General features: G+C 64.3%; 53 protein-coding genes (2 of these 53 cut by a window edge). 25 read left to right on the forward strand and 28 right to left on the reverse strand.

Features of this window, described 5'->3' with window-relative positions; all coding sequences use genetic code 11:
- The 3 genes from htpX to I4X03_RS21605 form a co-directional block, all read right to left on the reverse strand.
- On the reverse strand, positions 1–862 hold the 5' portion of the coding sequence (gene htpX / locus I4X03_RS21595; RefSeq protein WP_223470677.1) for a protease HtpX. Its footprint begins 17 nt before the window's first position; 862 of the gene's 879 nt are visible here — the first part of the coding sequence; it begins with the start codon at positions 860–862; the stop codon falls past the left edge of the window.
- A 144-nt stretch (positions 863–1006) separates the two neighbouring features.
- Positions 1007–1840 (reverse strand): 3',5'-nucleoside bisphosphate phosphatase, encoded by an 834-nt coding sequence (locus I4X03_RS21600; RefSeq protein ID WP_223470679.1) that lies wholly within the window; start codon positions 1838–1840, stop codon positions 1007–1009.
- Between the two features lie 93 nt (positions 1841–1933).
- Positions 1934–2812 (reverse strand): alpha/beta fold hydrolase, encoded by an 879-nt coding sequence (locus I4X03_RS21605; protein ID WP_223470687.1) that lies wholly within the window; start codon positions 2810–2812, stop codon positions 1934–1936.
- A gap of 149 nt (positions 2813–2961) precedes the next feature.
- Between I4X03_RS21605 and I4X03_RS21610 the strand changes: the two genes are divergently transcribed.
- Both I4X03_RS21610 and hslO read left to right on the forward strand, forming a co-directional pair.
- Positions 2962–3486, forward strand: a complete 525-nt coding sequence (locus I4X03_RS21610) for a gamma carbonic anhydrase family protein (RefSeq protein ID WP_223470689.1) — start codon at positions 2962–2964, stop codon at positions 3484–3486.
- A gap of 3 nt (positions 3487–3489) precedes the next feature.
- Entirely contained in the window at positions 3490–4443 is a 954-nt protein-coding gene (gene hslO / locus I4X03_RS21615) for an Hsp33 family molecular chaperone HslO (protein WP_223470691.1), read from the forward strand.
- 46 nt (positions 4444–4489) lie between these two features.
- On the opposite strand, the gene I4X03_RS21620 is transcribed toward hslO, so the two are convergent.
- Genes I4X03_RS21620 through I4X03_RS21630 form a run of 3 tightly spaced genes read right to left on the reverse strand, consistent with a single transcriptional unit; the run spans position 4490 to position 7556 of the window.
- Complete coding sequence (locus I4X03_RS21620) at positions 4490–5512, reverse strand: alpha/beta hydrolase family protein (protein WP_223470693.1); 1023 nt, start codon at positions 5510–5512, stop codon at positions 4490–4492.
- Positions 5509–6903 carry an ATP-binding protein gene (locus I4X03_RS21625; protein WP_223470695.1) on the reverse strand — a complete coding sequence of 465 codons (1395 nt, stop codon included), beginning with the start codon at positions 6901–6903 and terminating at the stop codon, positions 5509–5511. Before I4X03_RS21625 ends, I4X03_RS21620 begins: the two co-directional genes overlap by 4 nt.
- Entirely contained in the window at positions 6900–7556 is a 657-nt protein-coding gene (locus tag I4X03_RS21630) for a response regulator (RefSeq protein ID WP_223470697.1), read from the reverse strand. Before I4X03_RS21630 ends, I4X03_RS21625 begins: the two co-directional genes overlap by 4 nt.
- A 92-nt stretch (positions 7557–7648) precedes the next feature.
- Here I4X03_RS21630 and I4X03_RS21635 point away from each other — a divergent pair, with 92 nt between their 5' ends.
- The 4 genes from I4X03_RS21635 to I4X03_RS21650 all read left to right on the forward strand — a co-directional run bounded on the left by I4X03_RS21635 (position 7649) and on the right by I4X03_RS21650 (position 10269).
- The gene (locus I4X03_RS21635; RefSeq protein WP_223470699.1) at positions 7649–8308 is read left to right on the forward strand and encodes a glutathione S-transferase family protein; all 660 of its coding nucleotides are present in this window, start codon (positions 7649–7651) and stop codon (positions 8306–8308) included.
- A 102-nt stretch (positions 8309–8410) separates the two neighbouring features.
- Positions 8411–8875 carry a carboxymuconolactone decarboxylase family protein gene (locus I4X03_RS21640; RefSeq protein WP_223470701.1) on the forward strand — a complete coding sequence of 155 codons (465 nt, stop codon included), beginning with the start codon at positions 8411–8413 and terminating at the stop codon, positions 8873–8875.
- Positions 8876–8900: 25 nt separating this feature from the next.
- A complete protein-coding gene (gene sigJ, locus I4X03_RS21645; protein ID WP_223470703.1) occupies positions 8901–9788 on the forward strand; it encodes an RNA polymerase sigma factor SigJ in 888 nt (295 codons plus the stop codon).
- Between the two features lie 58 nt (positions 9789–9846).
- A complete protein-coding gene (locus I4X03_RS21650) occupies positions 9847–10269 on the forward strand; it encodes an NUDIX hydrolase (protein WP_223470706.1) in 423 nt (140 codons plus the stop codon).
- A gap of 55 nt (positions 10270–10324) precedes the next feature.
- Here I4X03_RS21650 and I4X03_RS21655 read toward each other — a convergent pair whose 3' ends face one another.
- The 5 genes from I4X03_RS21655 to pyrG form a co-directional block, all read right to left on the reverse strand.
- The gene (locus I4X03_RS21655; RefSeq protein WP_223470716.1) at positions 10325–10792 is read right to left on the reverse strand and encodes an RcnB family protein; all 468 of its coding nucleotides are present in this window, start codon (positions 10790–10792) and stop codon (positions 10325–10327) included.
- A gap of 604 nt (positions 10793–11396) precedes the next feature.
- Positions 11397–11741, reverse strand: coding sequence for a cell division protein FtsB (ftsB, locus tag I4X03_RS21660; RefSeq protein ID WP_223470718.1), 345 nt, complete (start codon positions 11739–11741; stop codon positions 11397–11399).
- A 19-nt stretch (positions 11742–11760) separates the two neighbouring features.
- Entirely contained in the window at positions 11761–13044 is a 1284-nt protein-coding gene (eno, locus tag I4X03_RS21665; protein WP_223470720.1) for a phosphopyruvate hydratase, read from the reverse strand.
- 87 nt (positions 13045–13131) lie between these two features.
- On the reverse strand, positions 13132–13986 hold the full coding sequence (kdsA, locus tag I4X03_RS21670; RefSeq protein WP_223470722.1) for a 3-deoxy-8-phosphooctulonate synthase: 855 nt from the start codon (positions 13984–13986) through the stop codon (positions 13132–13134).
- Positions 13983–15671, reverse strand: a complete 1689-nt coding sequence (pyrG, locus tag I4X03_RS21675) for a CTP synthase (protein ID WP_223470724.1) — start codon at positions 15669–15671, stop codon at positions 13983–13985. The genes kdsA and pyrG overlap by 4 nt, the downstream gene beginning before the upstream one ends.
- A 214-nt stretch (positions 15672–15885) precedes the next feature.
- Here pyrG and I4X03_RS21680 point away from each other — a divergent pair, with 214 nt between their 5' ends.
- The 3 genes from I4X03_RS21680 to I4X03_RS21690 all read left to right on the forward strand — a co-directional run bounded on the left by I4X03_RS21680 (position 15886) and on the right by I4X03_RS21690 (position 18595).
- On the forward strand, positions 15886–17058 hold the full coding sequence (locus I4X03_RS21680) for a YjgN family protein (RefSeq protein ID WP_223470726.1): 1173 nt from the start codon (positions 15886–15888) through the stop codon (positions 17056–17058).
- A 9-nt stretch (positions 17059–17067) separates the two neighbouring features.
- Positions 17068–18111: a M48 family metallopeptidase gene (locus I4X03_RS21685; protein ID WP_223470728.1), complete on the forward strand. Its 1044-nt coding sequence runs from the start codon at positions 17068–17070 to the stop codon at positions 18109–18111.
- 76 nt (positions 18112–18187) lie between these two features.
- The gene (locus I4X03_RS21690; protein ID WP_223470730.1) at positions 18188–18595 is read left to right on the forward strand and encodes a PRC-barrel domain-containing protein; all 408 of its coding nucleotides are present in this window, start codon (positions 18188–18190) and stop codon (positions 18593–18595) included.
- A 160-nt stretch (positions 18596–18755) separates the two neighbouring features.
- Here I4X03_RS21690 and I4X03_RS21695 read toward each other — a convergent pair whose 3' ends face one another.
- Positions 18756–21938, reverse strand: coding sequence for an error-prone DNA polymerase (locus I4X03_RS21695; RefSeq protein WP_223470739.1), 3183 nt, complete (start codon positions 21936–21938; stop codon positions 18756–18758).
- Between the two features lie 221 nt (positions 21939–22159).
- Here I4X03_RS21695 and I4X03_RS21700 point away from each other — a divergent pair, with 221 nt between their 5' ends.
- Both I4X03_RS21700 and I4X03_RS21705 read left to right on the forward strand, forming a co-directional pair.
- Complete coding sequence (locus tag I4X03_RS21700) at positions 22160–24553, forward strand: TonB-dependent receptor plug domain-containing protein (RefSeq protein ID WP_223470747.1); 2394 nt, start codon at positions 22160–22162, stop codon at positions 24551–24553.
- 149 nt (positions 24554–24702) lie between these two features.
- Complete coding sequence (locus I4X03_RS21705) at positions 24703–26523, forward strand: M61 family metallopeptidase (RefSeq protein ID WP_223470749.1); 1821 nt, start codon at positions 24703–24705, stop codon at positions 26521–26523.
- Positions 26524–26626: 103 nt separating this feature from the next.
- Here I4X03_RS21705 and I4X03_RS21710 read toward each other — a convergent pair whose 3' ends face one another.
- From I4X03_RS21710 to I4X03_RS21720, 3 genes are read right to left on the reverse strand one after another with little or no spacing between them, the layout of a single operon-like run.
- Positions 26627–27064 (reverse strand): protein kinase family protein, encoded by a 438-nt coding sequence (locus I4X03_RS21710; RefSeq protein ID WP_223470751.1) that lies wholly within the window; start codon positions 27062–27064, stop codon positions 26627–26629.
- A 30-nt stretch (positions 27065–27094) separates the two neighbouring features.
- Positions 27095–27331 (reverse strand): hypothetical protein, encoded by a 237-nt coding sequence (locus I4X03_RS21715; RefSeq protein ID WP_223470753.1) that lies wholly within the window; start codon positions 27329–27331, stop codon positions 27095–27097.
- A gap of 8 nt (positions 27332–27339) precedes the next feature.
- Complete coding sequence (locus tag I4X03_RS21720) at positions 27340–27672, reverse strand: ArsR/SmtB family transcription factor (protein WP_223470755.1); 333 nt, start codon at positions 27670–27672, stop codon at positions 27340–27342.
- 113 nt (positions 27673–27785) lie between these two features.
- Between I4X03_RS21720 and I4X03_RS21725 the strand changes: the two genes are divergently transcribed.
- Entirely contained in the window at positions 27786–28691 is a 906-nt protein-coding gene (locus I4X03_RS21725; protein ID WP_223470757.1) for an alpha/beta fold hydrolase, read from the forward strand.
- Here the strand turns inward: I4X03_RS21725 and I4X03_RS21730 are convergent.
- The 4 genes from I4X03_RS21730 to I4X03_RS21745 form a co-directional block, all read right to left on the reverse strand.
- Positions 28663–30012, reverse strand: coding sequence for an ATP-binding protein (locus I4X03_RS21730; RefSeq protein ID WP_223470758.1), 1350 nt, complete (start codon positions 30010–30012; stop codon positions 28663–28665). The genes I4X03_RS21725 and I4X03_RS21730 overlap by 29 nt on opposite strands.
- Positions 30009–30671 (reverse strand): response regulator, encoded by a 663-nt coding sequence (locus I4X03_RS21735; protein ID WP_223470895.1) that lies wholly within the window; start codon positions 30669–30671, stop codon positions 30009–30011. The genes I4X03_RS21730 and I4X03_RS21735 overlap by 4 nt, the downstream gene beginning before the upstream one ends.
- Before the next feature lie 42 nt (positions 30672–30713).
- On the reverse strand, positions 30714–32243 hold the full coding sequence (locus tag I4X03_RS21740) for a DegQ family serine endoprotease (RefSeq protein WP_223470760.1): 1530 nt from the start codon (positions 32241–32243) through the stop codon (positions 30714–30716).
- Positions 32244–32383: 140 nt separating this feature from the next.
- Entirely contained in the window at positions 32384–32854 is a 471-nt protein-coding gene (locus tag I4X03_RS21745; protein ID WP_223470762.1) for an Hsp20 family protein, read from the reverse strand.
- 209 nt (positions 32855–33063) lie between these two features.
- Between I4X03_RS21745 and I4X03_RS21750 the strand changes: the two genes are divergently transcribed.
- On the forward strand, positions 33064–33414 hold the full coding sequence (locus I4X03_RS21750) for a hypothetical protein (protein ID WP_223470764.1): 351 nt from the start codon (positions 33064–33066) through the stop codon (positions 33412–33414).
- Positions 33415–33510: 96 nt separating this feature from the next.
- Here the strand turns inward: I4X03_RS21750 and I4X03_RS21755 are convergent, their stop codons facing one another.
- The 3 genes from I4X03_RS21755 to I4X03_RS21765 form a co-directional block, all read right to left on the reverse strand.
- Positions 33511–34995 (reverse strand): Y-family DNA polymerase, encoded by a 1485-nt coding sequence (locus tag I4X03_RS21755; RefSeq protein WP_223470766.1) that lies wholly within the window; start codon positions 34993–34995, stop codon positions 33511–33513.
- On the reverse strand, positions 34925–35632 hold the full coding sequence (gene imuA / locus I4X03_RS21760; RefSeq protein ID WP_223470768.1) for a translesion DNA synthesis-associated protein ImuA: 708 nt from the start codon (positions 35630–35632) through the stop codon (positions 34925–34927). The genes I4X03_RS21755 and imuA overlap by 71 nt, the downstream gene beginning before the upstream one ends.
- 97 nt (positions 35633–35729) lie before the next feature.
- The gene (locus I4X03_RS21765) at positions 35730–36644 is read right to left on the reverse strand and encodes an extracellular catalytic domain type 1 short-chain-length polyhydroxyalkanoate depolymerase (RefSeq protein WP_223470770.1); all 915 of its coding nucleotides are present in this window, start codon (positions 36642–36644) and stop codon (positions 35730–35732) included.
- Positions 36645–37215: 571 nt separating this feature from the next.
- On the opposite strand from I4X03_RS21765, the gene I4X03_RS21770 reads away from it, so the two are divergent.
- Positions 37216–37689 (forward strand): PRC-barrel domain-containing protein, encoded by a 474-nt coding sequence (locus I4X03_RS21770; RefSeq protein ID WP_223470772.1) that lies wholly within the window; start codon positions 37216–37218, stop codon positions 37687–37689.
- Between the two features lie 153 nt (positions 37690–37842).
- Here the strand turns inward: I4X03_RS21770 and hrpA are convergent, their stop codons facing one another.
- Positions 37843–41859 (reverse strand): ATP-dependent RNA helicase HrpA, encoded by a 4017-nt coding sequence (gene hrpA, locus I4X03_RS21775; protein WP_223470774.1) that lies wholly within the window; start codon positions 41857–41859, stop codon positions 37843–37845.
- 54 nt (positions 41860–41913) lie between these two features.
- Here hrpA and argA point away from each other — a divergent pair, with 54 nt between their 5' ends.
- Both argA and I4X03_RS21785 read left to right on the forward strand, forming a co-directional pair.
- Positions 41914–43224, forward strand: a complete 1311-nt coding sequence (argA, locus tag I4X03_RS21780; RefSeq protein ID WP_223470776.1) for an amino-acid N-acetyltransferase — start codon at positions 41914–41916, stop codon at positions 43222–43224.
- Positions 43225–43255: 31 nt separating this feature from the next.
- The gene (locus tag I4X03_RS21785) at positions 43256–43528 is read left to right on the forward strand and encodes an oxidative damage protection protein (protein ID WP_223470786.1); all 273 of its coding nucleotides are present in this window, start codon (positions 43256–43258) and stop codon (positions 43526–43528) included.
- 118 nt (positions 43529–43646) lie between these two features.
- Here the strand turns inward: I4X03_RS21785 and I4X03_RS21790 are convergent, their stop codons facing one another.
- Positions 43647–43979, reverse strand: a complete 333-nt coding sequence (locus I4X03_RS21790) for a hypothetical protein (RefSeq protein ID WP_223470788.1) — start codon at positions 43977–43979, stop codon at positions 43647–43649.
- A 38-nt stretch (positions 43980–44017) separates the two neighbouring features.
- The gene (gene rpiA / locus I4X03_RS21795) at positions 44018–44695 is read right to left on the reverse strand and encodes a ribose-5-phosphate isomerase RpiA (RefSeq protein WP_223470790.1); all 678 of its coding nucleotides are present in this window, start codon (positions 44693–44695) and stop codon (positions 44018–44020) included.
- 181 nt (positions 44696–44876) lie between these two features.
- Between rpiA and I4X03_RS21800 the strand changes: the two genes are divergently transcribed.
- From I4X03_RS21800 to I4X03_RS21830, 7 genes are all read left to right on the forward strand, one after another.
- Entirely contained in the window at positions 44877–45242 is a 366-nt protein-coding gene (locus I4X03_RS21800; protein WP_223470792.1) for a response regulator, read from the forward strand.
- Positions 45243–45246: 4 nt separating this feature from the next.
- Entirely contained in the window at positions 45247–45867 is a 621-nt protein-coding gene (locus I4X03_RS21805) for a chemotaxis protein CheC (RefSeq protein WP_223470794.1), read from the forward strand.
- Between the two features lies 1 nt (position 45868).
- The gene (locus tag I4X03_RS21810) at positions 45869–46819 is read left to right on the forward strand and encodes a sensor domain-containing diguanylate cyclase (RefSeq protein WP_223470810.1); all 951 of its coding nucleotides are present in this window, start codon (positions 45869–45871) and stop codon (positions 46817–46819) included.
- 80 nt (positions 46820–46899) lie between these two features.
- The gene (locus I4X03_RS21815; protein WP_223470819.1) at positions 46900–47595 is read left to right on the forward strand and encodes a YIP1 family protein; all 696 of its coding nucleotides are present in this window, start codon (positions 46900–46902) and stop codon (positions 47593–47595) included.
- Positions 47596–47608: 13 nt separating this feature from the next.
- Positions 47609–48820 (forward strand): efflux RND transporter periplasmic adaptor subunit, encoded by a 1212-nt coding sequence (locus I4X03_RS21820; protein WP_223470821.1) that lies wholly within the window; start codon positions 47609–47611, stop codon positions 48818–48820.
- On the forward strand, positions 48817–49491 hold the full coding sequence (locus I4X03_RS21825; RefSeq protein WP_223470823.1) for an ABC transporter ATP-binding protein: 675 nt from the start codon (positions 48817–48819) through the stop codon (positions 49489–49491). The genes I4X03_RS21820 and I4X03_RS21825 overlap by 4 nt, the downstream gene beginning before the upstream one ends.
- A gap of 16 nt (positions 49492–49507) precedes the next feature.
- Entirely contained in the window at positions 49508–50728 is a 1221-nt protein-coding gene (locus I4X03_RS21830; protein ID WP_223470825.1) for an ABC transporter permease, read from the forward strand.
- A 9-nt stretch (positions 50729–50737) separates the two neighbouring features.
- On the opposite strand, the gene I4X03_RS21835 is transcribed toward I4X03_RS21830, so the two are convergent.
- From I4X03_RS21835 to edd, 3 genes are read right to left on the reverse strand one after another with little or no spacing between them, the layout of a single operon-like run.
- On the reverse strand, positions 50738–51322 hold the full coding sequence (locus I4X03_RS21835; RefSeq protein WP_223470827.1) for a Rhs element Vgr protein: 585 nt from the start codon (positions 51320–51322) through the stop codon (positions 50738–50740).
- Between the two features lie 50 nt (positions 51323–51372).
- Positions 51373–51996 (reverse strand): bifunctional 4-hydroxy-2-oxoglutarate aldolase/2-dehydro-3-deoxy-phosphogluconate aldolase, encoded by a 624-nt coding sequence (eda, locus tag I4X03_RS21840; RefSeq protein WP_223470829.1) that lies wholly within the window; start codon positions 51994–51996, stop codon positions 51373–51375.
- Positions 51993–53906, reverse strand: a complete 1914-nt coding sequence (gene edd, locus I4X03_RS21845; protein WP_223470831.1) for a phosphogluconate dehydratase — start codon at positions 53904–53906, stop codon at positions 51993–51995. Before edd ends, eda begins: the two co-directional genes overlap by 4 nt.
- A 297-nt stretch (positions 53907–54203) precedes the next feature.
- Here edd and pgi point away from each other — a divergent pair, with 297 nt between their 5' ends.
- Both pgi and I4X03_RS21855 read left to right on the forward strand, forming a co-directional pair.
- Entirely contained in the window at positions 54204–55847 is a 1644-nt protein-coding gene (pgi, locus tag I4X03_RS21850) for a glucose-6-phosphate isomerase (RefSeq protein WP_223470897.1), read from the forward strand.
- A 1-nt stretch (position 55848) separates the two neighbouring features.
- Positions 55849–56549 carry the 5' portion of an SMP-30/gluconolactonase/LRE family protein gene (locus I4X03_RS21855; RefSeq protein WP_223470833.1) on the forward strand. 199 nt of this gene lie beyond the right edge of the window, so 701 of the gene's 900 nt are visible here — the first part of the coding sequence; its start codon is at positions 55849–55851; its stop codon lies off the right edge, out of view.

Consider the following 56549-nt stretch of genomic DNA (forward strand, 5'->3'; position numbering starts at 1 on the left):
GGGCAGCGATACGCTGCTCCATCGGCGGGTGGGTCGAGAACAGCGCACCCCAGCCGCCACCGCCGCCCGAGATACCGGACGCGGCCATCGACTGCGGCAAGGCGCCAGGGGCCAGGCCGCCAAGGCGGGCCAGCGCGTTCTGCATCGGCAGTGGCGAGCCCATCAGCTTGGCGGAACCGGCGTCGGCACGGAATTCGCGCTGGCGCGAGAACCAGGCCACGATGATCGAGGCCAGCAGGCCGAAGATGATTTCGCACACGAACACGGTGACCATGTAGCCGATGCCGGGGCCACGGTCCGAGTCGCCTTTGAGCAATACTTTATCGACGAAATAGCCGACCACGCGCGCCAGGAACACCACGAAGGTATTGACGACGCCCTGGATCAGGGTCAGCGTGACCATGTCGCCATTGGCGATGTGCGCCACCTCGTGGCCCAGCACCGCTTCGACTTCTTCGCGGCTCATGCTTTGCAGCAGGCCGGTGGATACGGCGACCAGCGCCGAATTCTTGAAGGCGCCGGTGGCGAACGCGTTGGGCTCGCCGTCGTACACGGCCACTTCAGGCATGCCGATGCCGGCGCGCTCGGACAACTGGCGCACGGTGGCGACCAGCCACTGCTCGGTCGAGTTGGCCGGGTTCTCGATGACGCGCGCGCCAGTCGACCATTTGGCCATCGGCTTACTGATCAGCAAGGAGAAGATCGAACCGGTGAAGCCCACCACTGCCGAGAAGATCAGCAGTTCGCCGACATTGATGCCGGACGCGCTCACGCCGCGGCCGATGCCCAGAACGTTGAGCACCAGCGACAACACCAGCATCACGGCGAGGTTGGTGGCGAGAAATAGAACAATGCGCTTCATGGAAAGCCTCCCGGCTTGGAATGTGGTTGACAGGCCGATAAGATAAGGGTGCTCAGCGGAAAATTCAAGTCGGGATACTTAACTGGGGCTTAAGGCTGAATTTGACGGGTATTTTGTGGCTACCCGCTCCTCCGCAGAATCGGCTCAAAACCAATCGTGCCACACCGGCGTCAGGTTCCCCGGCAATGGCGGCAACTGCGCAAACTCGATCCGGTTTTCGCCCGGCGCGTGGAAGTCGGTCCCGCGCGAGGCCAGGAACCCATACCGCCGCGCCAGCTCCGCGTACTCGGGATACTGGTCGGGCGTATGGCTGCCGGTCACCACCTCGATGGCCGCGCCGCCAAGCGCCTTGAATTCGTCGAACAGCGCGCCCTGCGCCGTCGCGCTGAATTTGTAACGCCCCGGATGCGCAATCACCGCCACGCCGCCGGCCGCCTTGATCCAGCCCACCGCCTGCTCCAGGCTGGCCCAGCGATGCGGCACATAGCCAGGCTTTCCTTCGGTGAGGTATTTACGGAATACATCCGGCGTGTTGTTGGCAACACCGCACTCCACCAGATAGCGGGCGAAGTGGGTGCGCGACATCAGGTCCGGATTCCCAACGTATTTCAGTGCGCCTTCGTAGGCGCCGGGGATCCCGGCCTTGTCCAGCTGGGCCGCAATCTCGCGCCCGCGCGCATCGCGGCCGCTGCGGGTATCGGCCAGGCCTTGTACCAACGTCGGGTGATGCTCATCGATCTGCAAGCCCACGATATGCACGGTGGCGTTTGCCCAGGTAATCGAAATTTCGACCCCGGCGACGAAGCGCATGCCCAACTCCTGCGCGGCGGCGCGCGCGCGGGCGATGCCGCCGACCTCATCGTGGTCGGTCAGCGCCCACACATCGACGCCGGAACCGTGCGCGTACTTCGCCACCGCCTCTGGCGCGAGCACGCCGTCGGAAACGTTGGAATGGCAATGAAGATCGACTTTCAGCATACTGAAAACAAGCCTTGGCGCAGGAAGATGGTCGCGAAGGCTTTATTGTACGCGGACTGGGCGGGTTGCTCCGTGGCGACGCTCAATTGCCGCTCATGCCGCAATGAAATCCTCGATCATGCGTGCCAGTTTTTCAGGCTGGTCGTGGTGCAGCATGTGGCCGGCGTCCGGCATCATATGCGCGCTGACGTTGGCCAGGTGCGACAGGCGGCGGTCGACTTCGATCCGCGCCTCTTCCTTCGGGCCCATCCACTGCCACATATTGGTGTCTTCGGCCTCGACCCACAGCACCGGCGCCGTGATTGCGCGCGAGCATGCAAGCACTTCCTCAACGTGGTACAGCAGCGGGCTCGGCTTCTTGTGCTGCGGGTCGCCGAGAATCTCCCACTCGCCTGCCTGGTTCGGCGCGGCCCAATGCTGCGACAGGAAATCGGCGCGCTCGTCGGACAGGCGCGGATTGGTCTTCTGCAGCCGCGCGGCAACGGCCTGGCGGGTCGGATACGCACGCAGCACCGGCGGCTCGCGCAACTCGTCGAGCCACTTGGCGTAGCGCTTGGGCGAATCTTCCGGCTTGGTGGCAGGCAGGCCAAACCCTTCCAGGTTGATCAGCCGGCTGACACGGTCCGGCCGCACGCCGGCATAGATGTTGACGATGTTGCCGCCCATGCTGTGTCCCAGCAGGTTGACGGCCTCGCCCGGCGCGTAGTGCTCGAGGATGGCGTCGAGATCGGCCACATAGTCGGGAAACCAGTAGGTATCCGACTGGGTGCGTTCGGACAGTCCGAAACCGCGCCAGTCCGGCGCGATCACGTGCCAGTCTTGCTGCAGGCAGTCGACCACGAACTGGAACGAGGCCGACACGTCCATCCAACCGTGCACCATGAACAGTTTCGGCGCCCCTTCCCTGCCCCAATGGCGGATATGGCTGCGCAGGCCACGGATGGCCAGGAACTCGGAACGGGACGGTTTCATACTTGCCTCAAAAATAAAAGAACGACCGTTCGAATTATACGCTGCTGTTGATTTTCCGTCAGGCGGCCCCATTTGCTCGCATTCGGCCGGCAAACCGGCCCCCGGGCGTAAAATAGCGCCTTCCCCACGTTTCCAATAAGACTACTACTATGGCCATCTTCCAGCTGGGCGAGCACGCTCCCGAGATCGACGCATCGGCATTCGTTGCCGACTCCGCCAACGTGATTGGCAAGGTCACGCTCGAAGCCAACGCCTCGGTGTGGTTCGGCGTCACGATCCGCGGCGACAACGAACGCATCACCATCGGCGCGGACAGCAATGTCCAGGAAGGCACCGTCATGCACACCGACATGGGCTACCCGCTCGACATCGGCAAAGGCGTCACGATCGGCCACCAGGCGATGCTGCATGGCTGCACGGTCGGCGATGGCTCGCTGATCGGCATCCAGGCGGTGATCCTGAACGGCGCGAAGATCGGCAAGGGCTGCCTGGTCGGCGCCGGCGCGCTGGTCACGGAGGGCAAGGAATTCCCGGATTACTCGCTGATTATCGGCGCCCCGGCCAAGGCAGTGCGCACCCTCGGCGAAGAAGACGTCGCGCGCCTGCAAGCGAGCGCCGCCAGCTATGTGAAGCGCGGCCAGCTGTTCAAGGCAGAACTCAAGAAAATTGGATAAGACATGACGACAGATACCAAAGACACCCTGCAAAAATTCATCTTCGATAACGCCGCGGTACGTGGCGAGTTCGTTGAAATCTCGGATACCTGGCGCGAAGTCCAGGCCCGCCACAGCTACCCGCCCGCGGTCAAGACGGTGCTGGGCGAAATGCTGGCCGCTGCCGCCCTGCTGTCGGCCAACCTGAAGTTCAACGGCTCGATCATCATGCAGATCCATGGCGACGGCCCGGTCAAGCTGATGGTGGTTGAATGCGATTCCGACCTGCGCCTGCGCGCCACCGCCAAGCTGGCCGAAGGCGCCCACGTGGCCGAGGACGCGACCCTGACGGACCTGCTGAACCAGAGCGGCAAGGGCCGCTTCGTGATTACGCTCGATCCGAACGACAAGATGCCGGGCCAGCAGCCTTACCAGGGCATCGTGCCGCTCGATGGCGACGACATGGCGACCGTGATTGAAAACTACATGCTGCGTTCGGAGCAGCTCGACACGCGCCTGTGGATCGCCGCCGACGCCACCGTCTCGCGCGGCCTGCTGCTGCAAAAGCTGCCGCGCCACAGCGGCAAGGACGACCAGACCAAGCAGGCGACCGAAGCGGAAGAACTCGAGACCTGGAACCGCGCGGTGATGCTGGCCTCGACCCTGAAGCAGGAAGAACTGCTGTCAGCCGACATCCAGACCCTGATGAACCGCCTGTTCTGGGAAGAGACGATCCGCGTGTTCGATCCGGCGCACCCGCGCTTCCACTGCAGCTGCACCCGTGAAAAGGTCGGCAACATGCTCAAGATGCTGGGCACGGAAGAAGTCAACGCTGCGCTCGACGACCTGGGCGCGCTGGAGATCAATTGCGATTTCTGCGGCAAGCACTACGCGTTCGACAAGGTCGATTGCGCGCAACTGTTTGCCACCGACACCCCGGTCGAAACCTTGATCCCGGCCGGCGACATCAAGCACTGAGCCGCGCACGGCGACGGGATCGCCACCGTGCGCGCCTGCCCGCGCGTCACGGTTGCTTGATGTGCTGTTCAAAGAACCGGACCACGCTGGCGTTCATCGCCTCATGGAAGGCGGCGCGATCGAACTTGCCCTGCTCCGCACAAAACTCCAGCTGGCGCGCCAGCACGGTGCACGGGGCCAGGAACGATAAGTGACCGGCGCCGGGAACGGAGTGGAACTCCACCCCGGCGCCGAGCCATTGTCGCAGCGGCCCGGCATTGCTTGCGTAGGGAACGCTGGCATCCTTTTCCGCGCTCCATAACTGCACCGGTACCCGCACGCCGCCGCCCGTCGGCGACGCCAGCGCGAATCCGAAGCCTGGCGCCGCCACTACCGCCGCCTTGATGCGCGGGTCCGCCACAAAATTTTGCTCCATGGCGGACGCGCCAACGGTCATCAACGGCGATCCTGCGCGGCGCAACACCTCGCAGGCAAACTCCGGCGACCTGGCACAATGTGTCGGAACCATGCCCAAATCAGGTGTCGCGCCGACCGCGGTAAGTACCGTGAATCCGCCCATCGAGAATCCAAAGGCGCCGATGCGATCAGGATCGATCCGGTCGTGGCCCGGCCAGCGCGCCAGCATATGGTCGACGGTCGCGCGCAACTGCCGGGTACGCCCACTGAAAAACGCTGCCGAGCCGACCGCGCTCTGGTCCTCGTAGTTGTCGCCGCCATGCATTGGCGCGGCGACGATGTAGCCAGCGCTGGCCAGCGCCAGCGCCAGGTCGACATGGCCCATTGGCGCGCCGCCGTTACCGTGCGAGATGATCACCAGCGGCAAGCCGCGCCCGGCAATCGCGGCGTCGCGCGCCACCGTCGCGAATGCAAAGCCGCTCACGGTTGGCCACGGGCGCGCATCGGTCGGATACCAGACGCCGATGACGAACGGTTTTCCATCCGCGCCGGTTGCACGGGTGGCCTGGAAACCCACCGGGCGCTCCGTCGTGAGCGCGGTCGAAAACACGAACACCCCCACGCCGGCGGCAAGAACCGCGATCGCGATGAGCAAGCGGCGAATCCATTTCATGATGCCTCCTTCAGTGAGAGAGCGGGTGTGCAAAGTTCGACAATAAACCGGCAGCCACGGCCACCGAGGCCGGTCTCAAGGCGCACCGTGCCATGCAGTCGCTTCACGGCCTGCGCGACAATCGCCAGGCCAAGCCCGGAACCGGAGGCGTCATTTCCGGCGACACGGTAAAAACGCTCGAAAACCAGGGCCTGTTCGCTTGCCGCGATACCCGGGCCATCGTCGGCCACCGTCAGTACCAGCATGCCATGCCGCTCGCCCAGACCAACCACGATCTGCCCGCCGCGCTGCACATACCGCGACGCGTTGTCGAGCAGGTTCTGCACGATGGACTGGAAGGCGTGCGGCTCCAGCCGGTGCAGCAGCATGTCGGGCGCCTCGAGCGACAGGTCGATGTCCCTGCCCATGGCCGCGGGTGCGGCGACGGCCATCTCGTGCCGCAGCAGCTGGGCCACATCCACCGCGGCGGCGGCGGATGTCGCGGCGCTGTCGATGCGCGCGAGATCGAGCAGTTGCTGAACCAGGTGGGAAGCGCGCGCGATCGCATGTTCCAGGCGCCGCGCCGCCATGCGCCGTTCGTCGGGACCGGCGGCCATTTCCAGCACATGGACCTGGGCCGCGATCACGGCCATCGGCGTCCTCAGTTCGTGCGCCGCATCCTCGACGAAGGCATGTTCCCGCGCGATCTTGCTGCGCAGTTTGGCGAGCAGATGATCGAGGGCGTCGGCGACGGGCTTGAGCTCCGCGTACCTGGCGTCGCAGCCTAGCGGTGAAAGATCGTCCGGCCCGCGCGCGGCGATGGTATCGGACAAGCGGCGCAGCGGGCGCAGGCCGCGCGCGACGGCAAGCCACACCGGCAGCAGCACGAATGGAAACGCGATGAAAATCGACATCGCCAGGTTGCTGCCCAAACGCGCCAGCAACCAGCCGCTATCCAGGCGCGGTTGGCCAATCAGCACTATCCAGCGCGCCGTGTCGCCACGGAACACGTGGTAGCGTTCACCATTCACGGTCTGCTCGGTGAACCTCCCTGCAACCCCGCGCAGGCTGGCCGCGCCGCCTTCGGGCGACATGTACAGGCGCCGCCCCTGCCGGTCTTCCAGCTGCAGCAGGAAGTAGCCCGGCACGCCTTCGTGGCGCAGGCCGGTATTGAAGAAATCGGAATAGATCGCGATGGCGGCGCGCGCCTGGTCCGGCTGGTCGAATTTCGCCAGCGCGGTGGTCACGATTTCGCCGCGGATGCGCTGCGCGCGATCGATGGTGGCTTGCCCGGTCTCCTGCCAATAGTAAAAACTAACCAGGACCACCCAGACCGCGCCGAACGCCATCAGCAGCGTCAGCACCAGCCGCCGCGCCAGCGTCGGGCGCACAAGATCAGCGAACGGCATCATGCGTCGAGCATGTAGCCGACACCGCGCACGGTGCGGATGCGTTCGGCGCCGATCTTGCGCCGCAGGTTCGAGACGTGCACCTCGAGCGCGCTGAAGTCGAGTGCATCGCCCAGCGGCTCCATGCGCTGGGCCAGCACACCCTTTGGTACAACCACGCCTGGCTCGCGCGCCAATTCCAGCATCAGGTGGAATTCGCGCGGCGATAGATCCAGCGCCTCGCCGTCGAGCCTCGCTGTGTAGCTTCGCGGCTCGATCTGCAGGTCGCCGATGCGCCACAACTGGCTGGCCTGCTGCGCCGAGCGTCGCAATACCGCGCGCAGGCGCGACACCAGTTCGGCCATGGCAAACGGCTTGATGATGAAATCGTCCGCGCCACCGTCCAGCCCCGAGAGCCGGTCGTCCAGTGCGGAGCGCGCGGTAATCATGATGATCGGCAGGGCCAGTCCGCTGGCGCGCCAACGTTTGAGCAGGTCGAGGCCACTGCCGTCGGGCAGCGAAATGTCGAGCAGCGCGCAATCGTAGGGCAGATCGACCGCCAGGGTCGGCGCGTCGGCGATACGGCGCAGCCATGCGCTGGTGATGCCGTCCGCCTTCAGCGCCTGCTGGAGTGCGAAGCCAAGGTCAAGGTCGTCTTCAATGATCAGGATGTGCATGCAAAGATTATATCGTCGCCAACCTTCGGCAAAGCCAAAGGCGGTAATATGGACGAGACCTTAAAACCGAAAAACCAACAGGAGACCCCGCGATGTCGTTAGCGCTATACGGCCATCCCTTTTCTTCGTACACCCAGAAAGTGCTCATCGCGCTATATGAGAACGGCCTGCCGTTCGAGTTCCGTTGTATCGGGCCGGATACGCCGCAGCATGCGCAGGCATGGCTGCAGCGCTGGCCGCTGCGCAAGTTTCCGGTCCTTGTGGACGGCGAGCGCGACGTGGCCGAGACCAGCATCATCATCGAGTATCTGCAGCTCGCCCATCCGGGAACGGTATCGCTGCTGCCCGAAAACCCGGTGGCCGCGCTGGACGTCCGCTTCCTCGACCGTTTCTTCGACCTGCACGTGATGAGCCCTGTCCAGCACGCCGTCGGCGCTGCAATCACCGGCGACCCGGTGAAACGGGCCGAGGGCATGGTGTTCGCACAGGAAAAGCTCGAACTGGCCTATGCATGGCTGGAGCATGAACTTGCTGGGAGGAACTGGGCAACTGGCGGGGAGTTCACGCTGGCCGACTGCGCCGCGGCCCCTTCCCTGTTCTACGCCGACTGGACTGTGCCGATCCCCGACGCGTATCCGGTACTGCGCGCCTACCGGGCGCGTTTGCTGGCGCGTCCGTCGTTCGCCCGGGCAGTCGAGGAAGCCCGGCCGTACCGGCATTTGTTCCCGCTGGGGGCCCCAGACCAGGATTAATCGGTTTTTTTCGCGAATCCTGTCACAAGCCGGCCGGCATGCACGTCTTACAGGTATGGAGGGCACAAGGGGTGCCGCTCCGCCCTGATTGAAAGGCCCACCATGTCGCACGTCGCTCGCATTCCCTTCTTCACCCTCGCTCCGGCCAACCTGAAGGCCATGATCAACCTGTCCACATCGGTCAAGAAAAGCTCGATCGGCGAACCGCTGGTCGAACTGCTCAACCTGCGCGTTTCGCAAATCAATGGCTGCGGCGTGTGCGTCGACATGCACTGGCGGGAATTGATCAAGCAAGGCGCGCAGCCGCGCCACCTGAACGCCCTGCCGGGCTGGCGCGAAGCCCCGTTCTTCAGCCCGCGCGAACGCGCCGCCCTGGGCTGGGCCGAAGCCGTCAACGCCCTGCCGCATCGCGACGACACCGACGCGGCCTACACCGAACTGGCGCAGCACTTCGACCCGACCGAGGTCGCTGAACTGAGCTACGCGGTAGCCGTCATCAAGGGTTGGAACCTGCTGAACCTCAGCCTGCGCAACCAGATCCCTGAAGTGCCGGCGCCGGGCTTTTAAACGCATGGGGTTACACTGCCTGATCATGACCGAGCACAATCACGCCGACCCGCTTACCGCGTTCGCCGCCCTGCGTCCGCGCCTGTTTTCGATCGCGTACCGGATGCTCGGCATGCGCGCCGACGCCGAGGACGTGGTGCAGGATGCCTGGCTGCGCTGGGATGGCGCGGAGCATGCCGCGATCCAGTCGGCCGAAGCGTGGCTGGTGACGGCGACAACGCGCCTTGCGCTCGACCGCCTGCGCACCCGCAAGTCGGAGCGCGAATCCTACAGCGGCTGGTGGCTGCCGGAGCCGCTGGTGGAGCTGGACGAGCGCACGCCGGAGAGCGCGGCCGAACTGGCGAGCGACGTGTCGGTGGCGTTCATGTGGGTGCTGGAGCGGCTGGCGCCGGAAGAACGCGCCGCCTTCCTGATGCGCCAGGTGTTCGACCAGGATTACGCCGACATCGCGGCCATGCTGGGTAAATCCGAAGCGAGCTGCCGCCAGCTGGTGCATCGGGCGCAGGCGCGGGTGCAACAGGAACGGCCACGCTTCGAGGTACCGAAGGATTCGCACCGCGACCTGCTGGCGAAGTTCATGCTGGCCGCGGGCGACGGCAACCGGGCGGCGATGAAGGCGATGATGTCGGACGACGTGCAACTGGTGGCCGACGGCGGCGGCAAGGTCAACTCGTTCCGGCATATCCTGCACGGTGCCGGCCGGGTCGCTGGCGTGTACTGGTCACTGGAACACCAGAACCCGTTGCAAGTCGATTACCGCACGGCGCTGATCAACGGCGAGCCAGGCCTGCTGCGCTATGTCGGCGGAAAAATCGAATCGGCACAATCGTTCATCATCGAGGACGGGCTGATTTCCGCCGTCTTCATCATGCGCAATCCGGACAAGCTGACCACAGTTCCGCAAACGCTCTGATTGACGTGGACCCTGGAGGATGTGCCACAATCGTATTTTTCAGACCCACGCTCCCGAGATGACACTTCCAGTTTCATGCGGCACCCTCATCGTCAACGGCGCAGGCCAGCTGTTGCTGTGCCACGTCACCGGCACCGCGAAGTGGGATATCCCGAAAGGGATGCAGGATCCCGGCGAGACGCCGATCGAAACAGCGATGCGCGAGCTGAAGGAAGAAGCCGGACTGGTGTTCGAGGAAACCGAATTTACCGACCTCGGATGTTTCGACTACCGCAAGGACAAGCGCCTTCACCTGTTTCTGGTTCGCGCGCCGGCTGACCTGGACTGCCTCGATCATCTCGAATGCACCAGCTTCTTCCCGCACCAGTTCACCGGCAAGCCGACACCGGAAGCCGATGGCTTCCGTTGGGCATCGCGCGATGAAGTGGCCAGGCTATGCTGGCCACGGATGGCCGAACGCCTGGCCACGCTGGACTGGTAACCCATAAAAAAAGCAGCCCCTCGCGGGACTGCTTTCGTTGGCAGCAGATGATGCATCAATTATTCAGCAATACCTGAGCAATCAAACCGGTGGCCAGCGCTACCAGCGCATAGTCATTGCCTGCCTGGACCCAGTGATAACCGCGCGGCGGCGCATACAGGCGGCGCTGGCGCCAGTCGTTGACCACATAGCGCGAACCGCGGTACTCGTGTGCCATGTATCCGCCGCGATAGACCCGGTAGTTCGAGCCGGTGGTGTAATGGCGGCGCTGGACACTGCGGCGGCCGTCGTAGCGGTCAGTGCGGTCGTAGCGGTCATTGCGGTCGTAACGGCCATCATTGCCGTAGTGCGCACGCTGGTTGCTGTCATAACGCTCGCCGCGATAGCGGTTGTCGTTGCGGTCGCCCTGCTCGTATCGGCCGTGACGGTCGTTGCGGTTATCGCGCTCGTACGATTGCGCGAGCGCCGCGCCGGAAGTAAAGGTAGCTGCAATTGCGGCAAAGATGAGGGCTTTCGTATTCATGTGAGCTCCTGAGTGAAGTGAAACCAGTTGTCTGCCTGGGCTCCTGCAAAAACATCCTCTGCGGGAGATGAGCTAGTACAGTTCCTTCGCCCATGAATCCATTAAACCCCATCCAAATGTACAGTTCTACCGTTTACCAGTAAGAAGTGTTACGCGAGGTATCAGCGGAGAGAGGTCAACCTCAGAGGAAAAAGGTGATGTTGACGTTAAGTGTGGAATTCATTCTTCCTTCCCGCGCAGGCGCACTGGTGTCCGGAATATTCTTGTTGACAGTCCGATTGCATCAATCGGGTTCGGGGCGCTCACAGAAATCACGACATTGAGACTAGAAATGCAAGACCTAACGTCGCCCCTGCGAAGGCAGGGGTCCATGCTCGGCACGATTTGTATGGACCCCTGCCTGCGCAGGGGCGACGTTGCAGGCGGGAATCCATACTCAAGCCGGGTAGCCGACCGGCGTCTCGCGTTTACAGCCGGTATGGGTGCCCGCCTGAGCGGGCACGACGTGACGGCGTCCACTCCGCTGTCCACATGTAACGGTGACATGGCGAAAAAAAACCGCGCCGTATTTACGGTGCGGTTTTTTCTGGTGTGGCCCTGACGTTCAATGCGTCGGCTTCTCGCCTTTCGGCGCCGGCGGAGGCGGTGGCGGCGTGGCCGATTCGACCGGCTTGCCGTTCTTGCCGAGCACCTGCACGAAGATCTCGTTCTGCTTGATCATGCCCAGCTCGAAACGCGCGCGCTCCTCGACCGCCCCGGTACCGGTCTTCAGGTCAACGACCTCCGATTCCAGCTTGGCGTTGCGCGCCTTGCGGTCCGCCGCGCTTTGCTGCGCGTCGGCGACCTGGCTTTCCAGGTCGTACACGCGCAGCCAGCCGCCCTTGCCCAGCCAAAGCGGGTACTGGATCAACAGCAGCAGTGCTGCGAGTGCGAGCGTAATCAGGCGCATCAAGCGTCCGGCCTTAGTGTTACTTCAGGTTGTAGAACGCGTCGCGGCCAGGATAGCTGGCGATGTCGCCCAGGTCTTCTTCAATGCGCAGCAGCTGGTTGTACTTGGCCATGCGGTCCGAACGCGACAGCGAGCCGGTCTTGATCTGCAAGGCGTTGCAGCCAACCGCGATATCGGCGATGGTCGAGTCTTCGGTTTCGCCCGAGCGGTGCGAGATCACGGCGGTGTAGCCGGCGCGCTTGGCCATCTCGATCGCTGCGAAGGTCTCGGTCAGGGTGCCGATCTGGTTGATCTTGATGAGGATCGAATTGGCGATGCCCTTCGAGATGCCCTCTTTCAGGATCTTGGTGTTGGTGACATACAGGTCGTCGCCGACCAGCTGCACCTTCTTGCCCAGCGCCTGGGTCAGGATCGCCCAGCCGTCCCAGTCGTTTTCCGCCATTGCGTCTTCGATCGAGATGATCGGGTACTTGTCGCACCAGGTCGCGAGCATGTTGGTAAATTCGGTCGCGGTGAGCGACAGGCCTTCGCCCGACAGCACATACTTGCCGTCCTTGTGGAATTCGCTGGCCGCGCAATCGAGGCCCAGTGCGATCTGGGTGCCTGGCTCGTAGCCGGCTTCTTCGATCGCCTGCATGATCAGCTTGATCGCTTCTTCGTGGTTGGCCACGTTCGGTGCGAAGCCGCCTTCGTCGCCGACCGAGGTCGCCATGCCTTTGGCGTGCAGGATCTTCTTCAGCGTGTGGAATACTTCCGCGCCGTAGCGAACCGCTTCCTTGAAGCTTGGCGCGCCAACCGGGATGATCATGAATTCCTGGATGTCCAGGTTGTTGTCGGCGTGTGCGCCGCCGTTGATGACGTTCATCATCGGTACCGGCATCTGCATCGCGCCCGAACCGCCGAAGTAGCGGTACAGCGGCAGGCCGGCTTCTTCGGCGGCGGCCTTGGCCACTGCCATCGACACCGCCAGCATGGCGTTGGCGCCCAGGCGGCTCTTGTTCTCGGTACCATCGAGGTCGATCAGCGTGCGGTCGAGGAACGCTTGCTCGTTCGCGTCCAGGCCCATGATCGCTTCGGAGATCTCGGTGTTGATATTCTCGCAGGCCTGCAGCACGCCCTTGCCGAAATAGCGCTTCATGTCGCCGTCGCGCAGCTCGATCGCTTCGCGCGAACCGGTAGAAGCGCCTGAAGGCACCGCAGCGCGGCCCATCACGCCCGACTCCAGCAGCACGTCGCATTCCACGGTCGGATTGCCGCGCGAGTCAATGATCTCACGGCCGATAATATCAACGATAGCACTCATGTTTCAGTCTCCGGAAAGGTAAAAAATTCGTCGCGTGCAAAAGCCGAACGCCCACATGGGGCGCTCGGGTGCAGGGTGTTATTTACATCAATTGAAGCTGTTTTCCAGGAAGGCGGTCTTCTTGACCACCCGGTCGATCTCGATCAGGGTCGACAGCAGCTCCTTCATCCGGCCCAGCGGCACCGCGTTGGGGCCGTCCGACATCGCTTGCGCAGGGTTCGGGTGGGTTTCCATGAACAGGCCGGCCACGCCGACCGCCACCGCGGCGCGCGAGAGCACCGGGATGTGTTCGCGCTGGCCGCCCGACGAGGTACCCTGCCCGCCAGGCAGCTGCACCGAGTGGGTGGCGTCGAAGACGACCGGGCAGTTCGATTCGCGCATGATGGCGAGCGAACGCATGTCCGACACCAGGTTGTTGTAGCCGAACGAAGCGCCGCGCTCGCAGGCCATGAAGTTGTCTTCATTCAGGCCAGCCGCGCGTGCTGCAGCGCGGGCCTTGTCGATGACGTTCTTCATGTCGCCCGGTGCCAGGAACTGGCCCTTCTTGATATTCACCGGCAGGCCGGACTGCGCGCAGGCGATGATGAAATCGGTCTGGCGGCACAGGAAGGCCGGGGTCTGCAGCACGTCGACGACGCTGGCGACCATCGGGATTTCTTCCACCGTGTGCACGTCGGTGAGGACCGGCACGCCGATCTCGCGCTTGACGTCGGCCAGGATCTCCAGGCCCTTCTCCATGCCCGGACCGCGGAAGGTCGTACCCGACGAGCGGTTGGCCTTGTCGAAGGACGACTTGTAGATGAACGGGATGCCCAGCGCCGACGTGATTTCCTTCAGCGTGCCGGCGGTGTCCATCGCCATCTGGCGCGACTCGATCACGCAGGTGCCCGAAATCAGGAAGAACGGCTGGTCCTGGCCGACATCGAATCCACAGAGCTTCATGCTGCATCTCCTTGCAAAGCCGGCGCGCCGTTGTTGGCGGCCTGGCTGTTGGCTGCCTGGTGTGCCAGCGCAGCCTTGATGAATGACGTGAACAGCGGGTGGCCGGTGCGCGGGGTCGACTTGAACTCCGGGTGATACTGGACGCCCATGTACCACGGGTGCGAGTTGTCGCCGCTGCGCGGCAGTTCCATGATTTCGCACAGGTCTTCGGTCGGGGTACGCGCCGACACCACCAGGCCCGCCGCTTCGACGCGTCCGAGGTAATGGTTGTTCGCCTCGTAGCGGTGACGGTGACGCTCGGTCACCACGCTGCCGTAGATTTCCGCTGCCAGCGTGCCCGGATTGACCGCGCAGGTCTGCGCGCCAAGGCGCATGGTGCCGCCCAGGTCGGAATTTTCGTCGCGCTTTTCGACCTTGCCATCGTGGTTCTGCCACTCGTTGATGAGGGCGACGACCGGCTGGTCGGTATCGGTATCGAACTCGGTCGAGTTGGCGTTGGTCAGTCCTGCCATGTGGCGGGCGTATTCGATCAGCGCAACTTGCATGCCGAGGCAGATGCCCAGGTAAGGGATCTTGTTTTCACGGGCATAGCGCGCCGCCATGATCTTGCCTTCCACGCCGCGCTTGCCGAAGCCGCCCGGTACCAGGATGGCGTCGTACTTGGCCAGGTGGGCGCAGCCGCGCGTCTCGATGTCTTCCGAGTCGAGGTATTCGATGTTGACGCGGCTTTCGGTGTGGATGCCGGCGTGGCGCAGCGCTTCGGTCAGCGACTTGTACGATTCGGTCAGGTCGACGTACTTGCCGACCATGCCGATGGTGACCGATGCCTTCGGATGCTCCAGCGCGTGAATCAGCTTGGTCCATACCGACAGGTCGGCCGGCGGCGCTTCGATGCCGAGTGCTTCGAGGATGATCTCGTCGAGGCCCTGGTCGTGCAGCACCTGCGGCACTTTGTAAATGGTGTCCACGTCCCAGACCGAAATCACGGCCTGCTGTTCAACGTTCGAGAACAGCGAAATCTTGGCGCGTTCGTCCTCCGGGATCGGGCGGTCGGCGCGGCACAGCAGCGCGTTCGGCGAGATGCCGATCTCGCGCAGCTTTTGCACGCTGTGCTGGGTAGGCTTGGTTTTCAGTTCGCCGGCCGATGCGATGTACGGCACCAGGGTCAGGTGAACGAAAGCGGCCGACTTGCGGCCGGCGCGCAGCGACAGCTGGCGCGCCGCTTCCAGGAACGGCAGCGATTCGATGTCGCCCACGGTACCGCCGATTTCCACCAGCGCGATATCCACGCCTTCGGCGCCGCGGTAGATGTAATCCTGGATCTCGTTGGTGATGTGCGGGATGACCTGCACGGTCTTGCCGAGGTACTCGCCGCGGCGTTCCTTGCGGATCACCGATTCGTAGATCTGGCCGGTCGTGAAATTGTTCACCTTGCGCATGCGGGTGCTGATGAATCGCTCGTAGTGGCCGAGGTCGAGGTCGGTCTCGGCCCCGTCGTCGGTAACGAATACCTCACCGTGCTGCAGAGGGCTCATCGTGCCCGGATCGACGTTGATGTACGGGTCGAGCTTGAGCATGGTGACTTTGAGGCCGCGCGATTCGAGGATCGCGGCGAGGGAGGCGGCGGCAATCCCTTTACCAAGGGAAGACACAACGCCACCGGTGACGAAGACAAATTTGGTCATTGCAGAATGGTGCCGAACGGCACGCGCGGGAAATTGAAATTATACCCTAAACCGGCTGATACTGCCGCAGGACAAGGCAAAAATCCTCAACTCCCGGGCTGGTGAACCTGCGCCCGCCATGCACCGTGAATGGCATGCGGTTAGTTTGACCAAAAGGCTGGCTCGCTGTAACGGGAGGTTATATGATCGTGCACCTTTGTCAATGAGAGTTGCCATGCACTCCACAGATCCCAGCGTCGGCCCGCCCCCGGACGGCGACACCGCCGGCCTGTCGTCCGACGCCGCCAACGACGCCATCGCCGAGCCGCAGACCCATGCTTTCAGCTTCACGGGCAGCGGGTCGGAATACTTCAGGATCTGGATCGTCAATCTGTTCCTGTCGGTGGTGACATTGGGCGTGTACTCGGCCTGGGCCAAGGTGAGGCGCCTGCAATACTTCGACCGCAACACCCAGCTGGCCGGCGCCAGCTTCGATTTCGACGGCGACCCCAAGGCGATCTTGCGCGGACGGGTGCTGGCGGTGGCGCTGCTGGCGGCCTACCACTACGCGTTCGGCTTCTCGCTGGCGGTTGGCCTTGCGGTGGTGACGCTGCTGTTGATCGCGCTGCCCTTCATGATGCGCGGCGCGTTGCGTTTCCGCCTCCGGAATACCCGCTACCGCGGACTACGCTTCAATTTCTCCGGATCCGGGCGCGGCGCGTATGCCGCCTACCTGCCACCGGTGCTGCTGTTCTTTGCGCCAGCCGCGCTGCTGGCGATCGACCCGACAGGCGCAGTGGTCGGGGTGTTCTTACTCGGGTACCTGGCCTGGCCGCTGATGCATGGGGCAATGAAGCGCTACCAGCATCGCCACCTGGAATTCGGGTCGCAGCGGGCGTCGTTCGACATCAAGAAGCGCAAATTCTTCCGGCCCTACCTCGCGGTGGTCGGCCTGTGGATTGCCGCGGTGATCATCATCTCGCTCGCCGTTACCGGCGCCACGTTCGCCATCGCGTCCGGCTCCGGACCTGAACTGGCTGCCTACGCGCAGTTGGCTGCAGCCCTTGCGTTGATCTACGTGTTCTATCTGGTAGCCGGACCATACGTGCAGGTCCGGGTCGGCAACATGGTCTGGTCGGGCACCAGCTTTCCCGGCATCACGATCTCGTCGCACCTGAAAGCGCGCGGCTACGTGCGGCTGCAATCGGTCAACGCCCTGCTCACGGTGCTCAGTGTTGGGCTGTACCGCCCTTTCGCGGTCGTGCGCGCCTACGAATACCGGCTGGCCCACATGACGGTGCAAACGCACGACAATTTTGAACGCATCGCAGCCGGCGTCACCCAGTCATCGCGCGCTGCCAGCAGCGACGGTGTTGCCGACTTCCTCGGCGTCGATCTTTCCTGGTAAGGGCCGCAAATGATTCTGGCACACTATTTCGACGGCCTCAGCGCCCGCCTGCACCTGGTCCACCTCGACCTGGCCGGTGGCGCCATCAGTCTCGCAGGTCCCGACCTGGTACGGTCCTATGCGTTCTCGGAGACGACACTGGCCGAACCCTTCGCGCGCGCCGTTGGCGTGCTCGATTTCGCTGACGGCGCGCGCTGCGAGATCGGCGACCCCGCCGCCACCGCCGCGATTGCCGCCGCGCTGGGCTACCGCAAGTCGCGCGTGGTGCGGTGGCAGGACCGCTGGCATGCCGCCCTGCTGGCCTTGGTTTTACTCGTTGCGACGCTGTTTGCCGCCGTACAGTGGGGCGTGCCGGCGTTGACCAGCCGCATGGTGGCGGCGTTACCGGATTCAGTCGACCAGCAAGTTGGCGATGCCGCGTTCGAGGCCGTGTCCGAAGAATGGTTCGACGACAGCCGCCTGAGCGACCAGCGGATCGCCGAAGTGCAGGCGATGTTCCAGGCGGTAGCGCCAGCGCGGCCACGGCTGCCGATGCAGCTGCACGTGATGAACGCCGCGACACTGCCCCCGAACGCGCTGGCCTTCCCGAACGGGCAGATCGTCGTTACGGACAGCATGATCCTGCACATCCTCGGCGGCGAGGCCGATTTCGACGACGACGCGCGCGCGATGCTGACCGGCGTGCTCGCCCATGAAGTTGCCCACCTCCACCATCGCCATTCGATGCAAACGCTGGCACGCTCATCGATGCTGGCGGCGCTGTCGGCAACGCTGTTCGGCGACTTCAGCGCCGTGGTTGCCGGCGCGCCAGTCCTCCTGCTCAACATGGAATACTCGCGCGACATGGAAACCCAGGCCGACGCCTACGCGGTAGCGCGCATGAAACAACTGGGCCTGCCGCCGGCCGCCCTGGCGCAACTGTTCGAATCGCTCGACGCCGCTTCCCCTGGGGAAAGCATGCTGCCGCGCTGGATGCAACAGGCTGGCAACTACTTCGGCAGCCATCCCGCCACCAAAGAGCGCAGCGCAGCGATACGCGGCGCCGATCGCTAGCTGAGTGAAGCACCGTACAGACTTGCCAACCTCCAACGCCCATGCTGGGATTTTTCCTACCACCACGGAGGCTGATATGTCCTACGAACAACGCGATGCTTACGGCATGTATGCCGACAAGGGCCACAAGGGCCCGGGCCCGGAACTGATGGGCGCCGAGACACTGATCGGCAACCACGTGCACAACCTGAAAAACGAGCACCTTGGCGAGATCAAGGAAATCATGCTCGACATGCGCACCGGCCAGGTGGCGTACGCGGTGATGTCGAGCGGCGGCGTGCTGTCGATCGGCGAAAAACTGTTCGCGGTACCGTGGGAAGCGCTCACGCTCGACACCGTGCACAAGCGCTTCACGATGGACGTCGACAAGTCGCTGATCGAAAACGCTCCGGGTTTCGACACTGACCATTGGCCCGACATGGCTGAACAGCAATGGGCGCACCAGATCCACAGCTACTACGGCACCCAGCAGCAACGGCAATAACCGTCCCACCCACCTGATCAGGTGCGGCACTCCTGAAAGTACTTAAAATAGTACCTTTCTGATCACATAGTTCCAAAATCGGGGACAGACCACCATTTTAGAAGATTCTAAAATGGTGGTCTGTCCCCGATTTTGGAACTATCCGATTTTGGCATTATGTTTAGCAGAAGTTGCGGCTGGAGGTGTCGAGCCGGCCGAGCAGGTGCGACATGTCAACCAGCCGCTTGGCCACCAGGTGCTTGACCTTGCCCTGGCTTTGCCACACGCCATACACGCCAAGCAGCGGCGCACCAAGCACTTCGCGCCGCTGCTGCTCCACCAGCGACGGCCAGACAATCACATTGACGTTGCCGGTCTCGTCTTCCAAAGTCACAAACAACACCCCCTTCGCAGTGGCCGGTCGCTGCCTAACCGTGACCAGGCCGCAAGCGCGCGCCAGCTGGCCGTCCTGGTAATCGGCCAGGGTCGAGGCGGGCATGAAGCGCTGCGCCAGCAGGCGTTCGCGCAGCAGCGCCAGCGGATGCCGACCCAGTGTCAGCCCTTGCGCGCGGTAGTCGCCGACGATTTCGTCGCCTTCGCTCGGCGCGCGTAGCGTTGGCGTGTCTTCGGCCAGCGAGGTTGGACGCAGCAGGTCCTTGTCGGGCACCGCGCCGACCGCCTGCCAGAGGGCCTGGCGCCGGTTGCCGGCCAGCGACCGCAGCGCGTTGGCGCCGGCCAGCACCTGCAGGTCGTGACGGTCCAGATGCGCGCGGCGCGCCAGGTCGCTGACGCTGGCAAATGGCCGGATCGCGCGCGCCTCTTCAATGCGCGCCGCGGCTTCCTTGCGCATGCCGCGCTGGAGCGACAGCCCGAGGCGCACCGCGGCTTGCGGCCGCTCGCCCGCGCCGGGCGCCGCGGCGGGTTCCAGCGCGCTGTCCCAGCCGCTGATGGCGATGTCCACCGGCCGCACTTCGATGCCGTGGCGCTGCGCGTCCTGCACCAGTTGCGAGGGGCTGTAGAAGCCCATCGGCTGGCTGTTGAGCAGCGCGCACATGAAGGCCGCCGGTTCGTGGCACTTGAGCCAGGAGCTGGCATACGCCAGCAGCGCGAAGCTGGCGGCGTGCGACTCGGGGAAGCCGTATTCGCCGAAACCCTGGATCTGGCTGAAGATCGATTCGGCGAACTCGCGTTCATAGCCGCGTTCGAGCATGCCGCCGACAATCCGGTCGTAGTATTTTTCAAGCCCGCCCTTGCGCTTCCACGCCGCCATCGCGCGCCGCAGCTGGTCGGCTTCGCCGGGCGTGAACCCCGCCGCCAGCATCGCCACCTGCATCACCTGCTCCTGGAAGATCGGCACGCCCAGCGTCCGCTCCAGCGCAACCTTCATTTCCGGCTTCGGGTAATTGACCGGCTCAAGGCCCTGCCGGCGCCGCAAATACGGGTGCACCATGCCGCCCTGGATAGGACCCGGGCGCACTACCGCCACCTCGATCACCAGGTCGTAGAAGGTGCGTGGCAGCATCCGCGGCAGCATGCTCATTTGCGCGCGCGATTCGATCTGGAACACGCCGATGGTGTCGGCGGCGCAGATCATGTCGTAGGTGGCCGGGTCTTCCGCGGGTATGTCCTGCATCGAGAAGATCATGCCGCGCTGCTGCCCAACCAGGTCGAGCGTGCGGCGCAGCGCCGACAGCATGCCCAGCGCGAGGATGTCGACCTTGAGCAGGCCAAGTTCTTCGAGATCGTCCTTGTCCCACTGGATCACGCTGCGGTCGGCCATCGCCGCGTTCTCGATCGGGACCAGGCGCGACAGCTTGCCTTGCGCGATGACGAAGCCGCCCGGGTGCTGCGACAGGTGGCGCGGGAAGCCAAGCAGGCGCTGGGCCAGCGTGGCCCATTGCTGCGCCAGGTCGGACTGCGGATCGAGCCCGCTTTCGGCCAGCCGGTTGAGCAGGTCTTCCTTGCTGTCGAACCAGTGGTGGTTCTTGGCGACCTTTTCGACAATCGCCAGGTCGATGCCGAGCGCCTTGCCACTGTCGCGCAGCGCGCTCTTGGGCCGGTACGAAATCACCACCGCGGCCAGCGCCGCGCGGTGGCGCCCGTACTTCTGGTAGATGTACTGGATGACTTCTTCGCGGCGCTGGTGTTCGAAGTCGACGTCGATGTCGGGCGGCTCGTTGCGTTCCTTCGAGATGAAGCGCTCGAACAGCAGGTTGCCGCGCGCCGGGTCGACCTCGGTGATGCTCAGGCAGTAGCACACCGCGGAGTTGGCGGCCGATCCCCTGCCCTGGCACAGAATGCCGACCGAGCGCGCATAGCGCACGATGTCGTACACGGTCAAAAAGTAGGGCTCGTAGTTCAGCTGCCCGATCAGGTCGAGCTCATATTCGACCTGGGCCTGCACCTTGGCCGGTATCCCTTGCGGGAAGCGGTGGTGCGCGCCGATGTAGGTTTCGCTGCGCAGGTAGGCCGCCGCGGTCTGCCCGGGCGGCACCAGTTCGTCGGGATACTCGTAGCGCAGTTCGTCGAGCGAAAAGGTGCACAGGCGCGCGATGCGCAGCGTCTCGGCCAGCACGTCCGGCGTGTAGATGTTGGCCAGCCGCAGCCGCGCGCGCAGGTGCTGTTCGGCGTTCTGCGACAGCGAGTAGCCGCACTCGGACAGCGCCTTGCCAAGCCGGATCGCGCACAGCGTGTCGTGCAACGGCTTGCGCGAGCGGACGTGCATGCAGACGTGGCCGAGCGCGGTAATCGGCAAGCGGTGCTGCCACGCCACCTCTTCGATGGTGCTGCGATGGGCGTCGTCGAAGGCGCGGTGCAGCAGGTTCAGGCCGACCCACGCGCGGCCCGGGAAGGTGGCCGCCATCCATGCGCACTGCCGGTGCAGTCGGTCGACGTCGGCCGCGTCGTGCCCGGGGTAGGCCGGCAGCAGGATCGCCAGGCAGTCGGGCAGCCCTTGCAGGTGCGCCTGTTCGGGCGCCGGCTCTGCGAAGTCGAAGGGCGTGAGCAGGTAGCTGCCCTTGTCGCTGCGCGTGCGCCCCAGCGTGATCAGCTCCGACAGGTTGCCATAGCCGTTGCGGTTCTGCGCCAGCACCACCAGCGACAGCGCCGGGCTGCCATCGCGATTCTGCAAATGGAAATGGGCGCCGACCAGCAGCGGCAGCCCTTCGCGCTTGGCCACGCCATGCGCCCGCACCACCCCGGCCAGCGAGCACTCGTCGGTGATCGCCAGCGCCGAATAGCCGAGCTGCACGGCGCGCGCGACCAGCTCCTCGGCATGCGAAGCGCCATGCAGGAAGGTGAAATTGGTCAGGCAGAATAGCTCGGCGTAGTCGGGCAGGCTCTGCGCTGTGGGGACAGGAAACATGGAATGGTGCCGCCAAGCGGTCGAAATAGTACTGTATAAAAACACAGTATAGACGATGCTGCGTTGCCCGACAAAGTCCGTTCCCCGCAATGCAGCACGTCTACCATGCCTGGGCAGTCGCTGGTGCTAGTGCGTTGCAATATTTACGCTGTTGTCCCATAACCACACTTAATGGTGTGATAAGTGTTTAGAATGAATTTTTTGTCTTGGAGGAATGCCGCGTGTTCAAACTCACCACCCTTCGCCGTTCGGTGCTCATCAGCCTGTACGGCAGTGTCGCCCTGGCTGCCATCGCGCCAGCCGCCTTCGCCCAGGCACCGGCCGCGCCGCAAGCGCAGTCCAGCGACGTGGTGCCAACCGTTAGCATTGTCGGCTCGCGCCGCGCCGCCACCACCTCGGCCACCGAAACCGCCGTGCCGGTCGACTTCATCCCGATGACCAAGCTTGCCGAACAAGGCAGCCAGTTCGACCTCGCCCAGACCCTGACCTATATTTCGCCATCGTTCAACTCGACCCGCCAGACCGGCGCGGACGGCGCCGACCTGGTTGACTCGGCAGCGCTGCGCGGCCTCGGTTCGGACCAGACCCTGGTGCTCATGAACGGCAAGCGCCGCCACAGCACCTCGCTGGTGAACATCTTCGGTGCGCGCAACCGCGGCAACACCGGCACCGACATGAACGCGATCCCGCTGCTGGCGGTAAAGAACATCCAGGTGCTGCGCGACGGCGCGGCCGCGCAGTACGGCTCCGACGCGATCGCCGGCGTCATCAACGTCGAGCTGAAAAAATCGCTCGGCTGCGAAACCATCTTCGGCTACGGCCAGTACTCCAAGGGCGACGGCGAGAACTTGCTGGCCTCGGGCTACTGCGGCGTGCCTGTCGCCGGCGGCGTTGTCGGCATCACCGCCGAATACCTCGACCGCGACCGCTCCAACCGCGCCGACCCTGGCAGCCTGCGTACCATCGGCGACTCCAAGGTCGAGAACCAGACTGTCTACCTGAACGGCGAAATCCCTGCCGGCCCTGGCAAAATGTACTTCACCGCCGGCCTGCAGAAGCGCGACGCATCGTCGGCCGCCTTCGGCCGCGGCCCGGACCAGATCCCGACCCGCAACGCACAGGCGATGTACCCGAACGGCTTCGCCCCGTACATCGACGCGATCATCGACGACCAGTACGGCACCATCGGCTATCGCACCAACCTGGGCGACTGGACTGCCGACCTGTCGCAGACCTACGGCTACAACAAGATGCATTACACGATCCGCAACACGCTCAACGCGTCGATCGCCAATGCCGAACTGCTGGCCGGCCGCCCTGGCAAGAGCGCCTCCGAGTTTGACGCCGGTGGCTTCTCCGCCGAGCAGATGACCACCAACGTGGACATCGCGCGCTTCTACCCAGGCATCATGAATGGCCTGAACCTCGCGTTCGGCGCCGAGTACCGCACCGAGAACTACGAGATCTTCGCCGGCGAGCCTGGCTCCTACATCGATGCCGACGGCCCAGGCTTTGGCGGCGACCCAGGAAGCCAGGGTTTCCCGGGCTTCCGTCCAGCCGACGTGACCAACCGCGACCGCCACAGCGTGGCTGCCTACATCGACGTCGAAACCGATGTAACCGACCGCCTGAAAGTATTGAGCGCGGTACGCTACGAGAAGTTCAGCGACTTCGGCAACAGCGTCACCGGCAAGCTTGCCGCGGCCTACAAGCTTGCCGACGGCGTGCTGCTGCGCGGCTCGGCCAGCACCGGCTTCCGCGCACCGTCGCTGCAGCAGGCTTACTTCTCGTCGACCTTCACGGAATTCGTCAACGGCAGTCCGATCGACTCGGTGTTCGCACCGAACGGCGGCGCAGTGGCCAATGCGATCGGCATTCCGAAGCTGAAGGAAGAGGAATCGACCAGCTTCACGCTGGGCGCGACCTGGACCCCGACCCAAGCGACCTCGGTCACGGCCGACCTGTATCGCATCGCCATCGACGACCGCATCGTGTTCTCGGGCCGCTTCGACGCCGACAACTTCGCGCCGATCGTCCCGCTGCTGAACACGCTCGGCGTCGGCGCTGCGCAGTTCTTCGTCAACTCGATCGACACCAGGACCCAGGGCCTCGACCTGACGGTGTCGCATCGCGCCGACGTCGGACCGGGCAAGCTCAATACCTATCTCGCCATGAACCTGAGCAAGACCGAAGTCACCGGCGTGAATGCGCCTGCGGTGTTCCAGGGCTTTGAAGACGTGCTGCTGTCCGAGCGCGAGCGCCTGTTCATCGAGCAGGGCGGCCCGCGCCGCAAGGCGACGCTGGCGTTCGAATACCTGCTCGGCAAAGTCGGCACCGAATTCAAGATCATCCACTTCGGCTCGCAGACGCTGGGCACGTGGTCGGGCAGCGAATCGGTACCGAACCAGCACTACAAGCCAAAGACATCGGCAGACCTGAGCCTGACCTACAGCTTCAGCGACAAGACCAAGCTGACCGTGGGCGGCGCCAACATCTTCAACGTCAAGCCGACGGTGCAGGACGAGAACGAAACCGACAACGGCTTCAAGTACGAGTCGGTGCAGTTTGGCCTGAACGGCGCGTCCTACTTCGCGCGCCTGTGGCACAAGTTCTAAACGCTCTCGCGTAACGACGGCGCCCTCTGCCTCGCGGCACAGGGCGCCGTTTTTCATTCGGGGCCAGCATAAATACAGCCGAACATCGCCCTAGCCTGCCTTGTTCGCCTGATATACACTTGCGCGTTACGCCATCCACCCAGCCGGATATGAAACCAAATCTCCTCGCCTACGCCCTGCCCCTGTTCCTGCTCGCCGCCGCACCCGCGGCGCGCGCCGATGTCGATTACCAGCTGCGCATCAGCGACGCCGCCCAGCACCTGGCCGAAGTGCGCGCCACCTTCCCTGCGGTGAGCGGCGCCACGCTCGACGTGCAGATGCCGAACTGGCGCACCGGCCGCTACCAGATTCTCAACCTCGCCAACGGCGTGCGCACCTTCAAGGCGGTCAACGCCAACGGCGAGGCACTGCAAGTGGCCAAGACCGACAAGGGCACCTGGCAGGTCCAGACCAAGCCTGGCGACGCCGTCACTGTCAGCTACGAGGTGTATGCCAATGTACTGGGCGAGCGCACCCGCCACATCGACGACACCCACGCCTACCTCGACGCCAGCGGCGTGTTCGTCTACGCGCAGCCGTTCCGCAACGAACCGGTCAAGGTCAAGCTGGACGTGCCGGCAGGCTGGCAATCGCGTTCGGGCATGGACTCGGGCGCATGCGGCCACTGCTTCGTGGCGCCGAACTACGATGTGCTGGTCGATTCGCCGATCGAGACCGGGATCCACGAGTTCCACACCACGACCGTCGACGGCCGCACCATCGAGGTGGCGATCTGGGGCCGCGGCAACTACGACGGCAAGAAGATGACCGAGGACCTGAAGAAGATCGTGGTCGAAGGCGGCAAGCTGTATGGCGGTAAATGGCCGTTCCAGCGCTACCTGTTCATCGTCCACGCGACCGACGGCGCCGGCGGCGCCACCGAGCACCTGAACTCCACCGTGATCCAGCGTCCGCGCTGGATGTTCGCCAAGCGCAAGGACTACCTCGGTTTCCTGCGCACCGCGGCGCACGAGTTTTTCCACACCTGGAACGTCAAGGCGTACCGTCCGAAGGAGATGGTCCCTTACGAATACCAGAAGGAGAACTACAACACGCTGCTGTGGATCGCCGAAGGCCACACCTCGTACTACGATGAACTGATCGTGCTGCGCGCGGGCCTGCAGAAGCGCGAAGAGTTCATGGAGGAGTACGCGAAGACCATCGACGACTACCTGCACCAGCCGGGCCGGTTCCACCAGAGCGCAGCCGAATCGAGCTTCGACGAATGGATCTCGGTGGGCGGCGAACGCGCCCGCAACGCGTCGGTGAACATCTACTCGAAGGGCCAGGTCCTGGCGCTGATGATGGACATCGAGCTGCGCCGCCAGACCAAGGGCGCCAAAGGCCTCGAAGACATGCACCGCGTGTTGTTCGACAAGCACTCGGTGGCACAGGGCGGCTACGACCCGATGGCGGTCAAGGCAGCGCTGCGCCAGGTCAGCGGCAACGACTGGAGCGGCTGGTGGGCGCAGTACGTCGACGGCACCGCCGAGATTCCGTTCGCCGACCTGCTCAAGACGGTCGGCCTGCAGTACATGATCGACGTGCCGAAGGACGAAGAGCAGAAGGAAGAATGGTGGGCCGGCTGGAAGATGCGCGAAGGCAGCGACCCGGCGGTGGTGACGGAAGTCGAGCGCGACGGCCCGGCGTGGAAGGCCGGGATCGTGTCCGGCGACGTGCTGGTGGCGGTGAACGGCCTGAAGGTATCGGCCAAGGACCTGTCGGAGAAGCTGTACCTGTCGAAGGCGGCGCCATTCAAGCTGCACATGTTCCGCCGCGACGAACTGCGCGAAGTTCAGCTGACGCCTGTGCTGCAGCCGAAGGGCAAAGCCAAGGTCAAGGCGCTGGACAAGCCGACCGCGGAGCAGAAGGCCTTGAACGCGGCGTGGCTGGGAATGCCGTGGCCGAAAGACGAAGCCAAGAAGAAGTAAGCTCGTCCAAACGTAGGGCGGAAGAGCGGAGCGTCATCCGCCGAATGAGCGTCAACGTGACGCATGTTCGGCGGATGACGCTTCGCTCTTCCGCCCTACGTTTTCAGGTCGCGTGCTTTACGGTTCCGACGCTAGCTTTCCCCCAAGGCGCCGCCGGCGCCTTGATGTAGTGCCTCACCACATACCCCCAAGGCAGCACCAGCGGCACCAGCACAACCCCCAGCCCGGTAGCGAACAGCGTCTCGGCGGCATACGCGTCCAGCCCTGGCCCCATCCACATCGGCAGGGCAAATGCGACCACCCAGATGACTTTCCACGCCAGTTCGAACATCAGCACCGGCAGCATCTGCAGCGGGTAGCGTACGCCAAGCATGCACATCAGCGTTAGCCCGCCAAACAGCGCCCAGATGACGGTACTTGAATTCGCGATCAGCGTCGGCGGCGAGACGATCAATGGCCAGACGTTCATCCCCATGCCGACGGCAATCAACAGGTACATCGCCCTTAGCAGGTACAGCCTTACTGTGCTGACTTCAGACATCGCAATTCCTTCACGGTTGGTTGGACTGCTTTACTCGACTTCCCTCAAAATTTTTTCGATCGTCGCCAGGCGGATCTTCAAGTCGGCGAGCGCGGCCGCCGTTTCCGCCTGCGCCGCTACCGCCTGTTCCGCCACCTGGCGGTACGCGTCATCGCTGGCGAGGCGCGCCTTGGCCTGCTGGACCGCGGCGTAGTACTTCATGCCGAAAATCAGCAGTACCGTTCCAAGCGGCAGGAAGAGCGTCAACAAGTAAACGTGTTCGGCCATTTCGTTCTCTATTTCTCAAGGTTGGTTGTCAGGGTCTTCACGGCTTGTGCGATCGCGTCCGGCGTGAGTGCAATGTTGAAACGGGTGACTTCAAAGTAGTTGAGCGCCTTGCCATCGCCAGACACTTCCATCTGGCTGGTGACCAGCCCGGCGCTTTCCAGCTTTTGAAGGTGCAGGTGGAGCAGCGGACGGCTGATGCCGATTTCCCGCGCCAGCTGGCTGACGTAATTGCGGCCGCCCGCCTCCAGCGACGCGATAATCCGCAGGCGGTGGGGATTGGACAGGGCCGACAGCATCGCCAGCAGCACGTCTCCTTCAAATAATTGGTTTTTCTCTTTCACGTGTAAAGATTATCTGACACGTGAAAGCGAGTCAAGCGATAAATCGTGCCGGTATCTACTTGACAACATTGGACAGATTGATGAGTATCTCTTCTCCACTGAGGAGACCATCCATGCCGCGTTCCACCCTTACCCGTCGCCTGTTACTGGCGTCGCTGTTGTTTGCCATCGCATCGTCAGCACTGCTACCGGCCACCGCGGCCGAATTCGAATCCGACCGCATCGCAGTCACCACCGAAGGCAAAGGGAAAGATGTCATCCTGATTCCCGGTCTGGGGTCGTCGCCGCGCGTGTGGCGCGAACTGGTGCGCGCGGTGCCGGGCTACCGCTACCACCTGGTGCAGGTGTCGGGTTTCGCGGGCCACGCACGCGGCCTGAACGCGCAAGGCAAGGTGGCCGCGCCGGTGGCCGACGAGATCGCGCGCTACATCATGGTCAACAGCCTTGAACGGCCTGCGGTGATCGGCCACTCGATGGGCGGCACGGTGGGCATGATGGTGGCCAGCCGCCATCCGAACGCGCTGTCGAAATTGATGGTGGTGGACATGCTGCCGTTCCTGGGCGCGATGTTCGGGCCTCCTGGGACGACCTCGGAAAGCGTCAAGCCGACCGCCGACGCCGTCGTCGCGCAGTTGCGCAGCGCCGATCCGGCGGCGCGCCAGGCCCGCGCCACCGCGACCATCGCCAGCATGGTCGATACCGTCGCCATGCGCGAGGGGGCGGTGGACGATTCGATCAAGAGCGACCCGGACGTGGTTGCGCAGGCGTTCCATGAATTGATCGTGACCGATCTGCGGCCGGAACTTGAAAAGGTAACTGTACCGGCCACGGTGCTGTACGTGGTGACGAAGACCCCGGGCATGACCGACGCCGCGATGGACGCCGCCTACAAGGCCGCGTATGCGCCCCTGAAAGGCGCCACCCTCAAGCGCATTCCATCGAGCGCTCACTTCATCATGTGGGACCAGTCGGAGCAGTTCCAGTCCGAAGTCAGGCGGTTCCTCGGCCAGCAGCGCTAGGCCCGGGGAATTCCACCCGCACGCGCAAGCCGCCCAATCGCTCCGACTGGTCCAGCACCAGCTTGGCGCCGTGGCGGTCGGCGATGGCCTTGACGATCGCCATGCCGATGCCGCTGCCGCCAGCTTCGCTGCCGGCGATGCGGTAGAAGCGGTCGAACACCCTGTCGCGCTCTTCCGGGGCCACGCCCGGACCGCTGTCCTCGACGGTCAGCACGGCGCCGTCGCCGCTGGCGCGCACTTCGACATCGACCTTGCCGTCGGCTGGCGTGTATTTGATCGCGTTGTCGATCAGGTTGCGCATCAGGATCGCCAAGCCGTCAGGCTGGCCCTGGATGCTGACGCTGTCAGCGCGTTCCAGGCCCACATCGATGCCCTTCGCCTGGGCCGGCCCCGCCAGGTCGCCCAGGATGCGGCGCGCCAGGTCAGCCAGCTGCACGTGCTGGACCTTGACGCCGCTGGCCGCGCTGGCTTCCTGCCGCGCCAGCACCAGCAGCTGCTCGACCAGCCGCGTGGCCCGTTCGATGCCGGCCGTGAGGCGTCCCACGGCGACGCCGCGCGCTTCTTCCGAGTCGGCGCGTTCCAGGCTTTGCGCCTGCAGTTTGAGTGCGGCCAGCGGCGTACGCAGCTCGTGGGCGGCGTCGGCGACAAAGTGCTGCTGGGCGTCGAAGGCGGTTTTGACCCTGCCGAACAGCAGGTTCAGTTCCTGCACCAGCGGCAGTACTTCATCGGGCAAACCGGATTCGGACACCGGCGACAGGTCATCGGCCTGGCGCGCCGCGACCTGCTTGCGCACCCGCGCGACCGGCTCCAGCGAACCGCTGACGACCCACCAGACCACCAGCATCAGGATCGGCATCATCACCGCGATCGGCCCCACCGTGCGCAGCGCGAGGTTGCCGGCGATCTTGCGGCGCACCGCCATGTCCTGCGCCACCTGGACGGTCTGGTTGCGCGTCTGGACCGAGAAGATGCGGTAGGTGGTGCCGTTGGCCTTGACGTTCGAGAAGCCCAGTACCGCGCGTTGCGGCAGGCGCGCGCGCGAGTAGGTGCGGAACACCTGCACGCCGTCCGGCGTCCAGACCTGCACCATCAGGTCGTTGTTCTCGGCGGCGGCCTCGGTCGATTCGCGCGCCTGGGCGCTTGACAGCGGCGCGCCCGAGCGCAGCGACAGCGCCATCTGCTGCATGTGGTAGTCGAAGATCTGGTCGGCGTCGCTCAGCGAGGTGCGGTAGGCGATCGAGCCTTGCGCCAGGGTGGCGATCGAGATGGCGGCCAGCAGGAACCACAGCAGGCGCCCGCGCAGCGAGTGGGAAACCTTCATTGTTTCGGGACCATGTAGCCGACCCCGCGCACGTTCTGGATCAATTCGCTGCCCAGTTTCTTGCGCAGGCCGTGGATATACACTTCAACCGCATTGCTGCTGACTTCATCGCGCCAGCTGTACAGCTTTTCTTCCAGCTGCGGCCGCGACAGCACCACGCCGGGGCGCGCAATCAGCGCTTCGAGCACGGCCCATTCGCGCGCCGACAAGGTGACCATCGCGCCGTCGACCTGCACTTCGCGGGTGGCCGGATTGATGCTGATGTTCTTGTATTCGAACACCGGTTCGCCGCGGCCGGCCGAGCGGCGCAGCAAGGCGCGAATCCGCGCCAGCAGTTCATCGAGGTCGTAGGGTTTGAGGACGTAGTCGTCGGCGCCGGCGTCGAGCCCGGCGATGCGCTGTTCGACCGAGTCGCGCGCGGTGGCGACCAGCACCGGCGTCTGGTCCTTGCGCGAGCGCATCGAGCGCAATACTTCAATGCCGTCCTTGCGCGGCAGGCCAAGATCGAGCAGCACCAGGTCGTAGGCCTGCGATTGCAGCAGCGCCGTGTCGGCCATTTCGCCATCCTTGACCCAGTCGACGGCGTAGTGCTCGGCCCTGAGCAGGTCGAGCACTACTTCGCCGATCATCGTATCGTCTTCCACCAGCAGTAGCCGCATCACTTCCCCGTTTCTCGATTAATGCGGTGGACGAGAACGAACTTACCCGATCCGCACAGGAATGAATATTCTGTCATTCCCGCGCTGAATCAGCAAGGCGACCGATTTGGTCGACTTGCCCACCACGTCGCGTACCTGGGCGACCGAGCTTACCGGACGACCATTTATCGACAGCAGTACGTCACCGGCCTGCACACCCGCGCTGGCGGAGGCGCCGCCGGCATCTTCAATGACCAGGCCGGACGCGATGCCCGACTGGCGCTTTTCGATCGGCTCGAGCGGACGCAGCGACAGGCCCAGCTTGCCGCCCGGCTCGGCGGCGTCGACCGCCTCCGGTTCGGCGGCGGCGACCTTGTCGCTGGCGTTGCCGAGCTTGGCCGGGATCTGCACGATCTTGCCATCGCGCCAGACGTCGAGCACCACCCGGTCGCCCGGCTTGGACGTGCTCATCATCGCAGGCAGGTCGCCCGAGGCGATGATCGGCTGGCCGTTGAGCTTGCGGATCACGTCGCCGGATTTCAGGCCGGCCTTGTCGGCCGCGCCGCCGCGTTCGATGTTCGACACCAGCGCGCCTTCGGGCGACGCCAGGTTGAACGAATCGGCGAACGCCTGGTTCACTTCCTGGATCGTCACGCCCAGCTTGGCATGCTGCACCTTGCCGGTTGTGACGATCTGGTCCTTGATGCGGTTGGCCACGTCGATCGGAATGGCGAACGACAGGCCCTGGTAGCCGCCGGTCTGGCTGTAGATCTGCGAGTTGATGCCGATGACTTCGCCGCGCGTGTTAAACAGCGGGCCGCCCGAATTACCCGGGTTCACCGCCACGTCGGTCTGGATGAACGGCACGTGGCCGTCATCGATGGAACGGCCCTTGGCGCTGACCACACCGGCGGTCACGCTGCTCTCGAGGCCGAACGGCGAGCCGATCGCGATGACCCACTCGCCAACCTTCAGGTCGGTCGATTTGCCGATCGGGACCACTGGCAGGTTCTTGGCCTCGATCTTGAGTACCGCAACGTCGGTCTTCGGGTCGGAGCCCAGCACCTTGGCGCGGTATTCGCGCCGGTCCTGCAGCTTGACCGTGACCTCGGAAGCGTCGCGCACCACGTGCGCATTGGTCAGGATGACACCGTCCGGGCTGATAATGAACCCGGAACCGGCGCCAAAAACGGGAACCTCGCGCTGGCCGCGCTGCGCGCGCGGGTCCTGGAAGCGACGGAAAAATTCAAAGAATGGATCGTTTTCGTTACCGCGCGGCAGGCGGGCATTCGGCCCGGCGCTGGTCTTGGTGCTGCCGGTCACCTGGATGTTGACAACCGCCGGTCCCATGCGCGAGACGATCTGGGTGAAGTCAGGCAAGACGACGCCTGCGGCAACCTGCGTGGGCGCGCCGATGGCAGCGGGCGGAACCGGGGCTGCAAGGGGCGCCGCGGCGCTGACGGCGCCGGACGCCACCGCATTGTTGTGATTGACCGCGACCGCGCCAACCGCTCCGCCGATGGCGCCTGCGGCGACAAGTGCCAGAGTGAGTCGCTTCGCGCTGATGGCAGTAGTAGCAACTACGTTTTGCATTTAACGTACTCCTGGGATGGAAAAGGTTTACCGATGGGTTCAGTGTGCAGCACCAGACTTAATGTTTCCTTAAAGCCGGTCGTAGAAAGGGGCACCCCAACCGCGAGCGCCCCCCTGGTCCTACTCAGTTCGCGCCGTGATTACGCGGCCTGGCGCTGCTCCAGTGCCTGCACGTTGTCACCGCCGCCGATGGCGTCGCCGCCGCCGATGGTGATCTTGCGTGGCTTGAGCGCTTCCGGTACTTCGCGCACCAGTTCAATGGTCAGCATGCCGTTGTCGAACGATGCCGTGGTGACCTTGACGTGATTGGCGAGCTGGAAGCGCTGCTCGAAATCGCGCGCCGCGATGCCGCGGTGCAGGTAGGTGCGCTGGGCGTCATCCTTCTGCTTGCGGCCGGTGACATGCAAGGTGTCACGCTCGGCGACGATCTCGACTTCCGAACGGTCGAAGCCGGCAAGTGCCATCACGATGCGGTACTTGTCTTCGCTGACCAGTTCGATGTTGTATGGAGGATAGCTAGGCTGGGCGTCGGCGCGCTGCTCAAGCAGCTGGGCCAGGCGATCGAAGCCGATAGCGGAACGATAAAGAGGAGTAAGGTCGAAAGTACGCATGATAAATATCCTTGTCAAAGTTAAGCGATAAGTTGACGGACCTCCGTGGAGCATCCGTTGCTCCCCATCTAATGGCAGCGTTCGCTCTTTTCAAGGGCAAAAAAAATATGATTTTCGAGGCCGCCTGCCGAAAAAAATTCGGCCCGCGCCGACCCGCGCACGCAAGCGCCGGCGGCATGCGGCGCGCATCGATGGTGTATGCTTGTTCCATGACTACAGATACCGACATCCAGCTGAGCGGACCATTCAAGGCCGTGGACAGCACCGGCCGTTCCCACGACGTCAAGGGCATTCGCATCTTCGACGAGGGCTACGGAATCATTGACGTGTACGTTGACTTCGCCGCGCCGGTCGAACCCGGCCTGTACAAGGACAAGGTATTGGCCAGCAAGGTCATCGACCAGTTGCGCACCATGGGCTACAAGGGTCCGGACTTCGGCCCCAGCGATCCGGGCTTGCAGGACCGCAAGCTGATCGTGCTCGAAGCGCCGGAAGAATTCAGCGCGTTTGCCAAGAGCAAAGGCTGGAAAAACCTGGCCGAGGAATTCGACGAGGAATAAACCGGCCCTCTCTTGAGGGCTGATCTGGAACCGCTGGGCGGATGCGGGAGGGACTCGCCCCCCGCATCCGCGGAATTGGGCATGCGGCCCAGCAAGTCACGCAAACAATCCATGCAAATACCACCGCGGCTCGGCGTCCCCGGCCATGCCCGCGATGCGTTCGCGATACACCCAGTAATGCGCATGGTCCAGCCCCTCGGCGATAAAATAATCGCGCGCGTGGGCCTGGCTCCACCACCCTGCCTCGATGCGTTCCGGGGTTGATGCCATCTTCAGCGGCGAGCCATAAAACGGCCGGTGATTGCGCATCAGCAGCGCGATCGGCTTGGCCAGCAGCCACACCGGCCGCGGCAGGCTGAGCACGTCGGGCGGCATCTGCGCATCCAGCACCGCCTGCCTGATTTTCTTCTGCACCGGCACCCAGGCATTGGCCAGCTCGGGCCGATAATCGGCCTGCGGCGCCGCCTGCAACACGTTGTCCGGACCCAGTCGCGCGACCAGCAGCTCGAGCATGCGCAGCTGGTCTTCCTCGCTGCCGCCCGGTTCGGGAAACAGCGACTCGCTTGGCGGCGCCATCGGCTGCACCTGCAACGCTTCAAGGCACAGGCCGATCACGTGCGCCACCAGCTCCTGCTTGCCCAGCCTTTCCTTCAGCAGCCGCACCAGGTGCTCGTCGCGCCATGTCGGTTCAGCCAGCACGATTTCAATCAGGGTGGGCGGACGCGCCACCTTGCCGCGCTCGTGCTCCAGCTGCAAGGTGATGCGCTCGACGGCGAGCTGGCGCGCGCACAGCCAGCCTGTCAATTGCAGCAGCAAGCGGTGGGCGCCGAACAGCAGCGCTTCGGCATTCTCGACGCGGTCGAATAATTCAAGATGGGCGCGGAACGTGGTGGGCGCTTCGATCCAGTCGAATAATTCAGGTGTCATGCCGTAGGCGGCGTCGAACATGTCGAGCAGCGCGCGGCCGCAGCGGCGCTGCAGGCCAGGGCGCGGCAGGCGCCGCATTTCACCCAGGCTGAAGCAGCCGATACCCTCGATCCAGGCAGCGAATGGACGCGCCGGCGGCAGCAAGGCGCACGGCAGCCGGTCGAGCTGGCGCACCAGCGACGGCATGCCAAGCGCCCTGCCCCCTTGGTGGCGCGCCAGCAGCCAGGCGCCGCGTGCCGTCGGCGCGCAACTGAGCACGGCGGTAAAGCCGAGCGCGCGCATGTTGTCGCGGATGCGCCGCCGCAGCGCGCGGATGCCGCCAAACAGGCTCAGGCTGGCGCCGATGTCGATCAGCAGCGTCGATTCTTCCGCCTGCGCCACCAGTGGCGTGTACTGCAGCAGGGCCATCGCGACGGCATGCAAGGCATCGGCCTCGCGCTCGGCAGTGCGTTCGTACAGGCGCGCTTCGGGCATGAGCATGAGCACGCCGCCGCGGCGCATGCCCGGCTGCACTCCGGCCGCGCGCGCCAGCGGCGAGACCGCCAGCACGCGCTCCTGCTCCAGGACGACGCTGCCGGCGTCGTCACTGGACCAGTTCGGGCAGAAGACCTCGAGCGGTAGCTGGGGCAGGTAGAGGCCGATCCAGAGGCGCATGGCGTTGCAGTAAAGAAGGTGTGAGTGGGAGGAACAGCGGCGCATCACGCTGCGGCCCCCGGCGTTTGACGAAACCGATTTCCATGCCGCCTGCGGCTGGACGCAGGCTCAGGCGCAACGGCGCGGGCGAGGCGTCTTGCGCGGCAGCCAGCGGACGCAGCATGAAGAACAGGGTTTCGCCGCTTTGCGCGGCCAGGTTCAGCCGGCGCAGCGCTTCGCCGCGCGCATGGCTGTGCCAGAACAGCAGCGCACCGCAGCTACCGCTGCGCAACACCTGTTCGGCCGCCCACAGCGCGTCTGCGCTGCGGCTGGACCGCACCCACAGCAGCTGCGATGGCTGGATGCCCAGGGCGGCCAGCGCCAGCGCCTGGGGCGGATGCGGCGGCTGCAGCAGCACGATGCGGCGCCTGGCCACAGTTTGCAAGGAAGGACGCAACAGGCGCATCTCGCCGATGCCCGATTGCTGGAGCAATAATTCGTTGAGCGTGCCGGTCGGCCAGCCCCCGCCGGGCAACTGCGCCGACAAGGTGGGATGCCCCGTATCGACGCAACGGGCGTGCGACTGCGCCAGCTGGGAAGCCAGCCACAAGGAAGGATGCAAGGCCTCCGGCGCGGGAATAGAGTGTAGAGAAGTCATGATCAAACTGCCAGAAAGTACTGTATGGATGTACAGTACTAGTCGAAAGCGGCTTTGGCAAGACCTATCTTTTTGCGGTGTGGCCTTGACTTTGGATTCAGACGTTACCTGCCCTGCTGTGGCGGGAAAAGAAGTCGAGCAGGAGTTTGCTGGAGGTTGGCCCGGGACCGGAATTGAACGCCAGGCTGGCGTCGCCACCGCTCCAGGCATGCTGGAGTTCCGAAATTTGCACCACCCGCAGCAGAAGTTTGCGCCGCAGGCTGACGTCGCGCAAGCGGTACGCAAACGTGCGGCTGGTGCGTTCGCGCGTGGTGATATCGACCGGTGTGCCGTCAGGCACCCGATTGAGCAGCAGGGACTGCTCTTCCAGATGCGCCTGGTTGATCGGACGGACCACCCGGTCCGATTCGCCGTGCAGCAAGATGGTTGGCATCAGGGGAAAGCCGGGCTGACGGTCGAGTACTTCCTGGATCGCTGGCCCAGCGCGGCGGGCATCGCCCTGGAGCATCACCTTGATGGCGGCCACCGCGCCGCGCGCCGCGCCGAACAGCGGCGAGGAATGCACGCCAACCGCGGCAATCAGGCCTGGATGATTGAGCGCGACGATATGCGCCATGGCGCCGCCGGCGGAAAAGCCGCAGATATAAATGCGCGAACGGTCGATGGGATGCGAAGCGGTGACTGTATTGATGATGCCGACAATGAGGCTGACGTCGCCGCCGCCCTCCTGGGTCGCGCGGTCATACCATTTCCAGCAAGCCTGGGGATGGCTCGTCACGGACTGCTGCGGATAAACGACGGCAACACCCTGCTTTTCAGCCAGCAGGTTCATGCGCGTGCCCTGCGCAAACTTGTTCGCGTTCTGGTCGCAGCCATGCAGCATGATCACCAGCGGCATGCCGCCCGGCGCTGGCGCGACTGGCGGCAAATATAGCCAATACAGCATCGTGCGCAGCACGCCGTGGGGGCCGAGCCCGGTGTAACGGTCGCTCAGCCACTGCCCGGATAGCACAGGAACGGCCTTGGGGCCAGCAGGGGTAAGCGAGCGCGTCTTGCGAACCGCCGGCTTGGCAGCAGGCTTCGCTTTTTTTACAGCCGCTTTCGCTTTTACAGCAGGTTTAGCTTTTACTTTTGGAACAGCCAGCAGCGTCTTTACGGCGCGAGCAGTGGAGCGCTGCTGTTTTTTCGCAGTTCGCAGCAGGCTGCGCAACCACGGCTGAACCAGTTTTACCATCGAAGCCTTGACAGTACCGGCAGGCGCGCCAGCAGGGTCGCGGCGAGCGAGCGGGTTGGAATAGGTTTGCCCAGTGGGCCGGCGTTGTTGCAGCGTGCGCTAATGAACATCATGTAATGCCTCCAAGTTTTCACTAGAGTAGCAATCAGGAAACAGGCGTTCTGTGCGTTATCGCTCATATGGCAAAAACACAACAATAACGCGCGCGCTGACCGCTTCCGCACGATTGACACACGCCAAAAGCAGACCCTTCCCAAGCCTTACGCTGGAACAGGTGAGGAGACAACTCACACTCGAACCCCACTCCTGGCGGGAGTGGCAACTGACGACGCTAAACGGGAGAAAACAGATGAGCTACGCAGATCGCGACAAGTACGGTATCTATAAGAGCAGCTCCGGCCCCGGCCCCGCGCTGATGGGCGCCGACACCCTCATCGGTGACAGTGTAGTCAATGGGCAGGAAGAAAAGCTGGGCGACATCAAGGAAATCATGCTTGATATGCGTAACGGGCAAGTGGCGTATGCGGTGCTGGCATTTGGCGGCTTCCTCGGCATGGGCGAAAAATTGTTTGCCGTACCCTGGCAGGCACTGCACCTCGATACCGTCAACAAGCGCTTCGTACTCAATGTCGACAAGCAAAGGCTGTCCAACGCCCCAGGCTTCGACCCTGACGCCTGGCCCGACATGAGCGAGGCGCGCTGGGCCGACCAGATCGACGCCTTCTACGGAACCGACCGGACCGTCAGCGGCGTTGGCGAAGCCTGGCATCCAGGCATGACCTCCAGGCGGACCGGCGGCGCGGGCAGCGGCGCGCAGCATTAAACGCGCAGGGTGCGCGACGACTTCACTGCGTGAACCGGCCGGTGACGATGAAGCAGCAACGCCGAAGCGTCCGCGATGGGCCTGTGGAAGCCGTTCGCGATCATCCTATCAAGGGGCGGAAGAGCACGTAGTGCGTCATCCGCCCAAACCGCGTTAGCGCTGCATCGATTCCCACACCTTCTGCAGGCGCTTGGCCGACACCGGCATTGGCGTGCGCAGTTCCTGGGCATACAGCGACACCCTCAGTTCTTCCAGCATCCAGCGGAACTCGACCATTTTCGGATCGGTGTTCTTGCCCGCGAGCCTGTCCTTGGCCGCGCGCACGAAATGGCTGGCCGACTGGCTCCACTCCGCCATCAGCCTGGCGTCACGGGTCGGGTCGCCGCGCAGCTTCTCAAGGCGCACATTGACCGCCTTCAGATAGCGCGGGAAATGCGCCAGCTGCGCGTAGTCGGTATCGGCAACAAAGCGCTTGTGCACCAGCCCTTGCAATTGCCCCAGGATATCCGTGGCGACCGGCTGCGGGACGTTCTGCAATTTCTTCGGCAGGCCGTGATACTCGGCCAGCACCTGCCCGACCAGCCGCGCAATCTCGTTGACCAGCAAGCCAAGCCGCGACTTGCCCTCGTCCTTGCGCTTGTTGAATGACGCGGCATCGGTGGGCAGAGGGTCCTGCAGGCACGCGATATCGATCGCCTTCTGGATGATCTGGTCGCGCAACTCTTCCTGCGACCCCAGCGCCATGAATTGCATGCCCATCTGCTGCATACCCGGAATATTCTTTTCCGCAAACTTGAGCTGGTCGCGGAATTGCAGCGCGAACAAGCGGCGCAGGCCGATGCGATGTGTGCGCGCAGCAACCGCAGGATCGTCGAACACCTCCAGGTCGCAATGGCTTCCCTTATCGACCAGCGCCGGGAAGCCGATCAGGGTCAGCTTGCCCTGCACGATCTCCAGCAGTTCCGGCAATTCGCCAAAGGTCCAGCTGGTCAGTCCGATGTGCTGGCTAACCGCCGGGGCGGACGGCGCGGTCGCCGCTGCGGCCTGTACCGGCGCCGCCCCTTTCGGCGTCAGCGGCGCACTCTTCTTCCCGCCCGACAGCTGCTGAACCGAGGCCGCCGACAAGGGCGCCGCCTGCGCCTTTCCTTCCGCCATTTTTTGGAAGCTCTCGCGTGCCAGCCGGCCGAATTCGTCCTGCAGCGCCGACAGGTTGCGGCCCATGTCGAGCTGGCGTCCGTGCTCGTCGACCACCTTGAAGTTCATGAAGTGGTGCGCCGGCAGGGTTTCGACCTTGAAGTCGGTGGTCAGCACGGCGATGCCGGTCTGGGCGCGGATGTCGGCGATGAGCGCCTCGACCAGGTCGCCGCGGCCGAACCTGCCCGCGTCCTGCACGCGCTCGCAGAAACGCGCCGCGAAGTCCGGCAGCGGCACGCAGTGGCGGCGCAGCTTTTGCGGCAGCGATTTCAGCAGCAGATGCACCTTTTCCTTCAGCATGCCCGGCACCAGCCAGCCGGCGCGCTCGCGCGGCAGCTGGTTCAGCGCAAACAGCGGCACCGACAGGGTGACGCCATCGCGCGGGCTGCCCGGCTCGAAGTGGTAGCCAAGCTGCATCTCGATGCCGGTCACCGACATCATTTTCGGGAACAGCTCGGTCGTCACGCCAGCCGCTTCGTGCCGCATCAGCTCTTCGCGGTTCAGGAACAGCAGCTTCGGATTATCGAACGTCGCATCCTTGTGCCACTTCTCGAAGCCGGCGCCATTGACCACGTCGAGCGGGATGATCTTCTCGTAGAAGGCCGCGATCAGGTGGTCATCGACCAGCACGTCGAGGCGGCGCGACTTGTGTTCGAGGTTTTCGATCTCGCGGATCAGCTTCTGGTTGTGCGCGAAGAACGGCGCGCGCGTTTCATAGTCGCCCGCCACCAGGCCGTCGCGGATGAAGATCTCGCGCGCTTCGGCCGGATTCTTCTGGCCGTAGTTGATGCGACGCTGGCTGTACACCGTCAGCCCGTACAGGGTGGCCTTCTCCGACGCGGTCACCTGTGCCGAACGCTTTTCCCAGCGCGGCTCGCCCCACGATTTTTTCAGCAGGTGGCTGCCGACCCGCTCCACCCACTCGGGCTGGATCTGGGCGACGCAGCGCGCGTACAGGCGCGTGGTGTCCACCAGTTCGGCCGCCATCACCCACTTGCCCGGTTTTTTGAGCAGCGACGATCCTGGCCAGATGTGGAACTTGATGCCGCGCGCGCCGAGGTAGGCGCCGCCCGGTTCATCTTCGGCCTTGAAGCCGACGTTGCCGAGCAAGCCGGTCAGCAGCGCGGTGTGCAGGTTCTCATACGTGGCCGGCGCATCGTTCAGGCGCCAGCCCTGCTCGCGCACGATCGTCAGCAGCTGCGAATGCACGTCGCGCCACTCGCGCAGGCGAACCTGCGACAGGAAATTGCTGCGGCACGATTCCTGCAGCAGGCGGTTCGACTTTTTATGCTCGATGGCTTGCTCGAACCAGCTCCAGATTTTTATAAAGGACAGGAACTCGGACTTCTCGTCGGCGAACTTCTTGTGCGCTTCATCGGCCGCCTGCTGATGCTCCATCGGACGGTCGCGCGGGTCCTGCACCGACAGTGCGGAGGCCACCACCAGCATCTCGGTCAGGCAGGCGTTGTCGAGCGCCGCAAGGATCATGCGGCCCACCCGTGGATCGAGCGGCAGCTTGGCCAGCTTGTGTCCCAGCTGAGTCAGCTGGTTGGCTTCATCGACCGCGCCAACCTCCTGCAGCAGCTGGTAGCCGTCGGCGATGGCGCGGCCCTGCGGCGGCTCGATGAACGGGAAGGTCTCGACGTCGGTCAGGTGCAGGGACTTCATCCGCAGGATGACCGCGGCCAGCGACGAGCGCAAAATCTCCGGCTCGGTAAATTTAGGCCGCTGCAGGAAGTCGTCTTCCTCGTACAGGCGGATGCAGACGCCATCGGCGACACGGCCGCAACGGCCGGCGCGCTGGTTGGCCGCCGACTGCGCGATCGGCTCTACCTGCAGCTGTTCGACCTTGTTGCGGAAGCTGTAGCGCTTCACGCGGGCCAGGCCGGCATCGACCACGAAGCGGATGCCAGGCACCGTCAGCGAGGTCTCGGCCACGTTGGTGGCCAATACGATGCGGCGCGCATTGGTGATCTTGAAGACCCGGTCCTGCTCTTCGACCGACAGGCGGGCGAACAGCGGCAGGATCTCGACATGCGGCGGATGGTGCTTGCGCAGCGCTTCGGCGCAGTCGCGGATCTCGCGCTCGCCGGGCAGGAACACCAGCACGTCGCCGGAACCGATGCGGCTCAGTTCATCGACCGCGTCGATCACGCCGTCCATCAGGTCGCGCTTCTCGCGCGCCGCCTGGGCCTTCGGCTGCGGCTTGCCTTCCGGCGCCGGGGAGCCGGTGACCGGGTCGCGGTCAACCGGGCGATAGCGCACCTCCACCTTGTACAGGCGGCCCGATACTTCGATCACCGGCGCCGGCTTGCCAGGCTGGCCGAAGTGGCGCGAGAAGCGCTCTGCGTCGATGGTCGCCGACGTGATGATCACCTTCAGGTCGGGCCGGCGCGGCAGCAGCTGCTTCAGGTAGCCAAGCAAAAAGTCGATGTTCAGGCTGCGCTCGTGGGCCTCATCGATGATGATGGTGTCGTAGGCCTTGAGCAGCGGGTCGGTCTGGGTCTCGGCCAGCAGGATACCGTCGGTCATCAGCTTGACCGACGCGCCCTTGCTAAGCGTGTCGTTGAAGCGGACCTTGAAGCCCACGTGCTCGCCCAGTGGCGAGCCGAGTTCCTGCGCAATGCGCTTGGCGGTCGACGAGGCGGCGATCCGGCGCGGCTGGGTGTGGCCGATCAGGGCCTTCTGGCCGCGGCCAAGTTCAAGGCAGATCTTCGGCAACTGCGTGGTTTTACCCGAGCCGGTCTCGCCCGACACGATGATGACCTGGTTCTCGGTGAGCGCCTTGGCGATATCGGCGCGGCGGCCGGACACCGGCAGGTCTTCCGGAAAGGTAATCGGGGGCAGCGGATTGCGCACCACCTCGCGCGCAGGACGCGGCTGTCCCTGACGCTGGTCGCGCGCCTTTGGGGCCGGGTTGCGGGGTTGCTGCGCCTGTGCTGCGGGGGCTTCGGGCTTGTTACTCTGTTCGGACATCGTTTTTTGCATGAATTTGGCGCGCAAGTCGCGCAGCGAATTATAATGCGGCAAATGGAAACTCCTACCCAATTCGTCCAGTGGCTGCGTTCAGTCGCGCCATACATCCACGCTTTCCGTGGCAAGACCTTCGTCGTCGCATTCCCGGGCGAACTTGTCGCAGCCGGCGCACTGTCCGTCCTGGCGCAAGACCTGTCGCTGCTGGTGGCACTCGGCATCCGCGTCGTCATCGTCTACGGCTCGCGCCCGCAGGTGGCCGAACAGCTGGCGCTGCGTAACGTCGAAGGCCGCTTCCACAACGGCATTCGCATCACCGACACCGCCGCCCTCGAATGCGCCAAGGAAGCCGCGGGCGAGCTGCGGCTCGATATCGAAGCCGCGTTCAGCCAGGGCTTGCCGAACACGCCGATGGCGCATGCCGCGATCCGCATCATCTCAGGTAACTTCGTCACCGCGCGTCCGCTTGGCGTGATCGACGGCGTCGACCTCGAGCTCACCGGCATCACCCGCAAGGTCGACGCCGAGCGAATCCACGCGATCCTCGGCACCGACAGCCTGGTGCTGCTCTCCCCGCTCGGCTTCTCGCCGACCGGCGAAGCGTTCAACCTGACGATGGAAGATGTCGCCGTGTCGGCCGCCATCGCGCTGCACGCCGATAAAATCGTCTTCATCACCGAAACCGAGATGATGCTCGACGAAGGCGGCGCTGAAATTCGCGAACTGTCCTCGCACCAGGCCGAAGCCGTGCTGGAAGCGGGCTTCCTGCCGACCGACTCCTCGTTCTACCTGCAGCACGCCATCAAGGCCTGCAACAGCGGCGTGCCGCGCGCGCACATCGTGCCGTTCCAGATGGACGGTTCGGCGCTGCTCGAACTGTTTACCCACGACGGCGTGGGTACCATGATCAGCCACGAGAACCTCGAAAGCCTGCGCAAGGCCACAATTGAGGACGTTGGCGGCATTATCAAGCTGATTGAGCCGCTGGAAGCCGACGGCACCCTGGTCAAGCGCGGACGCGAGCTGATCGAACGCGAAATCGACCAGTTTTCGGTCATCGAGCACGACGGCGTGATTTTCGGCTGCGCGGCGCTGTATCCGTTCCCCGAAGAAAAGATGGCCGAAATGGCATGCCTGACCGTCAACCCCGAGGTGCAGACCCAGGGCGACGGCGAGCGTATCCTGCGGCACATGGAGAACCGCGCGCGTGCCGCCGGACTCAAACAATTGTTCGTCCTGACCACCCGCACCTCGCACTGGTTCCAGAAACGCGGCTTCAAGCCGGCGACCGTCGATGCGCTGCCAAAAGACCGCCAGCGCATGTACAACTGGCAACGCAAGTCGCAGGTGCTGGTCAAATCCCTATAATCGTACTTTCACACACGCATCAGGAGCAGAAATGGCCCGCACCGTCCATTGCATTAAACTCAACAAAGAAGCCGAAGGGCTGGATTTCCCGCCGTATCCTGGCGAGCTGGGCAAGAAGATTTACGAATCGGTCTCGAAGGAAGCCTGGGCGGCCTGGCTGAAGCACCAGACCATGCTGGTCAATGAGAATCGCCTGAACCTGGCGGACCAGCGCGCGCGCAAGTACCTGGCGACGCAGATGGAAAAGCATTTCTTTGGCGAAGGCGCCGACGCCGCGATGGGTTACGTGCCGCCAGCGGAGTAATTCCTTCCGAGAACCGTAGGGCGGATAAGCAAAGCGCATCCGCCACTGCCTGCGTCGCGTTGACGCTTGCAATGGCGGATGCGCTTTCGCTTATCCGCCCTACGTGAGGACCTTGGCTTTACATCGCCTTGCACTGCCGTAAATCGCAGCGCGCCATGAAGGTCTTGCCCTCCTGGCAGCGCATGCGGTACACCTCCACCGGCCCTTCCGGCGTCACCAGCCCGGCCCCCAGTCCTCCGGTACATCCCTTCTGCTTCGCCATCCGCTCCACCGTCACCGACGAGCGGCCAGGCACGAACGGCAGGCGCTCGATCGGCGCGCCATTCGCATCGACCAGCGGCGGCGCCGGCACCACCCGCGGCGTCATTGGCTTCTCAGCCACCGGCGCGCCCTTGAACATCGAACAGCCGCTGGCAAGCAGCGCGCACATGGTCAACACAATCAGCTTCATGGATCCCCCGAGGTAGGTGGTGGGCCGGCAGCGCCCGTTCAGAACGTCAGTTTCTTGACGCCTTCGCTGGTGCCCAGCAGGCAGACGTCCGCGCCGCGCTGGGCGAACAGCCCGACCGCCACGACGCCGACGATCTGGTTGATCTGGGTTTCAAGCGCGGCCGGATCGGTGATCTGCAGGCCCGCCACGTCGATCAGCTCGCCACCGTTGTCGGTGATGAACGCCTCGTCCGTGCCCGGCTTGGTGCGCAGGCGCGGCTGGCCGCCCAGTTGCGCCAGCTTGCGCATGACGGCGTTGCGCGCCATCGGCAGCACTTCAACCGGCAACGCGAACTTGCCCAGCACGTCGACCAGCTTGGAGCCGTCGGCGATGCAGACGAACTGCTTCGATACCGACGCGACGATCTTTTCGCGCGTCAGCGCGGCGCCGCCGCCCTTGATCATCGCCCCGCCGGCGTTGATTTCATCGGCGCCGTCGATGTACACGGCGATCGAGGTCACGTCATTGAGGTCGAACACGTCGATGCCGTGGCCGCGCAGGCGCGCGGCAGTCGCCTCCGACGAGGCCACCGTGCCCTTGATGCGGTGCTTGATCAGGGCCAGTTCATCGATGAAGAAATTGGCCGTCGAGCCGGTGCCCACGCCGATGATTTCGCCGTCAACCACGTAGTCGATGGCGGCACGTGCCACCGCTTGCTTGAGTTCGTCTTGAGTCATGATGTGCGTAAAAATGAGGAATATGCCATTTTAACGGATCGTACTGTTCCGGGGCCGGGCAATTTCCGCCGCCTTGCCGCCGTGGCAACAAAGACGCAGCGCAAAGAACGTGCTGTTTGGCAATTTCCATGGATGACTTGGTGCCAGAATAGTTGGTGCGAAACATCTCAGGGAAGCCAACATGACCGCCACCAAGACAGTCCTCGTCGTCGACGATAGCCGCGTTTCGCGCCTGATGGCACGCCAGTTTATCTTGAGCAAACAGCCCGGCTGGACCGTGATCGAGGCTGTCACAGGCGAAGACGCCCTGATCAAGGCGAGCGGCCTGTCGCCCCTGTTGATTCTGATCGATGTCAACATGCCAGGCATGGGCGGCCTGGCGGCGGCCGAACAGCTGCGCGCGGCATGTCCGGGCACGCACATTTCGCTGGTCACCGCCAACGTCCAGCATGCCACCCGCAACCGCGCCAACGAACTGGGGATCGGCTTTATGGAAAAGCCGATCACCGAAGCGCGCATCCACTCGCTGCTGGGCGCGCTGGACTAGCGCGATGTTCAATCTCACGGACCTCCAGCACGACGCGCTGGTCGAGATCTTCAACATCGGCGTCGGCCACGCCGCCGGCGCGATGAGCGAAATCGTCAACGAGGAAGTGACGATGTCGGTGCCGTCGATCTCGTTCCTGAACCGGACCGAGGCCGCTGCCCTGCTGTGCAACGGCGAACAGCGCCGCGTGTGCGGCGTCAGCCAGCGCTACGAAGGCGCGTTCACCACCGAAGCGATCCTGATGTTCCCCGAGGAGAAAAGCCTCGACATCGTGCGGCTGATGGTCGGCGACGCGATCGCGCTGACGGAGCTGAGCGAAATGGAGCAGGAGGCCATGAGCGAGATCGGCAACATCATCCTCAACTCCTGCGTCGGCACCCTGGCCAACATCTTCTCGCAGGAGCTATGCGGCTCGCTGCCGCGCTATCACGTCGGCACCAGCGACGACATCCTGGCCGCGACGGGCACCGCGGTCGACACGGTGGTGCTGATGCTGCACATCGATTTCATCCTCGAGAAGCACCAGATCCACGGCTATGTCGCGTTCGTGCTCGACCTGTCGGCGCTGAACGACCTGCAGGAGCAGGTCGACCGCTACCTCGCCAAGATCACAGGCGGCGCCTAGCATGACCCGCCCCGCCCTGCTCGAATGCGCGCTAGGCGCCATGAACCTCGGCGTGATCGTGCTCGATCACGCCCGCAAGGTGGTCCTGTGGAACCGCTGGATGGCGCAGCACTCCGGCCAACACGCCAGCGAGGTGCTGGGCCGCGACTTCCTCGATGTGTTCGACGGCATGCGCGGCAGGCGCATCGACGGCGCCGTGCACCACGCCCTGTACGATAACTTCCCGGCGATCCTGTCGCAAACGCTGCACAAGGCGCCGTTCCCGTTGTACGTCGACGCCGAAGCGCGCCAGCGCGGCGAACGGCTGCAGCAGGCGGTCGCCGTGACGCCGCTCGACATGCCGGGCGAACGGCGCCACTGCCTGATCCAGGTCAGCGACGTCAGCTACGCGGTCCACCGCGAGCGCCTGCTGCGCGAACAGGCGCTCGATCTGCGCCTGCAAAGCTACTCGGACGGCCTCACCGGGATCGCCAACCGCCGCCACTTCGACGCCGCGATGGACAACGAGATCCGCCGCACCAAGCGCTCCGGCAGCCCGCTGTCGCTGCTGATGATCGACATCGACTTCTTCAAGCCGTACAACGACTACTTCGGACACCAGCAAGGCGACGAGACCCTGGCCCGCGTGGCGCATGCGCTGGCCGGCATGCTGCATCGGCCGCTCGACCTGATCGCGCGCTACGGCGGCGAGGAGTTCGCGGTGATCCTGCCCGACATCGGCGAGGACCAGGCGCGCCAGCTGGCCGAGGCGATGCGCGCGCGCGTCGAACAGCTGGCTATTCCCCATGCGCCCTCTAGCGACTTCGCGCAGGTCACGGTCAGCATCGGCATGGCCACGCGCACGGCACGAAACAGCGCCGAAACGGCGGTCCTGATCGGGACCGCCGACCGCGCGCTGTATGCGGCCAAGCGCGCCGGGCGCAACCGCCTGGTCATCGAGCGCATCGAATAATCGCCGGCTTACCCACGTCGCATGGACGCGCAGATCGGCAAAGGATATTGTGCAGCTATCAAGAAAACGGGATACCTGACATGTCGACAAACGCGGCGGCGATTTCACTTCAAATGTTCTACGAACCAGGCAAGGCCTTCGCGGCGCTGCGCGCAAAATCCCACACCTGGCTGCCGCTGCTGGCCATCATGGCCGGCACAGCGGCCATGATTTACTGGTATTTCCAGACCGTCGATTTTGCCTGGATGCTCGACCAGACCGCCGCCGCCACGCCGGACATGACGGCCGAACAGCGAGAAGCGATGCACAAGGTAATGTCGCCGACCTTGATGACATGGTCGGCGCTGGGCGGCGTCCTGCTCGGAACACCGATCGTCTACGCGCTGTACGCCCTGTACTATCTGCTCGCCGGCAAATTCATCGGCAGCGATATCAGCTACGGAAAATGGTTTGCGCTGACCGCGTGGACTTCGCTTCCGCGCCTGCTGGTGCTGCCTTTGATGGCAATGCAGATCATGACGTCGGGCGGCCGCGTCGCGCTGGAAGACCTGTCGATGGTTTCGCTGAACTTCCTGCTGCTGAATCTTCCGGCCGGCCACCCTTGGGCAAGTTTCTTCAACAGCCTGGATCTGCCGCTGCTGTGGTCAGTCGCGCTGACGGTGATCGGCCTGCGGGTCTGGACCGGCCGCAGCCTGGCAACCTGCATCACCATCAGCGTGCTCCCGGTGGCCATCATCTTCGGCCTGTGGGCCGCCAAGATCGTGCTGTTCGCGTGACAGCAGAGAGTCGATGAAACGTCAACTCATTGCGGCGGCCGTCGTGCTGGCCTTCATCGGCGTGCCGGTCGCCGTCAAGCTCTCCAGGAACAAGACGGTCAAGGAGGCCGAACTGGCCACGGTCGAACTGCGCCAGATCCAGCCGACCATCCTCGCCTCGGGCAACCTGGTGTTTCGCCAGGAAGTGCAGCTCTCCAGCGAAGTTATCGGCAAGGTGAGCGAGGTGCTGGTCAAGGAGGGCGACAAGATCGTGCGCGGGCAGGTTCTGCTCAGGCTCGATCCGACCACCTACCGCGCCGAAGTGGCCCAGCAGCACGCCAACCGCCGCAGCGCCGCCATTGCGATCGAACGCGCCCAGCTCAATCTGGCCAACCAGAAGCGCAACCTTGAGCGCAGTGCCAGCCTCGCCAACGCCAAATTCATCGGCGCCAGTGCACACGAAGATGCGCGCCACAAGGCCGACCTGGCGTCGGTGGAACTGCGCGCCAGCCGCGAAGCGCTGCAACAGGCCGAGGCCGTGCTGTCGCTGTCCCAGGAGCGGCTGGCCAAAACCGAAGTGCGCGCGCCGATCAGCGGAACCGCCACCTCGGTCCAGATCAAGGTCGGCGAAACCGCCGTTGCCAGCGCCACCGGCATCGCCGGCTCGAGCCTGATGACGATTGCCGACGTATCGGGGATCATGGCCGAGGTCAGCGTGGACGAAGCCGACATCGCCGGCGTGGTCGCGGGCCAGAGCGCGCGGGTGTTCCCTTCCGCGTATGCCGACAAGCCTGTCGCCGGCAAGGTCGAAAGCGTGTCGCTGACGCCGAAGGTCAGCACCCAGGGCCGCAACTACATCGTCAAGGTGCGGCTCGACGACAGCCCGCTGTCGCTGCGCACCGGGATGACCGCGCGCGTCGAGATCGTGCTGGGCGGCGGCATCGCGCGCCCGGCCGTTCCGCTGCAGGCGGTGCTGACCGAGCAGGCCGGCGGCGCCAGGGAAAAGACCAGCAGCTATGTGATGGCGGTGGTCGATGGAACCGTGCAAAAGAGGACGGTTGAACTCGGGCTGGCCGACGACAACAACCAGGAAGTACTCAAAGGCGTGGTCAGGGGCGACACCGTGGCGATTGGCCCGGCGCGCCTGTTGCGCGAACTGCGCGACGGCGAAGCGGTCGGCGCGCTCAAGCCGGACGCCAAGCGGAACGCCAGCGTCAAGGCGCCGGCGGCCAGGGACAGCCTGTGATCGAATTGTCCGGCTTGACTAAAACCTACCGGATGGGCGACCAGGAAGTGCGCGCGCTGCAAGGCGTCGACCTGCACATCGAACGCAACGAATACATCGCCTTCATCGGTGCCTCCGGCTCGGGGAAATCGACGATGATGAGCATCCTCGGCTGCCTCGACCGCCCTTCCTCGGGCACCTACCTGCTCAACGGGCGCGACGTGGCGACGATGGCAAGCGACGAACTGGCGCAGGTGCGCAACGCCGAAATCGGCTTCATCTTCCAGAGCTTTCATTTGCTGCCGCGCTCCACCGCGCTGGCCAACGTCGCCCAGCCGTTGATCTACCGCGGCATCGGCCTGAAGGAACGCGTGCGCATGGCCGAAGAAGCGCTGCGCCACGTCGGCCTGGGCGAACGCATGCACCATCGTCCCAACGAACTGTCGGGCGGCCAGCGCCAGCGCGTGGCGATCGCGCGCGCGCTGGTGGGCAAGCCCTCGATCCTGCTGGCCGACGAACCGACCGGGAACCTCGATTCGGCCACCAGCCGCGACATCCTGGCGCTGATCCGCGAGGTGCACGCGGCCGGGCAGACCGTTGTCATGGTCACGCACGAACCCGAGATCGCGGCGGAGTGCCAGCGCGTGGTGCGACTGCACGACGGCGCAGTCGTCAGCGACATCCTCAACTAAGCGCGGAAGAACCAGCATGTACGTATTCATCGAGGCGTTGCGCTCCGCGCTCGGCGCCATTCGCGCGCACCGGCTGCGCAGCTTCCTGACCTCGCTCGGCGTCATCATCGGCGTGGCCTCGGTCATCGCGGTCGTGTCGCTGATCCAGGGTATGTCCCAAAGCATCAGCAAGCAGTTCGAAGGCCTTGGCAGCAACGCCATCACGATCAGCGCAAAGAACGACTTCAAGGATGTCTTGCGAGGCAAGATCAATACCTTGCGCTTCGAGGACGTCGAACAGCTGCGCGCCCACGTCGACGGCATCCGCGACCTGTGCCCGGTGTTCTCGCCCGGCGGTGGCGACGTCCGCGTCGCCAACAACAAGGCGTTCGCGCACGTGCTCGCGACCACGCCGAGCTACCAGGACGTCCACCAGCGGTATGTGCAGTCCGGCCGCTTTCTCAGTAACGCCGACGAGACCAACGCGCGCCGTGTCGCGGTCATCGGGTCGAAGCTGATCGACGAACTGCACCTGAGAGGCAACCCGCTCGGGCAGTTCATCCAGTACTCGGGCGAATGGTTCAAGGTGATTGGCGTGATGGAGACGCGCGGCGAGCTGTTCGGGATGTCGCAGGACGATTACCTGATCATCCCGTTCAAGACTGGCCGCAGCATGATCGGCAATAACCAGAAGCCAAACATGCGGATCAACGTCAGCAGCGACAGCGCCACCGCACCGGAAGAGGTAAAGCGCCAGCTCACGGCCGCGATGCGCGGCTCGCACAAGCTCAAGGCCGGCGACAAGGACGACTTCGAGCTGGTCGCTGCCGACCAGCTATCCAAGAGCTTCGGCGAGATCAGCACCATGGTGACGATGGTCATGGGCGGCATCGTCGGCATCGCGCTGCTGGTCGGCGGCATCGGCATCATGAACATCATGCTGGTATCGGTCACCGAGCGTACCCGCGAGATCGGCATCTGCAAGGCGATCGGCGCGCGCAGCCGCGACATCATGCTGCAGTTCCTGATCGAAGCGGTGATCCTGGCGATGTTCGGCGGCTTGATTGGCGTGGCGCTGGGCTACGCGATCGGCATGGGCGTGGCAGCGCTGATTCCGAACTTCCCGACCGCCTTCGTCCCGTGGTGGGCGATCGTGGTGTCGCTGCTGTTCTCGGGCGGCGTCGGCGTCATCTTCGGCGTCTTCCCGGCCAGCAAAGCGGCAAAACTCGATCCAATCGATGCCCTGCGCTACGAATAACGGCGATTGTCAGCCGCGCAGAAGCCGGCGCGGCAAGTTGGCCCGGCTAGACGGGTTGGCAAGGAAGCCTGCCAGCACTTGCTCAAACAGGGCGCGGCTGTCCGCATAGCGCGGCTGGCGCATCGTGCGCGGAGCACGCAAGTGCGTCAGCACGAAGTAATCTGCCAGCAGGTCGCCCTGCGCTTCCATGTTGTAGTCGGCAAGCGTTTTGCCGGCCGCGAGCTCGTAGCGGTAACCCAGCCCGATGCGAATCGCACCGCGCAGGCGTACCGGATACCCGAGCTGGTGTTGCCACACATGGACCATCTCGTGCATGAACCAATGACGCGCATGGTCGTCGCCGCGCGAGAAATCCGACAGGCAGCAGGAACGGTGGAAGTAGATGCTGCCATTGGGCGACATTGCGCAGTTGCGCGGCTGTAGGCCGAAGGGCAGGTAGCGGCGGCCAAAAATGCGCACGCGCGCGTAGTCGATGGCGTCGCCGAACAGGGCCGAGGCCATGCGCACCTCGCCGTCCGTCATGGGACGGTGAGGCCGCGCCGCAGGGCGTGCGGTCGGCGAAACCAGGATGTGCGGAGGCTCATGGGATGACATGAGCCCATTCTAGCGCGGCGCGCGGTGCGCACGCGCCGCGTTCATTTGCGTCAGCGCAGGGCGGCGGCCGCGCGCGCCAGTTCGGTAATCAAGGCCCAGTTTCCGGCCTTGATCGCGTCTTTCGGCGTCAGCCACGAACCACCCACGCAGGCGACGTTCTTGCATGCGAGGAACTGCGGCGCCGTGTCGATCGAGATGCCGCCGGTTGGGCAGAACGTCACGTCGGGCAACGGGCCGCCGATCGCGTTGAGCATGCCCACGCCGCCCGCCGGCACCGCCGGGAACAGCTTGAGCTGGCGGAAGCCCGCCTCACGCGCGGCCATCACTTCCGACGGCGTCATCACGCCCGGCAGCAGCGGCAGGCCGCTTTTGCGCGAGGCTTCGATCAGCGCCGGGGTCAGGCCCGGCGACACGCCGAACACCGCGCCCGCGTCGCGCGCGGCGGCGAATTCATCGCCCTGGGTCAGCGTGCCCACGCCGACGATCGCGCCCGGCACCTGGGCCATCGCGCGGATCGCGCCGAGGCCATGCTCGGTACGCAGCGTCACTTCCAGCACACGGATGCCGCCCGCGACCAGCGCCTGCGCCAGCGGCACGGCGTGCTCAGGATCGTCGATGGCGATTACCGGAATAACGCTCGCCGAGCGCATGATGTCGAGTAGGGTCATGGTCATTTTGCAGTCTTGATCAAAAAGTCTTCATCGGAGCCCGGCACCGTGTTGCCGATGTCGGCGCCTTCATGCACGTTGAGGGTACTTGGAATCGCCGTCGGCAACGGGAAAGTCGCCGCTCCCTGTTCTGCCGGGCTGGTGGTACTGCGGAACATCGCAAACAACTCGCGGCCCATGCCGACCTGGTTCGAACCGAGGTTGGCGGTGGCCTGGGTGCGCGCCGCCCAGACTTCGGCCGGCACCAGCGCTTCGAGCGTACCGGTGCCAGCGTCGACGCGGATGATATCGCCGTCGCGCACCAGGCCAAGCGGGCCGCCGGCGAGAATCTCGGGCGACACGTGGATCGCCGCCGGCACCTTGCCCGACGCGCCGGACATGCGGCCGTCAGTGACCAGCGCGACCTTGCGGCCGGCATCCTGCAGGTTGGCCAGCGCCGGGGTCAGCGCGTGCAGCTCGGGCATGCCGTTGGCGCGCGGACCCTGGAAGCGCAGCACCGCGACGAAATCGCGGTCCAGGCGGCCGGCTTTGTAGGCGTGCATGAAGTCTTCCTGCGAATCGAAGGTCAGCGCTGGCGCTTCCACCACGCGGTGTTCGATCTTTACCGCCGAGACCTTCATCACCGCGCGGCCGAGGTTCCCGTGCACGAGCACCATGCCGCCGTCCGGCGAGAACGGTGCGCTGGCTGGACGCAGCACGCTGTCGTCGCCGGTGGTTTCCGTAACCGGCTTCCAGACGACCTGGTCGCCATCGAGGAACGGCTCGGCGCAGTGGGCGCGCAGGCCTTTGCCGAGGATGGTGTTGACGTCGTCATGCAGCAGGCCGGCGTCGAGCAGCTCGCGGATCACGAAACCAGGACCGCCGGCGGCCTGGAAGTGGTTCACGTCGGCGTCGCCGTTCGGGTAGATACGGGTCAGCATCGGGATGATGGCCGACAGTTCGTTGAAGTCGTCCCAGTCGACGATGATGCCGGCCGCGCGCGCGATTGCCACCAGGTGCAGCGTGTGGTTGGTTGACCCGCCGGTGGCCAGCAAGCCGATGATGCCGTTGACCATGCATTTTTCGTCGACCACATGGCCTACCGGGATGTAGTTGCCCTGCTCGCTGATGGCGACCGCGCGCTGGGCGGCGGCTGCGGTCAGCGCGTCGCGCAAAGGCGTGCCCGGCGTGATGAAGGCCGCGCCAGGCAGGTGCAGGCCCATGATCTCCATCAGCATCTGGTTGCTGTTGGCGGTGCCGTAGAAGGTGCAGGTGCCGGCGCTGTGATACGAGGCCGCTTCGTTTTCCAGCAGCTCTTCGCGGGTGGCCTTGCCCTGCGCGTACAGCTGGCGGATGCGGGCCTTTTCCTTGTTGGAGATACCGGTCGTCATCGGCCCGGCCGGAACGAATACCGCAGGAAGGTGGCCGAAGTGCAGCGCGCCGATCAGCAGGCCCGGAACGATCTTGTCGCAGACGCCGAGATACAGCGCCGAGTCGAACATGTTGTGCGACAGCGCGATGGCGGTCGCCATGGCAATGGCGTCGCGCGAGAACAGCGACAGCTCCATGCCAGGCTGGCCCTGGGTCACGCCGTCGCACATCGCAGGCACGCCGCCGGCGTACTGGGCGACGGCATCGACCTTGCGCACGGCGTCCTTGATAATCGCCGGGAAGGACTCGAACGGCTGGTGCGCCGACAGCATGTCGTTGTACGACGAGACGATGGCGACCGACGGCTTCTTGAATTCTTTGAGCTTGAGCTTGTCGTTGGCCGGGAAAGCGGCAAAGCCGTGGGCCAGGTTGGTGCAAGACAGCGCGCCGCGCTGCACGCCCTGCATGCGCGCCGCATCCAGGTGCGCGAGGTAGGCGGCACGTGAAGGTTTGCTGCGCTTGATAATCCGCTGGGTTACCGCGTCAACTACAGGATGCAAGGCCATGGTCTTTCCTTTTGAATTAGTTTTGTGAAATTTTACTACAAAAAGACGGCGGATGCGCATTTTGGCGGTTTACCACTGCCCGCCTGCGGACTGCGTTCCGTAGGGCGGATAAGCGCTCGCGCGCATCCGCCGTCGCCGCGTTGACGCCGAACTGGGCGGGTGCGCGCTGCGCGCTTACGCCGCCCCACGCCTACTCGCGCCCTACAATTTGTAGTGAATTTACGTGCCCATCATGTATTATTCGATAATCTTACGCGCGATGCGCGGATCGTCCTTAACCCACGAATGTACCGAATTATGCGCCAGCCTGCCCTCACCCAAACCGCCAGCTTCAAGGCCCTCGAAACCCACGCAAGCGATGCCAAAGACTGGCAGCTGCGCGGGCTGTTCGCCGCCGATGAGCAGCGCTTTCCGAAACTGACCGTCGATGCCGCCGGCCTGTTCTTAGACTATTCAAAAAACCGTGTGGACGGGCGCACGCTTGAACTGCTGGCCGAGCTGGCGCGCGAGCGTGGACTCGAGGCCCGCCGCGACGCCATGTTCGCCGGCGAAAAGATCAATCTGACCGAGGGCCGCGCCGTGCTGCACACCGCGCTGCGGGCCCCGCGCAGCGCCGAGCTGACCGTCGACGGCCAGGACGTGATCGCCGATGTGCACGCGGTACTGGACCGGGTGCGCGCGTTCTCCGATACCGTCCGCGCCGGCACCTGGCTGGGCTACACCGGCAAGCCGATCACCGATATCGTCAACATCGGCATCGGCGGCTCCGACCTTGGCCCGAAGATGATCTGCCTGGCGCTGCGCCAGTACGCGCATCCGCGCCTGTCCATGCATTTCGTCTCGAACGTCGACGGCCACGACATCGACGCCGCGCTGGCCAAGGTAAACCCGGAGACCACGCTGTTCATCATCGCGTCGAAAACCTTCACCACCGCCGAAACCATGATGAACGCGCAGACCGCGCGGGCGTGGTTCCTGCAGCACGCGAAGGAATCGGAACTGTCGCGCCATTTCGTCGCCGTCTCGACCAACCTTGAGGCGATCAAGACCTTCGGCATCGACCCGGCCAACATGTTCCCGTTCTGGGACTGGGTCGGCGGGCGCTATTCGGTGTGGTCGGCGATCGGCCTGCCGGTCGCGCTGGCAGTGGGCTTCGGCTACTTCAACGACCTGCTGGCGGGCGCGCATGCGATGGACGTGCACTTCAAGGAAACGCCGCTGGACAAGAACATGCCGGTGCTGCTTGGCCTGATCGGCTTCTGGAACCGCCAGTTCCTCGGCTGCCCGTCGGTGTCGATCGCGCCGTACCACCAGGACCTGAACCGCTTCCCGGCCTACCTGCAGCAGCTGGACATGGAAAGCAATGGCAAGCGCGTCACCCGCGACGGCCAGCCGCTCGACGTGCCGACCTGCCCGGTGATCTGGGGCGACTGCGGCACCAACGGCCAGCACGCCTATTTCCAGCTGCTCCACCAGGGCACCGACGTGATGCCGATCGATTTCATCGCCGCGCTGCGTCCAGCCCACGAATTCGAGAACCACCATGCCGCGCTGCTGGCCAACTGCTTCGCCCAGTCGGAAGCCTTCATGCGCGGCAAAACGCTCGACGAAGTGCGCGCCGACCTGCAGCAGCAAGGCCTGGCGCCGGCCGAAGTCGAGCGCCTGGCGCCGCACAAGACCTTCCCTGGCAACCGTCCCAGCAACACCATCCTGATGGAATACCTGAACCCTTACACGCTGGGCGCCCTGATCGCCCTGTACGAGCACAAGACGTTCGTGCAAGGCGTGCTGTGGGACGTGAACAGCTTCGACCAGTGGGGCGTCGAACTTGGCAAGGTACTGGCCAAGAACATCGAGTCCGAGCTGACCGGCGAAGCCAAACCAGAACGGCACGACAGCTCGACCAACGGCCTGATCGCAATGGCCAAGGCTGCTACCTGACATGGCGACCATCACCAGCGGCGACATCAAGGTCGCCTACGACGCTCCGATGCATACGGGCGAAAGCCCGCTGTGGCACCCGACCGAATCGTGCCTGTACTGGGTCGACATCGGCGGCTTCACGATCCACCGCTTTAACACGCTGACCGGCGCGCACGATGAATGGCGCATGCCGACCGAGCCGTCGACGCTCGCGCTCAACGCCACCGGCGGCCTGGTGGTCGCGATGCGCGCCGGCTTCTACACGTTCAATCCGCAAGATGGCAGCATCGCCGAAATCGCGCCCGCCCCGTACGACATGACGACCACGCGCTTCAACGACGGCCGCGTCGACGCGGCCGGCAGGTTCTGGGTCGGCACGATCTACGAGCCGCGCGACCAGCAGGCTGCGCAGATGTTCTGCCTTGAGAAGGGCGAGATCAAACTCAAGTGGTCGGGCGGGATGACCGTGTCGAACGGCCTCGCCTTCTCGCTCGACGCCACCGCGATGTACCACGCCGACACCACCACCCACCGTGTCGACCGCTACCAGTTCGACAGCGCGACCGGCGAGGTCTCGCACCCATCGCGCTTCCAGCAGTTCTCGACCGACAAAACACGCAACTACGGCGGCCGTCCCGACGGCGCCGCGGTCGACAGCGAGGGCGCTTACTGGGTCGCGATGATCGAAGGCGCGCGCCTGCTGCGTTTTTCGGCTGACGG

This window comes from Massilia soli, from assembly GCF_016809835.1.
Lineage (GTDB): Bacteria > Pseudomonadota > Gammaproteobacteria > Burkholderiales > Burkholderiaceae_D > Telluria_A > Telluria_A soli.

Bases quoted from the DNA above. Each gene is read 5' to 3' on its own strand.
- I4X03_RS21710 (WP_223470751.1), bottom strand. From the start codon at position 27,064: ATGTCTGAAGTCAGCACAGTAAGGCTGTACCTGCTAAGGGCGATGTAC.
- I4X03_RS21770 (WP_223470772.1), top strand. From the start codon at position 37,216: ATGAGCTACGCAGATCGCGACAAGTACGGTATCTATAAGAGCAGCTCC.
- I4X03_RS21740 (WP_223470760.1), bottom strand. From the start codon at position 32,243: ATGCAAAACGTAGTTGCTACTACTGCCATCAGCGCGAAGCGACTCACT.
- hrpA (WP_223470774.1), bottom strand. From the start codon at position 41,859: ATGTCCGAACAGAGTAACAAGCCCGAAGCCCCCGCAGCACAGGCGCAG.
- I4X03_RS21800 (WP_223470792.1), top strand. From the start codon at position 44,877: ATGACCGCCACCAAGACAGTCCTCGTCGTCGACGATAGCCGCGTTTCG.
- ftsB (WP_223470718.1), bottom strand. From the start codon at position 11,741: ATGCGCCTGATTACGCTCGCACTCGCAGCACTGCTGCTGTTGATCCAG.
- I4X03_RS21620 (WP_223470693.1), bottom strand. From the start codon at position 5,512: ATGAAATGGATTCGCCGCTTGCTCATCGCGATCGCGGTTCTTGCCGCC.
- I4X03_RS21655 (WP_223470716.1), bottom strand. From the start codon at position 10,792: ATGAATACGAAAGCCCTCATCTTTGCCGCAATTGCAGCTACCTTTACT.
- I4X03_RS21785 (WP_223470786.1), top strand. From the start codon at position 43,256: ATGGCCCGCACCGTCCATTGCATTAAACTCAACAAAGAAGCCGAAGGG.
- I4X03_RS21690 (WP_223470730.1), top strand. From the start codon at position 18,188: ATGTCCTACGAACAACGCGATGCTTACGGCATGTATGCCGACAAGGGC.
- I4X03_RS21805 (WP_223470794.1), top strand. From the start codon at position 45,247: ATGTTCAATCTCACGGACCTCCAGCACGACGCGCTGGTCGAGATCTTC.
- sigJ (WP_223470703.1), top strand. From the start codon at position 8,901: ATGACCGAGCACAATCACGCCGACCCGCTTACCGCGTTCGCCGCCCTG.
- hslO (WP_223470691.1), top strand. From the start codon at position 3,490: ATGACGACAGATACCAAAGACACCCTGCAAAAATTCATCTTCGATAAC.
- rpiA (WP_223470790.1), bottom strand. From the start codon at position 44,695: ATGACTCAAGACGAACTCAAGCAAGCGGTGGCACGTGCCGCCATCGAC.
- I4X03_RS21600 (WP_223470679.1), bottom strand. From the start codon at position 1,840: ATGCTGAAAGTCGATCTTCATTGCCATTCCAACGTTTCCGACGGCGTG.
- I4X03_RS21820 (WP_223470821.1), top strand. From the start codon at position 47,609: ATGAAACGTCAACTCATTGCGGCGGCCGTCGTGCTGGCCTTCATCGGC.
- I4X03_RS21750 (WP_223470764.1), top strand. From the start codon at position 33,064: ATGACTACAGATACCGACATCCAGCTGAGCGGACCATTCAAGGCCGTG.
- pgi (WP_223470897.1), top strand. From the start codon at position 54,204: ATGCGCCAGCCTGCCCTCACCCAAACCGCCAGCTTCAAGGCCCTCGAA.
- I4X03_RS21630 (WP_223470697.1), bottom strand. From the start codon at position 7,556: ATGCACATCCTGATCATTGAAGACGACCTTGACCTTGGCTTCGCACTC.
- kdsA (WP_223470722.1), bottom strand. From the start codon at position 13,986: ATGAAGCTCTGTGGATTCGATGTCGGCCAGGACCAGCCGTTCTTCCTG.
- I4X03_RS21715 (WP_223470753.1), bottom strand. From the start codon at position 27,331: ATGGCCGAACACGTTTACTTGTTGACGCTCTTCCTGCCGCTTGGAACG.
- I4X03_RS21705 (WP_223470749.1), top strand. From the start codon at position 24,703: ATGAAACCAAATCTCCTCGCCTACGCCCTGCCCCTGTTCCTGCTCGCC.
- I4X03_RS21680 (WP_223470726.1), top strand. From the start codon at position 15,886: ATGCACTCCACAGATCCCAGCGTCGGCCCGCCCCCGGACGGCGACACC.
- I4X03_RS21695 (WP_223470739.1), bottom strand. From the start codon at position 21,938: ATGTTTCCTGTCCCCACAGCGCAGAGCCTGCCCGACTACGCCGAGCTA.
- imuA (WP_223470768.1), bottom strand. From the start codon at position 35,632: ATGACTTCTCTACACTCTATTCCCGCGCCGGAGGCCTTGCATCCTTCC.
- I4X03_RS21635 (WP_223470699.1), top strand. From the start codon at position 7,649: ATGTCGTTAGCGCTATACGGCCATCCCTTTTCTTCGTACACCCAGAAA.
- I4X03_RS21610 (WP_223470689.1), top strand. From the start codon at position 2,962: ATGGCCATCTTCCAGCTGGGCGAGCACGCTCCCGAGATCGACGCATCG.
- I4X03_RS21640 (WP_223470701.1), top strand. From the start codon at position 8,411: ATGTCGCACGTCGCTCGCATTCCCTTCTTCACCCTCGCTCCGGCCAAC.
- I4X03_RS21745 (WP_223470762.1), bottom strand. From the start codon at position 32,854: ATGCGTACTTTCGACCTTACTCCTCTTTATCGTTCCGCTATCGGCTTC.
- eno (WP_223470720.1), bottom strand. From the start codon at position 13,044: ATGAGTGCTATCGTTGATATTATCGGCCGTGAGATCATTGACTCGCGC.
- I4X03_RS21725 (WP_223470757.1), top strand. From the start codon at position 27,786: ATGCCGCGTTCCACCCTTACCCGTCGCCTGTTACTGGCGTCGCTGTTG.
- I4X03_RS21815 (WP_223470819.1), top strand. From the start codon at position 46,900: ATGTCGACAAACGCGGCGGCGATTTCACTTCAAATGTTCTACGAACCA.
- I4X03_RS21830 (WP_223470825.1), top strand. From the start codon at position 49,508: ATGTACGTATTCATCGAGGCGTTGCGCTCCGCGCTCGGCGCCATTCGC.
- edd (WP_223470831.1), bottom strand. From the start codon at position 53,906: ATGGCCTTGCATCCTGTAGTTGACGCGGTAACCCAGCGGATTATCAAG.
- I4X03_RS21755 (WP_223470766.1), bottom strand. From the start codon at position 34,995: ATGCGCCTCTGGATCGGCCTCTACCTGCCCCAGCTACCGCTCGAGGTC.
- I4X03_RS21810 (WP_223470810.1), top strand. From the start codon at position 45,869: ATGACCCGCCCCGCCCTGCTCGAATGCGCGCTAGGCGCCATGAACCTC.
- I4X03_RS21790 (WP_223470788.1), bottom strand. From the start codon at position 43,979: ATGAAGCTGATTGTGTTGACCATGTGCGCGCTGCTTGCCAGCGGCTGT.
- I4X03_RS21605 (WP_223470687.1), bottom strand. From the start codon at position 2,812: ATGAAACCGTCCCGTTCCGAGTTCCTGGCCATCCGTGGCCTGCGCAGC.
- I4X03_RS21735 (WP_223470895.1), bottom strand. From the start codon at position 30,671: ATGCGGCTACTGCTGGTGGAAGACGATACGATGATCGGCGAAGTAGTG.
- I4X03_RS21835 (WP_223470827.1), bottom strand. From the start codon at position 51,322: ATGTCATCCCATGAGCCTCCGCACATCCTGGTTTCGCCGACCGCACGC.
- argA (WP_223470776.1), top strand. From the start codon at position 41,914: ATGGAAACTCCTACCCAATTCGTCCAGTGGCTGCGTTCAGTCGCGCCA.
- I4X03_RS21730 (WP_223470758.1), bottom strand. From the start codon at position 30,012: ATGAAGGTTTCCCACTCGCTGCGCGGGCGCCTGCTGTGGTTCCTGCTG.
- eda (WP_223470829.1), bottom strand. From the start codon at position 51,996: ATGACCATGACCCTACTCGACATCATGCGCTCGGCGAGCGTTATTCCG.
- I4X03_RS21625 (WP_223470695.1), bottom strand. From the start codon at position 6,903: ATGATGCCGTTCGCTGATCTTGTGCGCCCGACGCTGGCGCGGCGGCTG.
- pyrG (WP_223470724.1), bottom strand. From the start codon at position 15,671: ATGACCAAATTTGTCTTCGTCACCGGTGGCGTTGTGTCTTCCCTTGGT.
- I4X03_RS21650 (WP_223470706.1), top strand. From the start codon at position 9,847: ATGACACTTCCAGTTTCATGCGGCACCCTCATCGTCAACGGCGCAGGC.
- I4X03_RS21685 (WP_223470728.1), top strand. From the start codon at position 17,068: ATGATTCTGGCACACTATTTCGACGGCCTCAGCGCCCGCCTGCACCTG.